The 54,657-nt window shown below is 60.4% G+C and carries 61 protein-coding genes and 1 pseudogene (2 of these 62 running past the window's edge); 25 read left to right on the top strand and 37 right to left on the bottom strand.

What is annotated here, in order from left to right; translation table 11 throughout:
• Together MJQ68_RS02725 and MJQ68_RS02720 are read right to left on the bottom strand one after the other, a co-directional pair.
• A protein-coding gene (locus MJQ68_RS02725) for a BCCT family transporter (RefSeq protein WP_238749441.1) crosses the window boundary here: on the bottom strand, positions 1 to 1,212 show its 5' portion. The gene continues 300 nt to the left of window position 1, outside the view; the window shows 1,212 of its 1,512 coding nt (coding positions 1–1,212); the start codon lies at positions 1,210 to 1,212; the stop codon falls past the left edge of the window.
• Positions 1,202 to 1,924 carry a M15 family metallopeptidase gene (locus MJQ68_RS02720; protein ID WP_238749440.1) on the bottom strand — a complete coding sequence of 241 codons (723 nt, stop codon included), beginning with the start codon at positions 1,922 to 1,924 and terminating at the stop codon, positions 1,202 to 1,204. Before MJQ68_RS02720 ends, MJQ68_RS02725 begins: the two co-directional genes overlap by 11 nt.
• A 60-nt stretch (positions 1,925 to 1,984) precedes the next feature.
• Between MJQ68_RS02720 and MJQ68_RS02715 the strand changes: the two genes are divergently transcribed.
• The 3 genes from MJQ68_RS02715 (at position 1,985) to MJQ68_RS02705 (ending at position 6,466) form a co-directional block, all read left to right on the top strand.
• Complete coding sequence (locus MJQ68_RS02715; protein WP_238749439.1) at positions 1,985 to 3,568, top strand: sodium:solute symporter family protein; 1,584 nt, start codon at positions 1,985 to 1,987, stop codon at positions 3,566 to 3,568.
• 10 nt (positions 3,569 to 3,578) lie between these two features.
• The gene (locus tag MJQ68_RS02710) at positions 3,579 to 4,259 is read left to right on the top strand and encodes a uracil-DNA glycosylase family protein (protein ID WP_238749438.1); all 681 of its coding nucleotides are present in this window, start codon (positions 3,579 to 3,581) and stop codon (positions 4,257 to 4,259) included.
• Positions 4,260 to 4,612: 353 nt separating this feature from the next.
• Entirely contained in the window at positions 4,613 to 6,466 is a 1,854-nt protein-coding gene (locus MJQ68_RS02705) for a sensor histidine kinase (protein ID WP_238749437.1), read from the top strand.
• On the opposite strand, the gene MJQ68_RS02700 is transcribed toward MJQ68_RS02705, so the two are convergent.
• From MJQ68_RS02700 to MJQ68_RS02555, 30 genes are all read right to left on the bottom strand, one after another.
• Positions 6,461 to 7,222 carry a LytR/AlgR family response regulator transcription factor gene (locus MJQ68_RS02700; protein ID WP_238749436.1) on the bottom strand — a complete coding sequence of 254 codons (762 nt, stop codon included), beginning with the start codon at positions 7,220 to 7,222 and terminating at the stop codon, positions 6,461 to 6,463. The two genes, MJQ68_RS02705 and MJQ68_RS02700, sit on opposite strands and share 6 nt — an antisense overlap.
• Positions 7,223 to 7,231: 9 nt before the next feature.
• Positions 7,232 to 8,464: a BaiN/RdsA family NAD(P)/FAD-dependent oxidoreductase gene (locus tag MJQ68_RS02695; RefSeq protein WP_238749435.1), complete on the bottom strand. Its 1,233-nt coding sequence runs from the start codon at positions 8,462 to 8,464 to the stop codon at positions 7,232 to 7,234.
• Entirely contained in the window at positions 8,461 to 9,843 is a 1,383-nt protein-coding gene (locus MJQ68_RS02690; protein ID WP_238749434.1) for an MATE family efflux transporter, read from the bottom strand. Before MJQ68_RS02690 ends, MJQ68_RS02695 begins: the two co-directional genes overlap by 4 nt.
• Positions 9,844 to 9,921: 78 nt before the next feature.
• Positions 9,922 to 11,292, bottom strand: coding sequence for a preprotein translocase subunit SecY (gene secY, locus MJQ68_RS02685; RefSeq protein ID WP_238749433.1), 1,371 nt, complete (start codon positions 11,290 to 11,292; stop codon positions 9,922 to 9,924).
• Positions 11,293 to 11,304: 12 nt separating this feature from the next.
• Entirely contained in the window at positions 11,305 to 11,751 is a 447-nt protein-coding gene (gene rplO / locus MJQ68_RS02680; RefSeq protein ID WP_238749432.1) for a 50S ribosomal protein L15, read from the bottom strand.
• A 71-nt stretch (positions 11,752 to 11,822) separates the two neighbouring features.
• The gene (gene rpmD / locus MJQ68_RS02675) at positions 11,823 to 11,996 is read right to left on the bottom strand and encodes a 50S ribosomal protein L30 (RefSeq protein WP_238749431.1); all 174 of its coding nucleotides are present in this window, start codon (positions 11,994 to 11,996) and stop codon (positions 11,823 to 11,825) included.
• Between the two features lie 38 nt (positions 11,997 to 12,034).
• The gene (gene rpsE, locus MJQ68_RS02670; RefSeq protein WP_264758989.1) at positions 12,035 to 12,610 is read right to left on the bottom strand and encodes a 30S ribosomal protein S5; all 576 of its coding nucleotides are present in this window, start codon (positions 12,608 to 12,610) and stop codon (positions 12,035 to 12,037) included.
• An 11-nt stretch (positions 12,611 to 12,621) separates the two neighbouring features.
• Positions 12,622 to 12,975 (bottom strand): 50S ribosomal protein L18, encoded by a 354-nt coding sequence (gene rplR, locus MJQ68_RS02665; RefSeq protein ID WP_238749430.1) that lies wholly within the window; start codon positions 12,973 to 12,975, stop codon positions 12,622 to 12,624.
• A gap of 7 nt (positions 12,976 to 12,982) precedes the next feature.
• Complete coding sequence (gene rplF, locus MJQ68_RS02660) at positions 12,983 to 13,540, bottom strand: 50S ribosomal protein L6 (protein ID WP_238749429.1); 558 nt, start codon at positions 13,538 to 13,540, stop codon at positions 12,983 to 12,985.
• Between the two features lie 60 nt (positions 13,541 to 13,600).
• Entirely contained in the window at positions 13,601 to 14,011 is a 411-nt protein-coding gene (rpsH, locus tag MJQ68_RS02655) for a 30S ribosomal protein S8 (RefSeq protein WP_238749428.1), read from the bottom strand.
• An 89-nt stretch (positions 14,012 to 14,100) separates the two neighbouring features.
• Positions 14,101 to 14,370 (bottom strand): 30S ribosomal protein S14, encoded by a 270-nt coding sequence (rpsN, locus tag MJQ68_RS02650; protein ID WP_238749427.1) that lies wholly within the window; start codon positions 14,368 to 14,370, stop codon positions 14,101 to 14,103.
• Complete coding sequence (rplE, locus tag MJQ68_RS02645) at positions 14,370 to 14,936, bottom strand: 50S ribosomal protein L5 (protein WP_238749426.1); 567 nt, start codon at positions 14,934 to 14,936, stop codon at positions 14,370 to 14,372. Before rplE ends, rpsN begins: the two co-directional genes overlap by 1 nt.
• Positions 14,936 to 15,304: a 50S ribosomal protein L24 gene (gene rplX / locus MJQ68_RS02640; RefSeq protein WP_238749425.1), complete on the bottom strand. Its 369-nt coding sequence runs from the start codon at positions 15,302 to 15,304 to the stop codon at positions 14,936 to 14,938. Before rplX ends, rplE begins: the two co-directional genes overlap by 1 nt.
• Positions 15,305 to 15,315: 11 nt before the next feature.
• Entirely contained in the window at positions 15,316 to 15,684 is a 369-nt protein-coding gene (gene rplN, locus MJQ68_RS02635; protein ID WP_238749424.1) for a 50S ribosomal protein L14, read from the bottom strand.
• Between the two features lie 31 nt (positions 15,685 to 15,715).
• Positions 15,716 to 16,384 (bottom strand): 30S ribosomal protein S17, encoded by a 669-nt coding sequence (gene rpsQ, locus MJQ68_RS17985; RefSeq protein WP_406612626.1) that lies wholly within the window; start codon positions 16,382 to 16,384, stop codon positions 15,716 to 15,718.
• Positions 16,353 to 16,613, bottom strand: coding sequence for a 50S ribosomal protein L29 (gene rpmC, locus MJQ68_RS02625; protein ID WP_238749423.1), 261 nt, complete (start codon positions 16,611 to 16,613; stop codon positions 16,353 to 16,355). The genes rpsQ and rpmC overlap by 32 nt, the downstream gene beginning before the upstream one ends.
• 64 nt (positions 16,614 to 16,677) lie before the next feature.
• Entirely contained in the window at positions 16,678 to 17,097 is a 420-nt protein-coding gene (gene rplP / locus MJQ68_RS02620) for a 50S ribosomal protein L16 (protein WP_238749422.1), read from the bottom strand.
• Positions 17,098 to 17,371: 274 nt separating this feature from the next.
• The gene (gene rpsC, locus MJQ68_RS02615) at positions 17,372 to 18,130 is read right to left on the bottom strand and encodes a 30S ribosomal protein S3 (protein WP_238749421.1); all 759 of its coding nucleotides are present in this window, start codon (positions 18,128 to 18,130) and stop codon (positions 17,372 to 17,374) included.
• Between the two features lie 6 nt (positions 18,131 to 18,136).
• Positions 18,137 to 18,550, bottom strand: a complete 414-nt coding sequence (gene rplV, locus MJQ68_RS02610; protein WP_238749420.1) for a 50S ribosomal protein L22 — start codon at positions 18,548 to 18,550, stop codon at positions 18,137 to 18,139.
• 134 nt (positions 18,551 to 18,684) lie between these two features.
• Entirely contained in the window at positions 18,685 to 18,954 is a 270-nt protein-coding gene (gene rpsS / locus MJQ68_RS02605; protein ID WP_238749419.1) for a 30S ribosomal protein S19, read from the bottom strand.
• 3 nt (positions 18,955 to 18,957) lie between these two features.
• The gene (gene rplB / locus MJQ68_RS02600; protein ID WP_238749418.1) at positions 18,958 to 19,794 is read right to left on the bottom strand and encodes a 50S ribosomal protein L2; all 837 of its coding nucleotides are present in this window, start codon (positions 19,792 to 19,794) and stop codon (positions 18,958 to 18,960) included.
• Between the two features lie 90 nt (positions 19,795 to 19,884).
• Positions 19,885 to 20,181, bottom strand: a complete 297-nt coding sequence (gene rplW, locus MJQ68_RS02595; protein WP_238749417.1) for a 50S ribosomal protein L23 — start codon at positions 20,179 to 20,181, stop codon at positions 19,885 to 19,887.
• Complete coding sequence (gene rplD / locus MJQ68_RS02590; protein ID WP_238749416.1) at positions 20,174 to 20,827, bottom strand: 50S ribosomal protein L4; 654 nt, start codon at positions 20,825 to 20,827, stop codon at positions 20,174 to 20,176. Before rplD ends, rplW begins: the two co-directional genes overlap by 8 nt.
• 26 nt (positions 20,828 to 20,853) lie before the next feature.
• The gene (gene rplC / locus MJQ68_RS02585; RefSeq protein ID WP_238749415.1) at positions 20,854 to 21,474 is read right to left on the bottom strand and encodes a 50S ribosomal protein L3; all 621 of its coding nucleotides are present in this window, start codon (positions 21,472 to 21,474) and stop codon (positions 20,854 to 20,856) included.
• 129 nt (positions 21,475 to 21,603) lie between these two features.
• Positions 21,604 to 21,912, bottom strand: a complete 309-nt coding sequence (gene rpsJ / locus MJQ68_RS02580; RefSeq protein WP_099106033.1) for a 30S ribosomal protein S10 — start codon at positions 21,910 to 21,912, stop codon at positions 21,604 to 21,606.
• Between the two features lie 56 nt (positions 21,913 to 21,968).
• Positions 21,969 to 24,101, bottom strand: a complete 2,133-nt coding sequence (fusA, locus tag MJQ68_RS02575; protein ID WP_238749414.1) for an elongation factor G — start codon at positions 24,099 to 24,101, stop codon at positions 21,969 to 21,971.
• A gap of 45 nt (positions 24,102 to 24,146) precedes the next feature.
• Entirely contained in the window at positions 24,147 to 24,623 is a 477-nt protein-coding gene (gene rpsG / locus MJQ68_RS02570; protein WP_238749413.1) for a 30S ribosomal protein S7, read from the bottom strand.
• Between the two features lie 71 nt (positions 24,624 to 24,694).
• Positions 24,695 to 25,069, bottom strand: a complete 375-nt coding sequence (gene rpsL / locus MJQ68_RS02565) for a 30S ribosomal protein S12 (RefSeq protein WP_183495637.1) — start codon at positions 25,067 to 25,069, stop codon at positions 24,695 to 24,697.
• A gap of 215 nt (positions 25,070 to 25,284) precedes the next feature.
• The gene (gene ftsY, locus MJQ68_RS02560) at positions 25,285 to 26,244 is read right to left on the bottom strand and encodes a signal recognition particle-docking protein FtsY (protein ID WP_238749412.1); all 960 of its coding nucleotides are present in this window, start codon (positions 26,242 to 26,244) and stop codon (positions 25,285 to 25,287) included.
• 32 nt (positions 26,245 to 26,276) lie between these two features.
• Positions 26,277 to 26,858 (bottom strand): HAD family hydrolase, encoded by a 582-nt coding sequence (locus tag MJQ68_RS02555; protein ID WP_238749411.1) that lies wholly within the window; start codon positions 26,856 to 26,858, stop codon positions 26,277 to 26,279.
• A 183-nt stretch (positions 26,859 to 27,041) separates the two neighbouring features.
• On the opposite strand from MJQ68_RS02555, the gene MJQ68_RS02550 reads away from it, so the two are divergent.
• Entirely contained in the window at positions 27,042 to 27,869 is an 828-nt protein-coding gene (locus MJQ68_RS02550; protein ID WP_238749410.1) for an alpha/beta fold hydrolase, read from the top strand.
• Here the strand turns inward: MJQ68_RS02550 and MJQ68_RS02545 are convergent.
• Both MJQ68_RS02545 and atpD read right to left on the bottom strand, forming a co-directional pair.
• Positions 27,866 to 28,177 (bottom strand): F0F1 ATP synthase subunit epsilon, encoded by a 312-nt coding sequence (locus MJQ68_RS02545; protein ID WP_238749409.1) that lies wholly within the window; start codon positions 28,175 to 28,177, stop codon positions 27,866 to 27,868. The two genes, MJQ68_RS02550 and MJQ68_RS02545, sit on opposite strands and share 4 nt — an antisense overlap.
• Complete coding sequence (gene atpD / locus MJQ68_RS02540; RefSeq protein ID WP_238749408.1) at positions 28,174 to 29,691, bottom strand: F0F1 ATP synthase subunit beta; 1,518 nt, start codon at positions 29,689 to 29,691, stop codon at positions 28,174 to 28,176. The genes MJQ68_RS02545 and atpD overlap by 4 nt, the downstream gene beginning before the upstream one ends.
• Positions 29,692 to 29,841: 150 nt before the next feature.
• Here atpD and MJQ68_RS02535 point away from each other — a divergent pair, with 150 nt between their 5' ends.
• The 14 genes from MJQ68_RS02535 (at position 29,842) to MJQ68_RS02465 (ending at position 46,306) form a co-directional block, all read left to right on the top strand.
• Entirely contained in the window at positions 29,842 to 30,414 is a 573-nt protein-coding gene (locus tag MJQ68_RS02535; RefSeq protein ID WP_238749407.1) for an HD domain-containing protein, read from the top strand.
• A 3-nt stretch (positions 30,415 to 30,417) separates the two neighbouring features.
• Positions 30,418 to 32,070, top strand: a complete 1,653-nt coding sequence (locus MJQ68_RS02530; RefSeq protein WP_238749406.1) for a UxaA family hydrolase — start codon at positions 30,418 to 30,420, stop codon at positions 32,068 to 32,070.
• 3 nt (positions 32,071 to 32,073) lie between these two features.
• Positions 32,074 to 33,453, top strand: coding sequence for a tagaturonate reductase (locus MJQ68_RS02525; RefSeq protein ID WP_238749405.1), 1,380 nt, complete (start codon positions 32,074 to 32,076; stop codon positions 33,451 to 33,453).
• Between the two features lie 28 nt (positions 33,454 to 33,481).
• Positions 33,482 to 35,506 carry a heavy metal translocating P-type ATPase gene (locus MJQ68_RS02520; protein WP_238749404.1) on the top strand — a complete coding sequence of 675 codons (2,025 nt, stop codon included), beginning with the start codon at positions 33,482 to 33,484 and terminating at the stop codon, positions 35,504 to 35,506.
• A 35-nt stretch (positions 35,507 to 35,541) separates the two neighbouring features.
• Positions 35,542 to 35,949: an HYC_CC_PP family protein gene (locus MJQ68_RS02515; protein ID WP_238749403.1), complete on the top strand. Its 408-nt coding sequence runs from the start codon at positions 35,542 to 35,544 to the stop codon at positions 35,947 to 35,949.
• 70 nt (positions 35,950 to 36,019) lie between these two features.
• On the top strand, positions 36,020 to 39,826 hold the full coding sequence (locus tag MJQ68_RS02510; protein ID WP_238749402.1) for an efflux RND transporter permease subunit: 3,807 nt from the start codon (positions 36,020 to 36,022) through the stop codon (positions 39,824 to 39,826).
• Between the two features lie 41 nt (positions 39,827 to 39,867).
• Positions 39,868 to 41,079, top strand: coding sequence for a TolC family protein (locus MJQ68_RS02505; RefSeq protein WP_238749401.1), 1,212 nt, complete (start codon positions 39,868 to 39,870; stop codon positions 41,077 to 41,079).
• Between the two features lie 13 nt (positions 41,080 to 41,092).
• Positions 41,093 to 42,889, top strand: a complete 1,797-nt coding sequence (locus tag MJQ68_RS02495) for an efflux RND transporter periplasmic adaptor subunit (RefSeq protein WP_319937466.1) — start codon at positions 41,093 to 41,095, stop codon at positions 42,887 to 42,889.
• Positions 42,890 to 42,896: 7 nt separating this feature from the next.
• A complete protein-coding gene (locus MJQ68_RS02490) occupies positions 42,897 to 43,469 on the top strand; it encodes a helix-turn-helix transcriptional regulator (protein ID WP_238749400.1) in 573 nt (190 codons plus the stop codon).
• A gap of 81 nt (positions 43,470 to 43,550) precedes the next feature.
• A complete protein-coding gene (locus MJQ68_RS02485; RefSeq protein WP_238749399.1) occupies positions 43,551 to 44,057 on the top strand; it encodes a DUF3347 domain-containing protein in 507 nt (168 codons plus the stop codon).
• Between the two features lie 73 nt (positions 44,058 to 44,130).
• Entirely contained in the window at positions 44,131 to 44,583 is a 453-nt protein-coding gene (locus tag MJQ68_RS02480; RefSeq protein WP_238749398.1) for a DUF305 domain-containing protein, read from the top strand.
• 16 nt (positions 44,584 to 44,599) lie between these two features.
• Entirely contained in the window at positions 44,600 to 44,962 is a 363-nt protein-coding gene (locus MJQ68_RS02475; RefSeq protein ID WP_238749397.1) for a four-helix bundle copper-binding protein, read from the top strand.
• A gap of 84 nt (positions 44,963 to 45,046) precedes the next feature.
• Positions 45,047 to 45,265 (top strand): heavy-metal-associated domain-containing protein, encoded by a 219-nt coding sequence (locus MJQ68_RS02470; RefSeq protein WP_238749396.1) that lies wholly within the window; start codon positions 45,047 to 45,049, stop codon positions 45,263 to 45,265.
• Positions 45,266 to 45,358: 93 nt separating this feature from the next.
• Positions 45,359 to 46,306, top strand: a complete 948-nt coding sequence (locus MJQ68_RS02465; RefSeq protein ID WP_238749395.1) for an SDR family oxidoreductase — start codon at positions 45,359 to 45,361, stop codon at positions 46,304 to 46,306.
• Between the two features lie 107 nt (positions 46,307 to 46,413).
• Here MJQ68_RS02465 and MJQ68_RS02460 read toward each other — a convergent pair whose 3' ends face one another.
• Positions 46,414 to 47,052, bottom strand: coding sequence for a VTT domain-containing protein (locus MJQ68_RS02460; RefSeq protein ID WP_238749394.1), 639 nt, complete (start codon positions 47,050 to 47,052; stop codon positions 46,414 to 46,416).
• A 42-nt stretch (positions 47,053 to 47,094) separates the two neighbouring features.
• A complete protein-coding gene (locus MJQ68_RS02455; protein WP_238749393.1) occupies positions 47,095 to 47,598 on the bottom strand; it encodes a hypothetical protein in 504 nt (167 codons plus the stop codon).
• 100 nt (positions 47,599 to 47,698) lie between these two features.
• Between MJQ68_RS02455 and MJQ68_RS02450 the strand changes: the two genes are divergently transcribed.
• From MJQ68_RS02450 to MJQ68_RS02420, 7 genes are all read left to right on the top strand, one after another.
• On the top strand, positions 47,699 to 49,183 hold the full coding sequence (locus tag MJQ68_RS02450) for an alpha-amylase family glycosyl hydrolase (RefSeq protein WP_238749392.1): 1,485 nt from the start codon (positions 47,699 to 47,701) through the stop codon (positions 49,181 to 49,183).
• Positions 49,184 to 49,211: 28 nt separating this feature from the next.
• Positions 49,212 to 50,078, top strand: coding sequence for a YitT family protein (locus MJQ68_RS02445; protein WP_238749391.1), 867 nt, complete (start codon positions 49,212 to 49,214; stop codon positions 50,076 to 50,078).
• Positions 50,079 to 50,186: 108 nt separating this feature from the next.
• Positions 50,187 to 50,585 carry a hypothetical protein gene (locus MJQ68_RS02440; protein WP_238749390.1) on the top strand — a complete coding sequence of 133 codons (399 nt, stop codon included), beginning with the start codon at positions 50,187 to 50,189 and terminating at the stop codon, positions 50,583 to 50,585.
• 42 nt (positions 50,586 to 50,627) lie between these two features.
• On the top strand, positions 50,628 to 51,971 hold the full coding sequence (locus MJQ68_RS02435) for a glutamine synthetase family protein (RefSeq protein ID WP_238749389.1): 1,344 nt from the start codon (positions 50,628 to 50,630) through the stop codon (positions 51,969 to 51,971).
• Between the two features lie 59 nt (positions 51,972 to 52,030).
• Positions 52,031 to 53,053 (top strand): aminoglycoside phosphotransferase/kinase family protein, encoded by a 1,023-nt coding sequence (locus tag MJQ68_RS02430; RefSeq protein ID WP_238749388.1) that lies wholly within the window; start codon positions 52,031 to 52,033, stop codon positions 53,051 to 53,053.
• 6 nt (positions 53,054 to 53,059) lie between these two features.
• A complete protein-coding gene (locus MJQ68_RS02425; RefSeq protein WP_238749387.1) occupies positions 53,060 to 53,908 on the top strand; it encodes an HAD-IIA family hydrolase in 849 nt (282 codons plus the stop codon).
• A gap of 2 nt (positions 53,909 to 53,910) precedes the next feature.
• Positions 53,911 to 54,162 (top strand): hypothetical protein, encoded by a 252-nt coding sequence (locus tag MJQ68_RS02420; RefSeq protein WP_238749386.1) that lies wholly within the window; start codon positions 53,911 to 53,913, stop codon positions 54,160 to 54,162.
• Between the two features lie 16 nt (positions 54,163 to 54,178).
• Here MJQ68_RS02420 and MJQ68_RS02415 read toward each other — a convergent pair.
• A pseudogene (locus tag MJQ68_RS02415) lies at positions 54,179 to 54,657 on the bottom strand (glycoside hydrolase family 43 protein) (it continues 520 nt past the right edge of the window).

Here is a 54,657-nt window from a genome sequence, read left to right as displayed (position 1 = left end):
CGCAATACGTACGCCCGGCAACTCCCCGAGCAGCACATAGGCAACTGCCTCCGGTCCCGCGGTAGCTAGGGTAGTAGAGAGCAATCCGCCCGACTGCCCGTCCAGCACCAGGGCCGTACCCCCGAAGGCCACCATCCAGCAGGCGGCAAATGCAGCGGTGGCCAGCAGGTTCACCGCGATGAATTGACGCACGCTATAGCCCCGCCCGAGCCGCCCCAGGAAGAGTGCCGTGATGGGCGCCCAGGCGTACCAATTCGCCCAGTAGAAGCTTGTCCAGGCGTGGCTCCAGTCGCTGGGGATGCCCGGATCTAGTCCCAGATTACGGGGGATAAAGGTGGTCATAAAGTCTACCGCCGCGTACCCGGCCAAGCGCAGGGTATCCAGCACCGGGCCGGCAGCCAGCACGAAGAGCGCCAGCAGGATGAACCCGATAATATTAATATTGGAGAGCATGCGAATGCCGCGCTGCAGTCCCGTGGCCGCCGATACGCTGAATGCCAATACGACGGCTCCGATCAGTACCGCCAGTTGGAGAGGCGTCGCACCGGCGTCCGCGCCCAAAACGCCCGCCAGGCCGCCCTGTAGGGCTAGACTGCCCGCCCCGAGTGATGCCGCCATACCCGCTACCAGGGCAAACAGGCAAATGGCATCGATGGCCGCACCGCCGCGGCGATGGACCCGCTCGCCCAATAGGGGCACCAGCAGGGTACTCAGCGTGAAGGGCTGCCGGCGGTTGTAGAAGCCCAGCGCGAAGAGCAGCCCCCCAACCGTGTAGATGGCGTAGGGCGTCAGCGTCCAGTGCAGCAGCATGGTCGACAGGGCAAAGACGGCTGGCTCCCCCACCCCCGCCGGCGGCGGTGCGCTTACGTGGTAGATCGGTTCGGCGATCCCCCAGAAGAGAATACCGGTGGCGATGGTCGTACAGGCTGTAATGGCGAACCACCGCCAGGGCGATAGCAACCGCTGCGCGCCCGCTCCACCGATGACCGTACGGCCCAGCGGACTTAGGTACACCACCAGCAACAGAAGCAGGAACGCGCTACACGACCAGGAGAATAGCCAGTCGAAGCGCAGTAAGATCCAGTCGCTCGCCGCCTGCGCATAGCCGATCAGAAGCACGGGATCGTAGAGTGCGAGTGCGGCACAGAGTACGAGGGGCAGCAGGGGCGGCAACAGCACGCTGTAGCGGATACTGTGGCCGCTAGTCCGCACAGTCCCAGGTCCAGTCACTCAGGGGGTAGCGCGGCCCGGTGAAGTTGAAGTGCCACCACTCGGTGCGGATGGTGGCAAAGCCGTGACGCTGCAGCACATCCTGTAGAATGGCCCGGTTCTGCAGCACGCTGGCGGGCAGGTCGGTGGTCGTGGTGTAAGCTGCCTCGCCGAAGAAATCATAGGGTGTACCCATGTCGAGTTTTACCCCGGTGTCTAAATTGATCAAGGTGAGGTCGGCGGCGGCGCCCCGGCTGTGCAGGCTACCGCGTTTGGGGTTGGCTACGTAGCGGGCATCGGGCAGTACGTCCCAGAGGCGCTGTTGGTAGGGCCCTGGGCGGTAGCAGTCGTACATCTTCAGGCCCAGCCCGCTGCGCGATAGTTCGTCGTGTGCCGCGGCCAGGGCCCGGGCCACCTCCGGCCGGTAAAAGCAGCGGCCACAGTCGTAGATCACCTGCTTCATGAAGTTGTCGGTCGTAGCGTAGCGTAGCTCGAGCTCGATCGTAGGGGCTAAGCGCGTGAGCTCGGTCCAGGCCGTAGTATCGTAGTCGGGCGGTGCGGGGGTCAGGATGGGCGCCCCGATAGCTATCGGGGCCGGTGCCGGGGGGGGGATCGGAAAGCCGGCCTGCATGACGATCGTATCCTGCGGACTGGCCGGTGCGGTATCGCAATGCCACAGCAGTAGCAGCAGGGGAAGAAAGAGTAAGCACTTCACGGGCGGAAGATAGGGCGGTTTACCTGTCCTACTTGCCCACTAGCTGTACTTTGGCGGGGTATGGCCGATCAACAATCCGGAGGCACCCTGCGCCCCCTGCTCTTCCTGGGTGCCCTGCTGGCCGCGGCGGGGGGCTACCTGTACGTATTTACGGACGAGCAGGTCCACTGGCCGGCCTTCGGCAGCATGGCCCTGTTCTACGCCATTGTCTACTACATCGGGGCCCGGGCCGCCGGCAAGCGCCGCGAAGGCGATAATGGGGCGGAGGGTATGATGCTGGCCGGCCGTAACCTGCCGCTCTACGTGGCCATCTTCACCATGAGTGCTACCTGGGTCGGTGGGGGCTTCATCAACGGCACGGCGGAGTACACCGCTACCCAGGGGCTGGTGTGGGTGCAGGCGCCCTGGGGCTACGCGCTCTCACTCGTGATCGGCGGACTGTTCTTCGCCCGCACCATGCGCCGGCGGCGCTACCGCACCATGCTGGACCCGCTCACCGAACGCTACGGCACGAAGCTCACCGCCGTGCTCTTCCTGCCCGCCCTGACCGGTGAGCTCTTCTGGACGGCCGCCATCCTGACTGCCCTGGGAGCTACCTTCGGTACGGTACTGGGGATCGATCTGGAGACGGCCATCCTGCTCTCGGCCACGATCGCCGTAGCCTACACCGCCCTCGGGGGGCTCTGGGCCGTAGCGATGACCGACGTGGTGCAACTGCTCATTCTGTTCGTGGGCTTAGCCATGATCGTACCCTTTGCGCTGGCCTATACGGGGGGCCTATCGGCCACCTACGCAGCCTATACCGAAAAATTCGGCGCGGCGGCCAGTCTGCTGCCCTCCCGCGCGGCTCTGGGCAGTAGCTACTGGACGTGGTGGGACTATGCGCTGCTCCTCGTATTCGGTGGTATTCCCTGGCAGGTGTACTTCCAGCGGGTGCTGGCGGCGCGGGACGAGGACACGGCCGTGCGGCTGAGTCTGATCGCCGGAGTCGTCTGCCTGCTGGCGGCTGTCGCCCCCGTGCTGATCGGGATGGTGTCGGCTACGGTAGACTGGACGGCCCTACCCGCCGGTCCGCCACCGGATGCCAGTGCAACCCTGCCGTGGGTGGTGCGCTACCTCACGAATCCGGTGGTGGCCGTAGTCGGTCTGGGCGCGGTAGCGGCGGCGGTCATGTCGAGCGTAGACAGCAGCGTACTCAGCGCCAGCAGCATGGGTGTATGGAACGTGTACCGGCCGCTGGTGGATCCCGGTCTGCCGGACGGCAAGATCGCCAAGTTCATCCAGCGGACCATCTGGATCGTAGGCACGGCCGCTACCCTGATCGCCTTTCAGGTCAAGAGCGTGTACGCCCTCTGGTTTCTGTGCTCGGATTTTGTGTACTGCCTGCTGTTCCCGGCCCTGGTGTGTGCCCTGTACGACACCCACGCCAATAAGTACGGGGCGCTCGCCGGCTTTCTGTTAGCTGCCTTCCTGCGCTTCGGTGGGGGGGATGATACCCTGGGTCTGCCCGCCTACCTCCCCTACCCTGCCGACTTTCCGTTCCGTACCCTGGCCATGGTGTCCGGTCTGCTGAGCATCGTACTCGTCTCGCGCTTCGTACCGACCGAAGCCCCCCCAGCCCCTGCCTATACTTCTCCTGACTAAACTACCTCTCATGGACTGGCAGCCCTACAAAGATCACTTTGCCCGCAGTCTGGCCGCGGTGCCTCCTGAGCAGCGGGTCGAACTACTACGACTCGGTATGGCCCCGTTCGCCTCGGATCCCGCGCTGACCCTGCGCCCGGCCAAGCTGATGGTAGTGAGTATGAAGCCGTACGGTGCGCCGGATCGGAGCTACGCCTGTGGATGGGATGAGCGTGCAGTTACGCCCGGTCTGCACCGCTGGTACGACGGTGGTCGCCAAGGGAGTAATTTCGTGCGGGAGGCGGATGAGTTACTCACCTACCTAATCGACCGTCTGGGGCTATCCGTACCTGCACACGACATCCTGAACGTATACGCTTACTTCTACCGGGCTGCGGATGCGAAGCAGCTTAGGGAGCTCGGTCTCGACTTACTGGACTGTACGGAATTCCACCGTGCGTTCCTTGCCACCGTACAGCCGCAGGTGATCCTCTGCATTGGCAATGGCGCCGCGCCGTCTGCCTTTGCCACCTATCGGGCCCTGCTTGATGGAGATGTACGCGAACACCGGATCGCACCCCGCCTGCTGCTCCGCTCCTTCACGACCCCTGACGGGCTGCGGGTCATCGGTGTACCCCACCTGAGTTATATCCGGGCTGCGCCGCTACTGGCGGCCGTGGGTACACTGCTGGAGGAAGGGGACGGGCAGTAAAAACCCGGACAAACTAGCGTCTGTCCGGGTCGAAATGGAAATGTGAACGTCACAGTGTCAAAAAACTAAAGTTGCTGATAAATCCCGGGTAAGAAAACATGTGTATTCCTAGTGTAAGAAATGCAGGACTTTGCGCTCCTGGCGGCCTAATCCCTTGATTAACCTGACGGCAAATCTAGTGGCCGAACCTCCTATACTTTTATTAAGTCAGGGAGGAGCGACAATAAATCAGGGAAGGGCCGGCTTATTCCAGGGAACGCCCCCACCATGCGCAATATGCGCGTCATGCAGGGCTAGCCTTGCTTCACCGTCTAAGCCGCTACGCTATCTTTAGTGCCGAATTTTTGATTTTCATGCGGCTACGCTACTTCTTGCTGTGGGTCATTGTGGGGATGACCGTTTCCGCAGATGCGCAACACGAACGGGTGGCGGACAGCCTACTGGGCCGTGCGGATAGCTACATCTTCGTGCAACTCGACACCTTCCAACGCCTCTCCCGGCAGGCGGTCCGGGAAGCACGCCTGGGTAGTGATTCGTTCCTACTGGCAGAGTCCTACGAGTTCCTAGGCAACTACTACGCCGAAATGGGGGCCAGGGACTCGGTCATCCACTACCTGGAACTTGCCCGGGGACTGTACGTGAAGGACAGTAGCAGATTCGCCGGCTACTATGCCCTCAGTATCGAAGCTACCGTAGCGCAGGCGCGCGGCGACGATCCTGCAGCGCTGCGCAGCAGTTTCGCGCTGATGGAAGAGTGTGAACGTACGGACGATCAGCTCTGCCTGGCCGATGCCTACTGGCAGATCGGCTCGGTGTTCTACTACCAGGACCTGCAGGAGGATGCCGTCAAGTATAGTCAGGAGGCGCTGCGGCTCCTGGCGGAGGATACTGATACGCTCTTCTACGCCAGCTGCCTGATCGAGTACAGTGAATCACTGCGCCGGCTGGACGATCTACCGGCCGCGCGTCAGTCCCTGATCCTGGCCCGCGATCTACTGGCCGACTACGACGTACCGGTACTACTCGCCGAACTCTACCTGCACGCCGGTGCCAACCACTTACAGGAAGAGCTGCTCGACCTGGCGGACCAAAGCCTCGGCCTCAGTCTGCGACTAGCCCAGCAGACCGGGGCACACCTCACCGAGGCACTCGCCCTGGGGTATACCGGGCGGGTATATCTGCAGCGTAGAGACTTCCCGGCAGCCATTGCGTACCTCCGTCGCAGCCTAGTCCAGTCGGAGCGGATCGCCGATCGGACCTACCTGATAGAGCAACAGCGCTACCTGGCCGAGGCCTACGCGGCGGAGGGTAGGTACGATAGCGCCTTTTACTACAGTAGCGTAGCGGAGCGCAACTACCGGCTCTCCGTACAGCAGGACCATGACGAGCAGATCGCCTCCCTACAGGTGAGCTTTGAAACGGCGGAGAAGGAGCGCAAGATCGAAGAGCAGCGGACCGAGCTCCGGGGGCAGCGCAAACAGCTGTATGGCGTGATCGGCGTTGCTATCCTCTTACTTACCCTGGGCTTACTACTCACCGTACTGGCCCGCCGCCTGCGCCGTCGCGGCAACGAAAATCTGCAACTCGTCGCTCAGAAGGAAACCCTGATCAATGAGATCCACCACCGCGTAAAGAATAACTTACAGGTAATTTCCAGCCTGCTGCAGTTGCAGATCCGGGGTCTTCAGGCCGGTGACGACCGGGCCCGGATGGCACTACTTGAAAGTCAGGCCCGGGTGGAAGCAATGGGCCTGATCCACCAGCGCCTCTACCAGGAGGGCAGAGATTTCAATCAGGTGCAAGTTGCTGACTACCTACGCGAACTGGGCACCTCTCTGGTCGATACCTACCGACTGCACCAGCGGGTACGCCTGGACTTCGACATCGAGGACACTACCCTCGACGTAGACCTCGCCATATCGTTGGGCCTGATCGTCAACGAGTTGATCTCCAACTCCCTGAAACATGCCTTTCCCGACGGAGGAAGCGGTACGATCACCATCCGGCTTTACCGCCTGAATAAAGACCTGGTACTGCAGGTCAGCGACGACGGGCCCGCTCGGTCTACCTCCGTTCGCCAGCACCAGGAGTACTCGTTCGGCACGAAACTGATCGACCTCCTGAGCCGCAAACTCAATGGATCGATCGACACTTCGATCACGGACAGTTACCGCACGGAAATTCGCTTTCCCCATACCTCCCTATAGGTTATTGATCCGCGCGATGAGCTCGCTACGCTTTGAGCGACTCACGGGCAGCTGCTGATCCCCCACGAACAGGTACAGCTCCCCGATGCTGGTGACCTTTTGCAGATTCACCAGGTAGGAGCGGTGGCAGCGGAAGAAGGGAGCTTCGGTCGGAAGTAGCTTGGCAAATCGCTTCAGCGTCTTCGTGACCAGGTACTTCTGGTTTCGGGTGTACACGCGGCAGTAGTAGTCGTCGGCCTCTACCCAGATGATGTCCTTGAGCATAATGCGGGCCAGCCGCTCCTTCACTTTGATGAACAGGCGGTCCTGAAAGAGCATAGCGGTCTCCCCCCGTGGGAATTCCGGCAAGGTGGGCTCGGCAGCCGGTGCGGGGCCACTGGCAACGAGGGCCGCACTGCGTAAGGCAAGCTCAATAGCGAACGTGAGGTCACGGCCCCGGAAGGGCTTAGATAAGAACGCGCTGGGCTCGGCCAGGCGGGCCCGCCGGAAGGTGGCGTCGTTGCTGTTGCTGGTCAGAAAGATGAGGGGGATATCGTATTCCGCCCGGATCAGCATAGCCGCATCTACCCCGTCCAGGGTACCGGCCAGTTGTACATCCATCAGGATAAGGTCGGGGGGAGACTGCTGTACATGCTCCAGCGCAGCCTCTCCGGTATCGACACCGGTCACGGTATAGTCGAGTTGCTCTAATCGGTCCTGTAAGTCGGCGGCGATGATGGGCTCATCTTCAACAATCAGGATATGCATGTTCCGCATGGGCCAAATTTACACTGCCCCGGGCGGTTGGGATTGTCCGATAAGATACCCACCCGTCCATGCTGCCTGAAAATTAAATCCGCCGGTGATCGCATCGATGTCCAGCACTTCCCCCGCAAGATAGAGCGTAGTATGCAGGCGCGAGCGAAATGTGCGAAAATCTACCTCCTGCAGGTCCACTCCCCCAGCCGTAGTGAACTCATCCTTGTTCGTTGCCTTCCCCCTGACCCGGTACCGGCTATCGGTCAGGGAAGTCGCCAACCGATCCAGGGCGGTGTTTCCTAACTGGGCCCACTGCGTCCGGATATCCAGACCGGCCTCCGTGAGCAGATAGTGCCACAGGCGCTGCGGCAGGTCAACCCCCGATCGCGTACCGACCTGCTTGCGTGCCAACTCGTCCCGCAGCCTGCCCAGCTCCTCGCGTACATCCTGTTCCCGCCGGGCCGTCCAATTTACCGATAGCTCGAAGTCGTACTTCCGCGGATGCAGATCACGTGCGCCCCAGGCGCTCAGTCGCAGCACGGCCGGTCCGCTCAGCCCCTTATGGGTGATCAGTAGCGGTCCTTCCGCCTGAAGTTTGTCTCCTACGACCTGCAACCGGGCCCACGGCAGACTGATACCGGCCAGGCTGGTCAGTTGCGGCGCGTCGATGGTGAGGGCAAACAGTGAGGGTACGGGGGCTACAATGGTGTGACCGATGGCGGCAAGTAGCTTCCATACCCGGGGGTTACTACCCGTAGTGACCACTAGTCGGTCAGCGTGGTACTGCTGGCCGTCTACTCCGACTGTCCAACCGGTGGCCACTCCATCAGTTGGCGGGGCCGGCGCAGTGATGTGCCGCACGCCCGCCCCGGTCTGTACGCGTACGTTCAGTCGCTTAGCTTCATGCCACAGGCAGTCGATAATGGATTGCGAACGGTCGGAAGTCGGAAACACCCGGCCATCATCTTCGATCTTGAGCGCGACACCCCGATCTTCGAACCACGCCATCGTATCGCCGCAGGCAAACTTGTGGAACGGGCCAAGCAGCTCCCGGCCACCACGGGGGTAATGCTCGACCAGGTCTGCCGGGTCCCAACAGGCATGGGTGACGTTGCAGCGTCCACCGCCACTGATGCGAACCTTCTCCAGTACGGACTTCCCCCGTTCCAGCAGCAGTACTTCCTGCTGCGGGTGACGCTCCGCCAGGGCGATAGCCGCGAAGAAACCCGCGGCACCCCCACCGATCACGATCGTTCTCATATCTCCTTTGTTTTCCACCTCCCCCGCCGGAACAGGACCAGGGCCAGTACGGCCAGAACAGACTCAGCTACTACTACCGCCCAGATGACGCCCCGTACCTCATACCCCAGGTGAACCGCAAAGTAGTAGCTCAGCGGAATCTCCAGGAGCCACAGGCAGATGAAGTTCAGTACAGTTGGCGTGAGGGTATCCCCCGCCCCGTTGAAGGCCTGCACGGGAATCAGTCCCAGACCGAAGAATACGTACCCGATAGCAAACACCTGCAGGGCACCGATACCGTAGTCAATCGCTTGCGCGTCCTGGGTAAAACCCCGCACCAGCGGCCCCGCCAGTAGGTAGTATCCGATGGATAGAATGATCAGGTAGATGCAGGTGATGCGCAGCGTCCACCAGACTCCGGTCTCCGCCCGGCCAGGCTGCTTGGCACCCAGGTTCTGGCCGACGAAGGTGGCAGCCGCATTGGAGAGTCCCCAGGCCGGCAGTAGCGTGAACAGAATAAGCCGGATCGATACAGTGTAACCCGCCACGGCCGCCGAGCCGAAATCGGCGACGATACGGGCCAGGAAGATCCAACACGCCGAGCCGATCAGGTACTGAAAGGCTCCGTTGCCGGCGATCCTGAGGATGCGGATCTGCATGCTCAGGTCCACCGTCCAGCGACTGCCCGACAGGCGTACGACGGAGCGGCCCGTAGCCAGGATATACAGTTGATAGGCCACCCCGATGCCGCGCCCGATCGTGGTGGCGATGGCGGCCCCCTCTACGCCCATGCCGGGGATGGGGCCGAGCCCGAAGATGAAGATGGGATCGAGTACGATGTTGATGCCATTGGCGATCCAGAGTACCCGCATGGCGGTAGCGGCCTCGCCGGCACCCCGGAATACGCCGTTCAACAGGAAGAGTAGCATGATGATCCCGTTGCCCGCAAAGAGGATACGGGTGTAGCCGATCCCCTCGGCTACTACGCGGGGACCTGCTCCCATCAGGCGGAGTAGGTCGGCCGCGTAGAGGTAGGCGGGTACCGCGATCAGCAAGCTGAGCACTAGGGTAATGGCGATCGACTGTCCGGCAGCCCGACTAGCCAGGGCGGGGTTCTTCTCACCGATGAAACGGGCAATGAGGGCCATCGGGGCCACGCTTAGCCCGATACCGATGCTGTAGATGAGCGTCATCATGACCTCGGTGAGTCCGACGGTAGTCAGCGCCTCGATGCCGATCTGACCGACGAAGAAGGTGTCTACCAGGGCGAATATGCTCTCCATGGCCATCTCGAGCATCATGGGTACGGCGAGTAGCACGATGGCCTTGCGGACGCTGCCCGTGGTGTAATCGTAGGCCTCGCCGCGTACGGCAGACAGCAGGAGACGCCAGACGGTCATGGGGGAGGATACTAAATGAGACAAAAAAAGCGGATGCCTAGGGGCATCCGCTGGATAAATTACTTCTGATTTTGAAGGCTAAAAATCGGCACCGATCTGTTGCATGCGGCTGCCGGTTCCCCGACCCTGTAGGCGACCCTCCTTAGAGAGACCGTCGTACTTCCGCATGAGCAGATATGTATCTATTTGTTGAAGGGTATCGAGTACTACGCCCACCATGATGATCAGGGACGTACCACCGAAGAAGATGGCGAACTGCTGGTTGACGCCCAGTCCGGCTACGAAAGCGGGCAGGATAGCGATGAGGCCGAGCAGGATGGAACCGGGAAGGGTAATGCGACTGGTGATAGAGTCGATGTACTCTTCTGTCTCCGTACCACCGCGAATACCGGGGATGAAGGCGTTCTGCCGCTTCAGGTACTCGGTGTACTGACTGGGGTTGACTACCAGTGCGGTGTACACATAAGTAAAGGCTACTACAAGCACGAAGTAAACGATGTTGTAGATCGGCGAGGTGAAGTCGTTGAACTGCAGCGCGAGCCAACTGGTCTCCGTGTCTCCACCAGCGAAGCCAGCTAGGCTAGCGGGTACGAACATCAGTGCCTGGGCGAAGATGATCGGCATTACACCGGATGCGTTGACCTTGAGGGGGATGTAGTCGCGGGAAGTAGCAGAAGGTGCTGCACCGGTACCACGCCCGACCATTCGCTTAGCAAACTGGATGGGAATCTTGCGTACCCCGGTAACGATCATGACGGTAGCCATGGTGACCAGGAAGAAGCCGAGCATCTCCAAAACAAAGATGAGCAGCGCACCGGCCTGCAGGCGCGATTGCAGCTCAAAGCCTAGGGCGGCGGGTAGTCCTACGATGATGCCTACCGTAATAAGTAGGGAGACACCGTTGCCGATACCACGGTCCGTGATCCGCTCGCCCAGCCACATCGCGAAGATGGTACCGGTAGAGAGGATGATGATACCTGAGATCCAGAAAACGGATTCCGTCACGGCAGGACTTACACCGCCCTGTGAGCGGATGTAGGTGAGGTAACCTGCACCCTGAACGAGCGTGATGGCTACGGTAAGGGCGCGGGTGATCTGGGTGAGCTTCTTGCGTCCGCTTTCTCCTTCCGTCTTCTGGAGCTTCTGGAAGTAGGGCACGGCAAAGCCGAGCAGCTGCACGATGATACTGGCCGTGATGTAGGGCATGATACCCAGGGCCATGATGGAGGCGTTGTTGAAGGCTCCTCCGGTAAAGAGGTTGATTAGCCCCAGCAGATCGTTGGGATCACCCTGGCTGGCCAGATTAGCCTGTAGCGCGGCAACATCGGCGCCGGGAAGCACGATGAAGGATCCGAGGCGATACACGGCCATCAGCGCGAGCGTGAAGAGGATGCGGTTGCGCAGCTCATCGATCGACCAGATGTTCTTTATGTTCTCGAAAAACTTCATGGATCGTACTATTTAGGCGATGGTGACGGTACCGCCGGCTTGCTCGATGGCTTCCTTGGCGGAAGCACTGGCTGCGTGCGCGGTGATCGTGAGACTGGCGGTAACCGATCCGTTGCCCAATACTTTGACCCGGTCATTCTTCTTGATGATACCGGCGTCGTACAGGACGGTGGGGTTGATTTCGGTCAGGCCGTACTTCTCGCTGATCTCCTGCAGCTTCTTAAGATTCAAAGCTACGTATTCTACGCGGTTCGGGCTGTTGAAGCCGCGCTTCGGCAGGCGCATTTGAAGGGGCATCTGGCCACCTTCGAAGCCACGCTTGCTCTTGTAGCCACTGCGGGACTTAGCACCTTTGTGTCCACGCGTGGAGGTGCCACCTCGTCCGGAGCCCTGACCGCGCGCTACGCGCTTGCGGTTCTTGGTCGAGCCCTCGGCGGGTTTTAGATTCTTGAGTTCCATGTTATATTTTTATTCGCCGGTCGGCGTGTAGAAAGACTATGCGCGCTAGTTGGGGGAGCGCGTAGGTCCGTCTACTCTACTACGACCAGGTGAGATACCTTATTAACCATTCCGCGGATCACGGGAGTATCCTCCCGCTCTACGGTTTGGTGCATTTTCTTGATCCCGAGGGCCCGGATGGTATCCTTCTGGCTCTTGGGCCGGTCGATGACGCTCTTGACCTGAGTGATTTTTATGGTAGCCATACTAGATGGGTTGTGCCCGTAGGGGCGGCTAAGGATGACTAACCTTCGAAGAGCTTCTCCATGGAGATACCGCGCTGCTTGGCAATGGTCTGCGGGCTGCGTAGCTTCTGGAGAGCGTCGATGGTTGCTTTGATTACGTTGTGGGGATTGGAAGATCCCTGCGACTTGGCGAGTACGTTGTGTACACCGGCAATGTCGAGAACGGCGCGCATGGCTCCACCGGCGATTACCCCGGTACCCTCACTGGCGGGCTTCAGTAGGACCTTACCGGCACCGTACTTTCCGAGCTGCTCGTGGGGGATCGTACCCTTAAACAGGGGTACTTTGATCATGCTCTTGCGGGCTACGTCAGTCGCCTTCTGGATGGCCTCGGAGATGTCCCGTGCCTTACCCATGCCGTGACCGACCTTACCCTTACCGTCACCGACCACCACGATGGCGGCGAAGGTGAACGTGCGTCCACCCTTAGTGACTTTGGATACCCGGTTAAGGGCTACCATTTTTTCCTTCAGGTCAGACTCATGCTGGTCGCCCCGATTGTTGCGACCGCGGTTGCCATCACGCCGGTTCCGATTTCCACCGCTTCCGCCGCTAGTATTTCTGTTATCAGCCATTGGAGCTTGATTTAAAGGTTGAGGCCACCCTCCCGGGCGCCTTCTGCGAGTGACTTCACCCGACCGTGATATAAATAACCGCCCCGGTCAAAGAGCGCCCGTTCGATGCCGGCTGCCTTAGCGCGCTCGGCGATGAGCTTCCCTACGGCTTTGGCCTGGTCTGCCTTATTGCCGTCGTTGGCGACCGTAGCCTCGTAGCTAGAGGCGCTGGCGATGGTCTTGCCGTTCTCGTCATCGATCAGCTGTACGTAGATGTACTTATTGCTGCGGAAGACGTTCAGGCGGGGCTTCTGGGAAGTACCCTGGATCTTTTTGCGGACGCGCTGGTGAATGCGCTTACGCCGCTTGAGTTTTGTGAGTTGCATGGCGTACTTACTTTTTAGCGGCGGTTTTACCGGCTTTGCGGCGAATGATTTCTCCTTCGAAGCGGATACCTTTTCCTTTGTAAGGCTCGGGCTTGCGAAGGCTGCGGATCTTCGCGGCGATCTGACCGATCAGCTGCTTATCCATGCTCTGGAGCACAATGATGGGGTTCTTACCCTTTGCGCTTACGGTCTCGACGGCCACTTCCTTCGGTACGATGAAGTAGATGGGGTGGGAGTAGCCCAGGGTGAGAATGAGCAGGTTGCCCTTATTCTCCGCCCGGTAGCCTACACCGATCACCTCGAGGCGGTGGGTGTAGCCATTGGTTACTCCCTCGATCATGTTAGCGAGTAGGGAGCGGTAGAGCCCGTGGAAGCTGCGGTGGCGCTTGCTATCCGTTGGCCGGGTTACCTGTACCTCAGCATCCTTTACTTCGATGCCCATATCGGGATCGACCTGCTGGGTGAGTTCGCCCTTAGGGCCTTTGACCGTCACCAGATTGCTCTTGCTGACGGATACGGTGACACCCTGGGGAAGGTCGACCGGATTTTTGCCTATTCTAGACATAATAAATTGGATTGATCTTACGAATGGCAATACACCATTCTGCAGAGTTGGACGGCTTGATTAATATACGTAAGCGAGTACTTCTCCACCTACCTTCTGGTCGGTGGCTTGCTTACCCGTCATCACCCCACTACTGGTGGAGACGATGGCGATACCCAGCCCGTTGATGACGCGAGGCATTGCGTCGGACTTAGCGTACTGCCGTAAACCGGGCTTAGAGACGCGGATGAGCTTACGGATGACCGGACGCTTGGTTTCCTTCTCGTACTTGAGGGCGATAGAGATTTCTCCCTGCTTACCCTTACCGGCCTCGTCGTCGAACTTGTACTTCAGAATATAACCCTGATCGTAGAGGATCTCGGTCATACGCTTCTTGGTACGGGAAGAGGGAATAGTAACTACGCGGTGACCAGCGATCTGGGCGTTGCGAATACGGGTCAAAAAGTCGGCGATTGGATCGGTGACTGCCATGTTAAAGTATTGCGCCCCGTGGTTTTCCTTAGTGGAACTACCGGGGCTGTTAAATAGGCTGAGCGCTATTTGGAAGGCTCAGTGTAGAGTTACCAGGATGCCTTGCGGACACCGGGGATTTTGCCATCCAGGGCCATTTCGCGGAACTTCACGCGACACAGACCGAACTTACGCATGTAGCCCTTTGGGCGACCGGTAAGCCCACAGCGATTGTGTAGACGGATGGGGTTGGAGTTGCGGGGCAGCGCATCTAGTGCTTCCCAGTCTCCGGCAGCCTTCAGTGCTGCGCGGCGTTCGGCGTACTTAGCGACCATGCGCTCCCGCTTGCGTTCGCGGGCAATCAGTGATTTACGTGCCATTAGTCGTTGGTGTTAGTCTGGTTCTTAAAGGGAAGTCCGAGCGCTTTGAGCAGCGCAAGTGCTTCGGCATCTGTTTTGGCACTGGTCACGAAGGTGATATCGTAACCGGTGATATTGGCTACATCATCCAGGCTGATCTCAGGGAAGATGATCTGCTCGGTCACGCCCATGGTATAGTTACCACGACCGTCGAAGCTCTTATCGCTGATGCCCCGAAAGTCACGCACCCGGGGAAGGGCGGTGCTGATGAGGCGATCCAGGAAGTCGTACATCTTCTCCCGGCGCAGCGTGACCTTGGCACCAATGGCCATACCGTCACGCAGCTTGAAGTTGGATACCGACTTCTTCGATTTGGTAGTGACGGCTTGCTGGCCGGCGACCAGGGTCATTTCCTTGACGGCATTCTCCACCAGCTTACGATCCTGCGTGCCTTTACCGACACCCTGGTTCATCGCGATCTTCAGTAGACGGGGCACCTCCATGGGTGACTTGTAGCCGAATTGCTCCTGCAGCTTGCTGCGGACCTCTTCGTCGTACTTTTTCTTTAATCTTGGCGTGTAGCTCATTATGCTATGATATTATCGTTCCGCTTCCCGTAGCGCTGTAGCTTCCCATTCTCGTCTGCTTTGCGGCCGACCCGGGTAGGGGTGACTTCGTCAACGGAGGGATCTACCAGCATCAGGTTGCTGATGTGAATGGGGGCGGCCTTATCTACGATGCCACCGGCAGCCTCCTCGGTGGGCTTCTGATGCTTCTTGCGGATATTGACGCCATCTACCAGCGCACGGTTCTCGGCGGGAAATACTTCCAGCACCTCGCGGGCGGTAGTGCGATCTCGTTGAGCACCGCTGATCACGACGACACGATCGCCCTTCTTAATCTTGAGCTTCGGCATGTGCCGGCGCTGCTTGTCTTTGTAGGTCTTGTTAGCCATGGCTGCTGTGTTTATAGTACCTCGGGGGCGAGGGATACGATCTTCATGTAATCGCGGTCACGTAGCTCACGGGCCACGGGGCCGAAGATGCGCGTTCCACGGGGTTCGAGGGAAGCGTTCAGTAGTACTACCGCATTGTCGTCAAAGCGAATGTAGGAACCGTCCGACCGACGGATTTCCTTCCTGGTACGCACGACTACCGCTTTGCTGACCGAGCCCTTCTTAACGTTGCCGCCGGGTGAAGCTTCCTTTACCGATACGACGATTTGGTCACCGATAGACGCATAGCGCCGCTTCGAGCCACCGAGTACACGGATACAGAGCACTTCTTTAGCACCGCTGTTGTCCGCTACGCGCAAACGTGATTCCTGTTGGATCATGATGAATTTCTTTTAAGGCTTTACGCTTCGGTTACTTGGCTTGCTCCAGTACGGTGATGAGGCGCCAGCGCTTGCGACGGCTCAGCGGACGGCATTCCATGATGCGAACGATATCACCGATCTGGCACTGGTTGGTCTCGTCGTGAGCGATTAGCTTCTTCGACTTCTTTACGAACTTACCGTAGATGGGGTGCTGTAGACGACGCTCGATCTTGACGCTGATGGTCTTATCCATCTTATTGCTCACTACGATCCCGTCACGTGTCTTACGCTCATTGCGCTCGCTCGCGGTACTGTCAGTATCGGCTTCCGAGTACGTTCCGACTACCCGGGGGGCAGCGGCGACCGCAGCGGCTACGGGAGCAGTAGAAGTTTTCTCTTCCTTAGCAGCCTTGGGTTTGGCTGTTTCCGTCGCTTTCTTAGGTGCAGGTGCGGCGGTGCTTTCTTCTGACTGTGGTGTGTCAGTACCTTCCTCGTCCTTGGTGCTGACGATCTCGTTAACGGATCCTGCCGCTCCAGCCGCTGATTCTACTACGCCTTCTACGGCATCAGCAGCGGAATCGATGGCGTCATCCACCGCGTGGGTGATCTTATCCAATAGCCCTCCTCCGGATGATTCCTGGGCCTGTTCGTTTTCCGGGGTGTTCTTTTCCTCGTTGCTCATGGTCTTACTTTTTACGGCGGCGGCGACGGATGTCATCCCGCTTTGCGTGGGCTTCGGCGGGTAGTGCGGCTAGCTCACGGCGACGGATTTCTGTTTTGATCCGTGCGATATCACGCCGCACGGTACGTAGTTGAAGCGGATTCTCGATACCGTTCACGGTATGATCGAACCGCATCTTTTCGAAGCTGGTGGAGGTTTCGTTCAGCTGATCCTGTAGATCGGCATCCGACACATCCCGGAGCTCTAAGGTTTTGTTACTCGCCATCAGATCTTGATTGTATCGCCACGGCCCCGCAGTGCGGGAGGGAGATGTAGTTTTTGTGTGCGTGTTACCCCTGGTAGTCGACGCGGGTGATAGTTTTGGTCAGTACGGGCAACTTCTGGGCTGCCAGGCGGAGGGCCTCTTCGGCTACTTCGCGGGTCACGCCATCCAGTTCGAACAGTACGCGACCGGGCTGTACCTGTGCGACCCAGTGGTCAAGTGCACCCTTACCCTTACCCATACGTACTTCGAGGGGCTTGCTGGTGATGGGCTTATCGGGGAAGATGCGGATCCACACCTTTCCTTCCCGCTTCATGTGACGCGTCATAGCGATACGAGCGGCTTCGATCTGTCGGTTAGTGATCCGACCAGCATCGAGACTCTTCAATCCAAAGGTTCCGAAGGATACCAAGTTACCCCGTCCGGCCAGACCGGTGTTGCGACCTTTCTGCTGCTTACGGTATTTTGTTCTTTTCGGCTGTAACATGCTAGACTATTTAGAAGGGCTCTCTTAGAGCGGGGCAAAGGTACGCTTTTGCACCCACATGGGAAAGGATAGCGCTCGTTTTATTGCGAGCAAAATAAAGCAGCGTAGTCCAGACTATGCGGTCTGGACTACCCTGCTTCTTTGGGAAGGTTTTCAGCGCAAGCGGTTGCTTGATGAAAGCCGGTCAGATATTCTCGCCGGAGGCGGTTAAGTCAGTAGCCGGGTCACGAGGAAACCGGCAGTAGTAGTATACTATAGTGAAATGGGTGACAGCCTAGCGCCGTCCACCACCGCCACCGCGGCGGTTGCCCCGGTCGTTGCGATCTCCACGGTCACGTCCGCCACGACCTCCACGGTCATCGCGATCGCCCTTAGTGGACAGACCTGCATTCGGGTTGAGGTCACGCTTGCCGAGCACTTCGCCCTTACAGAGCCACACTTTAATGCCGATCCGGCCGTATACGGTGTGCGCTTCCTTGTGTGCGTAGTCGATATCGGCCCGGAAGGTATGCAAGGGGGTACGACCTTCCTTGTACTCTTCGGTACGGCTCATATCGGATCCGTTCAGACGACCCGAGATACGGATCTTAATTCCTTCGGCTCCGGCCCGCATGGTGGATGCGATGCTGGTTTTGATGGCGCGACGGTAGTTGATCCGCGCTTCGATCTGATTGGCGACGGACTCAGCTACGATATTGGCATCCATTTCCGGCTTGCGGATCTCGATGATATTGATCTGCACGTCCTTATCGGTCAGGCGACGCAGTTCCTCGCGGATTTGGTCGATCTCCTTACCTCCCTTACCGATGATAATACCAGGACGGGACGTGTGAATGGTCAGGGTGACCCGCTTCAGCGTACGTTCGATGATGATACGAGCGATGCCTCCCTTATTGATCCGTGTGTCCAGGTAGCTACGCAGCTTCTCGTCTTCGATGACGTTGGCGGCGTAGTCCTTGTCGGCGAACCAGTTACTGTCCCAGCCACGGATGTAACCTAGGCGGTTACCAATTGGATTTGTCTTTTGACCCATGATGTGTTATGCTTGGACGGTTTGAGCTTCGGTGGTAGTTGCAACGGGTTCCTGGCTACCCTGGTTGGGTAGTGGCTTGGTGTTGCTCACCTTGATGGTAATGTGGCAGCTGTGCTTGCGGATACGGTGGGCGCGGCCGTGAGGGGCCGGACGGAACCGCTTGATCTGCGCACCTGCATCGGCAAAGATCTCACTGATGACCAGGTCGTACTCGTCCGCGCTCTCCAGACCGTCAGTCTTGTACTCCCAGTTGGCGATGGCGGAGAGGAGGTTCTTTTTGAGCCAGATGGCTGCTTCTTGCTTACTGTACTCCAGAATACCCAGAGCCTGACCGACTTGCTTGCCGCGGATCAGATCGACGACGAGCCGCATCTTGCGGACCGACATCGGAATGCTATTTAAACTTGCTGTTGCTTCCATGATTGGATTAAATTACGAGGGAACGGGTTAGTAAGCCGGGCCGAGATTGACGAGGACCTACTCTTCCTTCACTCTGATTTAGTGCTGTAGATCGGTAGTTCACTGTAGTGCTGAGACTACAGAACTATCCTACCCTACTTCTTTTTGCCACCGTGGCCGCGGAAGGAACGGGTAGGGGCAAACTCACCGAGCTTGTGACCTACCATGTTCTCCGTGACGTACACGGGTACGTGTGTTTTGCCGTTGTGTACGGCGATGGTCAGACCCACCATGTCGGGTACGATCATGGATGGGCGCGACCAGGTTTTGATCATGCCCTTGCGGCCACCACCCTCCTGTGCTTTCTCGAGCTTAGCGTAAAGCTTGTGAAATACGTAGGGTCCTTTCTTTAGCGAACGTGCCATAAGTTACTTCTTGTTCTTCGTCTTGCGACGGGTGATGATCATTTTGTTACTCGCCTTATTGACGTTACGGGTCTTTTGTCCCTTCGCCATAATACCCGTGCGTGAACGGGGGTGACCTCCGGAGGCGCGACCTTCACCACCACCCATGGGGTGATCGACGGGGTTCATCGCTACACCACGTACGCGGGGACGGCGACCGAGCCAGCGGCTACGACCAGCCTTACCGGCTACCGTGAGTGCGTGATCGGGGTTAGACGTAGCACCCATTACGGCACGACACGTCTTCAGAATACGGCGAACTTCACCGCTGGGTAGCTTGACCGAAACAAAACGGCCTTCCTTACCCATCAGCGTACCGTTGGTACCGGCTGAACGAGCTAGGGCCGCTCCCTTTCCGGGCTGCAACTCAATGGCGTGAATCTGAGAGCCCAGGGGGATTTCGCTCAGCAGCATGCAGTTGCCTACATCCGGCGTAGCATCCGGTCCGCTTACGATCGTGTCGCCTACGGTGAGTCCCTGTGGGGCGATGATGTAGCGCTTTTCTCCGTCGGTGTATTCTACCAGGGCGATGAATGCGGTGCGGTTCGGATCGTACTCGATGGTCTTAACCTCGGCACGGATACCGTCCTTCTCCCGCTTAAAATCTACGATACGGTAGCGACGCTTATGTCCACCGCCGCGCTGGCGTACGGTCATCTTACCGGTACGGTTACGACCGCCGGTGCGCTTGATCGGCGCAAGCAGGCTCTTTTCCGGCTTGTCTCCCGTGAGCTCGGTGAACTTGTTCCCTACATGAAAGCGGGAACCGGCCGAGACGGGCTTAAACTTCTTAATTGGCATTATTGCACTGATTGTCCGGCAGATCTCGGAGCAAAACGACGGTACCCCAGATCGACCCTGGTCCGCTGCTCCCCACCTACCGGGGGTTCGTTATAATTCGTTGTACAGGTCGATGGTGTCTCCTTCGATCAAGGTGACGATGGCTTTCTTGTAGCCACCTACCCGACCGCGGATGACGCCCGACTTGGTCGATCTGTTCTTACTCTTGCCCGGCATGGTCAGCGTATTGACACTGTCTACGGTCACCCCGTAGCGTGCTTCTACTGCATTGCGGACTTCGATCTTATTGGCAGCCTTGTTCACCACGAAGGTGTACTGCGTATGGTTTTCGCTGAGTAGCTCGGCCTTTTCCGACACCACTGACTTCAGGAGGATCTGCTTATTCATGGGTAGTAGCGGTTGCGGGGGCAGCGAACTGCTCCTTGAGTTTTTCAATGGCGCCCTCAGCTACCAGAATGGTACCTGCGCGCATGATTTCATACGTATTTACCGTACCGACACTCAGTACCGTACTGTTGGGCAGGTTGCGGCCACTGCGGTAGACGTTAGCTTCATTTTCTGCGGTGATCAGTAGCACTTTACCCTCATTGGCTTTCACACCATTCAGGAAGTTGATGAAGTCCTTGGTCTTTGGTGCATCGAACCGGAGGTCCTCCACCAGCTTGATCTTGCCCTCGGCTGCTTTAGTAGAAAAGGCAGACGCACGGGCGTTCTGCTTCACTTTCTTGTTCAGCTTGATGCCATACGAGCGGGGGCGGGGACCGAAGATGCGGCCACCACTGCGGAAAAGTGGGTTCTTGATGTCACCCTTACGCGATCCACCGGTACCCTTCTGCTTGTGTAGCTTCTTGGTCGATCCGGCGATCTCACCGCGCTCCTTCGTCTTATGGGTACCCTGACGCTGTGCGGCGAGGTACGCCTTAACGGCGAGGTATACGGCGTGCTCGTTCGGTTCTACACCGAACACGTTCTCAGGTAGTTCGACCTCGCGGCCAGTATCGGCACCCGTTGCGCTATAAACTTGTAGTTTCATTTCTATTCGTTTTAGAGGCGGGAGCCTTACTTGTGGAGGATTACAGTGCCGCCCTTGGGGCCGGGAATGGCACCTTTGACGAGGATGAGGTTACGCTCGGGGAATACCTTGAGTACGCGCAGGTTCTTGACGGTTACCCGTCCGCCGCCATCACGTCCGGCCATCCGCATGCCCTTGAATACCCGGGCAGGATAGCTAGCCGCACCGATCGAACCCGGAGCGCGCTGCCGGTTGTGCTGACCGTGGGTCGCGTCGTTCACACCACGGAAGTTGTGCCGCTTGACGACACCCTGGAAGCCCTTACCCTTACTGGTACCCACGGCGGCGATCTTGTCGCCCTCGGTGAATACTTCGTCTACGGTAACGGTCTCGCCCAGTGCTTTGGTGAGGTTCATGTCGCGGAACTCCACGACGTCGGACTTAGGTCCGGTGCCGGCCGCACTGAAGTGGCCTACGAGCTGCTTGGTGCTGCTCTTTTCCTTCTTGTCGCCGTAGGCGAGCTGGAGGGAGTTATACTGGTCGGTATCGTCCGTTTTCACCTGCGTAACTACACAGGGGCCGGCTTCGACCACCGTACAGGCTACGTTGCGGCCTGCGTCGTCGAAGATGGAGGTCATCCCGACTTTCTTACCAATTATACCGTTCATCGGTCTAAATTTTGCCGCCTTCCCCTCGAAAGGAGAGCGGGCGGTATGCTCCCGGACCGGTCAGGATGGGAGCAGTTTGTTAAATAGGTTTCATCCACCAGCGGTGGAGGGGGTTGCGTGCCGTACCGTTTAGGTAAGCTTCACCTGAATATCTACACCACTCGGTAGCTCTAGCTTAGCCAGGGCATCCACCGTCTTTTGGTTGGGGGTATAGATCTCGATCAGGCGCTTGTGGGTGCGCAACTGAAACTGCTCCCGGGATTTCTTATTCACGTGCGGCGAGCGCAGCACGGTGTATATATCTTTCTCGGTGGGCAGCGGAATCGGGCCGGTAACGATGGCCCCACTGTTCTTGACGGTCTTGACGATCTTTTCGGTAGACTTATCCACCAGGTTGTGATCGTAAGAACGCAGCTTAATGCGAATTTTCTGATTCATGCCAGTTTTGTTTTCAAAATTACCCCGGAGAGCATCCTCTCCGGGGGTACGTAAGCTTAAGCCTCTCCGCGGGCCTTTTCGATGATTTCCTTGGCGATGCCCGAGGGGGCCTCGTTGTAGTGACTGAAGGTCATGTTCGAGCTGGCACGGCCAGAAGTGATGGTACGCAGATCGGTAACGTAGCCGAACATCTCGCTCAGGGGTACGTCAGCCGTGATCTTTACCGCACCACCGGAGACGGGCTGCTGCCCCTTGGGCAGACCACGACGGCGGTTGAGGTCACCGATCACGTTACCGGTGTATTCCTCCGGGCTGGTGATGACCACATTCATGATGGGTTCGAGCAACTTGGGCTGGGCCTGCTTGGCAGCTTCCCGGAATCCCTCCTTGGCACAAAGCTCGAAAGCGATGGGCTTGGAGTCGACTGAGTGCATGGCACCATCGAAGATCCGCACCTTCATGCTATCGATGTTGTAGCCGGCCAGGATGCCGTTCTTCATCATCGACTTGAATCCATCACGGATGGGCTTCTGGTAGTTCTTGTCGATCGAGCCACCTACGATGTCCCAAACGAACTGCAGATTCTCCTTACCGCTCTTGAAGTCTTCGCTTTCCAGGAACTCCTCGTCGGCGGGGCCGAGGTCGAAGCTCATGTCAGCAAAGAGACCAGAACCACCCGACTGCTTCTTGAGCCGCTCGCGGTGGGTGACCATGTTGAACAGGGCCTCTTTATAATTCACCTGGGGCGCACCCACGTTGGCTTCCACTTTGAATTCCCGCTTCAGACGGTCTACGATGATCTCGAGGTGAAGCTCACCCATTCCGCTAATGACGGTCTGGTTAGTGTCTTCGTCGTACTTGACCTGGAAGGTTGGATCCTCCTCCGCCAGTTTGGCCAGGGCCATACCGAGCTTGTCGATGTCTTTCTGTGTCTTAGGCTCTACGGCTACTCCGATCACGGGATCGGGGAAGACCATCGATTCCAGCACGATGGGGTGGTCGGCATCACACAGGGTGTCACCGGTACGGATATCCTTGAAGCCAACCGCAGCAGCGATGTCACCGGCTTCCACCTTAGAGATGCTCTCCTGCTTATTGGCGTGCATCTGGTAGAGACGGCTAATCCGCTCCTTGTTGTCGCTCCGGGTGTTCTTGACGTACGAACCGGCATCTAGACGACCCGAGTACACGCGCATGAAGGCGAGGCGACCTACAAAGGGGTCCGTCGCAATCTTGAAGGCGAGGGCCGCGAAGGGCTCGTCGACCGAAGGCTTACGCTCCAGAATCTTTTCCTCGTCGTCGGGGTCGGTACCCTTGATAGCGGGTACGTCGAGCGGGCTGGGCAAGTAAGCACACACCGCATCGAGTACGGCCTGTACGCCCTTGTTCTTAAAGGCGGAACCACACATCATGGGTACGAAGGCAGCGTCCATGACGGCGTCACGGACAGCCTTACGCACTTCCTCGACACTGATACTCTCGGGGTCTTCGAAGTACTTCTCCAGCAATGATTCGTCGTACTCTGCTACGGCTTCGAGCAGTTTCTCGCGCCATTCGTTGACGGTATCGACAAGCTCGGTAGGAGTTTCGATGACCTCGAAGGTCATACCCTGATCGTCTTCATTCCATACGATAGCCTGCATGGTGATCAGGTCGACTACGCCCTTGAAGCGCTCCTCGGCACCGATGGGTACCTGCAGGGGGATCGACTTAGAGCCGAGCTTCTCCTCTACGTCTTTGACGACGCTGAAGAAGTCAGCGCCCGAACGGTCCATCTTATTGACGAATCCGATGCGGGGCACCTTGTAGTTATCCGCGAGGCGCCAGTTGGTTTCCGACTGAGGCTCTACACCGGATACGGCGCAGAACAGGAAGACCAGACCGTCCAGTACACGTAGCGAACGGTTCACCTCCACGGTGAAGTCCACGTGACCCGGCGTATCGATGATATTGAATACGTACGACTGATCCCTCCACTTCCAGTTGGTGTGGGTAGCGGCCGAGGTGATGGTGATACCACGCTCCTGCTCCTGCTCCATCCAGTCCATGGTAGCGGCGCCGTCGTGTACCTCACCGATCTTGTGCGAGATACCCGTGTAGTAAAGGATACGCTCGGTAGTAGTCGTTTTGCCGGCATCGATGTGCGCGGCAATCCCGATGTTGCGGGTATATTTCAGATCCGTAGCCATGGCTTGGAATATTATAGGTTAGGGGAAAAGTGGGCGGTGGCTAGGCTAGCGGCCGTAGTGAGCAAACGCGCGGTTGGATTCGGCCATCTTGTGGGTCTCTTCCTTCCGCTTCACGGCCAGGCCTTCGTTGCGGCTGGCGGCGAGCAGTTCGGCAGCCATCTTTTCGGCAAATCCTTTGCCACTGCGCTGGCGGGCGAAGCGTACGAGCCACTTCATACCGATCGACATCTTGCGCTTACCGCGGATCTCGGTCGGGATCTGGAAGGTAGCTCCACCGATACGGCGGCTGCGTACCTCTACCTGGGGCATGGCGTTGTTGATCGCACGCTTCCAGACTTCGTACTCGTCGATCTCCTCTTCCGCCACGCGCTCCTTGATGATGTCCATGGCACCGTAAAAGACGGCGAAGGCCGTGCTTTTCTTACCGGAGTACATCAGGTTGTTGACAAACTGGGTGACGAGGGTATCCCCGTAACGGGGGTCCGGGGTTACTACCCGGATTTTCGGTTTTCTTTTACGCATAGTTGCTTTACTTCAGATGGCCACATGGACCGGTGGATCCCTATTCGAGGTGATCCGTCTTACTTAATTAGTTACTTCTTGGGGCGCTTGGCACCGTACTTCGAGCGGGCCTGCTTGCGGTTGGCTACACCGGCCGTGTCCAGGGCACCCCGAACGATGGTGTAGCGTACACCCGGAAGGTCCTTCACCCGACCACCACGGATCAGCACGATGCTGTGCTCCTGGAGGTTGTGTCCCTCACCGGGGATGTATGCGATGACCTCGATACCGTTGGTCAGACGCACTTTAGCCACCTTCCGCAGGGCGGAGTTTGGCTTCTTGGGGGTGGTCGTGTAGACGCGGGTACAGACCCCACGTTTCTGCGGACAAGCGTCCAGCGCGCGCGATTTGCTCGACTCCACGATCTGCTTGCGGCCCTTCCGCACTAGTTGGTTAATTGTAGGCATACGTTTCTTTACTTTATGAACGCTTCTTTGATTCACCAGAGGCCTACCTCCTGAAAAAGCGAGCACAAAGGTACTATTTTCTTTTTGCAATTCCTAATGGTACGCGGGAAAGGATTCAGGACGAAACCGCACCCGCGGCCCCGCCCCCTCCCAGACTGTAACAACTACCCCGACCGCCCTTAACTCCATAACCCCTTAACCCCCTTACCCCTTCCCTACTGATTCCCAAACAAGCTATCCACAAAGGCGCGCTTGTTGAATACCTGCAGGTGATCGATGCCCTCGCCGACGCCGATGTAGCGGATGGGCACCTGAAACTGGTCGGTAATACCGATGGCCACCCCTCCCTTGGCGGTACCATCTAGTTTGGTGAGCGCAAGGGCCGTTACGTCGGTGGCCTCGGTGAAGGCCTTGGCCTGCTCGATGGCGTTTTGCCCAGTGGTGGCATCGAGCACGAGCAGCACCTGATGGGGCGCCGAGGGCATGGCCTTGGTGACGGAGCGCTTGATCTTGCTGAGCTCCTTCATCAGGTTGAACTTGGTGTGGAGGCGGCCGGCGGTATCGATGATGGCCACGTCGCAGTTGTTCTTCTGGGCGTATGCGACCGTCTCGTAGGCTACGGCGGCGGGGTCGGTATGCATTCCCTTGGAATAGAATTCACAGCCCACGCGCTCGGCCCAGATACCGAGCTGGTCGACGGCGGCGGCCCGGAAGGTATCGGCCGCGCCCAGCACCACCTTATGACCGCGTCGCTGATATTGGTTAGCGAGTTTACCGATGGTAGTGGTCTTGCCTACGCCGTTGACCCCCACGACAAGGATGATGGCCGGCCGTTCGGTAGTGGGCAGTACGTAGTCGTCGAAGTCCTGGTCGTTCTGTTCGGCCAGCAGGTTGACGATCTCGTCGCGCAGGATGTGGTCGAGCTCACTGGTATTGAGGTAGCGGTCTTCGGCAACCCGAGCCTCGATGCGCTCGATGATTTTGATGGTGGTATCCAGCCCTACGTCGCTGGAGATAAGGATGGTCTCAAGCTCGTCGAGTACTTCCTCGTCGACGCGGTCCTTGCCGGCTACGGCCCGACCGAGCTTATTGAAAAAGCCCTGCTTGGTCTTCTCCAGTCCCTTGTCCAGGTCCTCCTTTTTCTCGGGGGTAAAAAACTTCTTGAAAAAACTCATGGGCCGGCATTTTGCGCCCGCGAAGGTACGCTTTAGGCCGTGTATAGGGGCCGGGGCAAGTAGAGCCGCTGAGTAGGCCTAGCGGGTTCGGGCAGGTGCCGTACCAAGAAGTCCGGGAGCTGCCGCAGGTTGTCCAGCATGGCATGATGGGGCGCGGTCGCCAGTGCGTGGTAGGGCGAACGGCCATTACAGATCGCCAGGTTGAAGTGAACGCGGGCCGCATTGCTGTGCCGGAGCAGTTCGGGGGTATCTACGGCGGTGATACTGAGGCGGCCTTTAGTCAGACCGGCCAGCGCATGGGCCTGTAGCACGGGATTGTCCAGTTCCTGCTGCCGGGGGACGAACTGTTGTACGGTACCGGCCTCCCCGACCGTCCAGCCGAGGCGCTTGAGCAGGAGCAGGGTCTGCGATTCGTCGTAGTCGCTCAGCAGGCAGATGCGTACCCCCCGCTTGCGCAGCCAGGAGAAGGTAGCTTCGGCGCCCGCCATGCGATCCAGGGCCGCGGTGGCCAGGAAGCGGTCCATTCCCTCCTGCACCGCAACGCATACATCGTTGAGGTGAACTACGGCGAGTTGGAGGTGGGCATCGGTCATGCGATGGGCGGGCTGAATCACGGAAATTTGGTATCAGTACGGGCTAACTACGTGACGTGTAGCATATTACGGTTAGGTAAGATAGGGCTATACGGCCGCGCGCGCTATACCGGTACACTGATTTAATGTAGACTTAATACCCCGGGGCGTTTTCGCCGCCCTTTGCTTACAAACCCTTAACCCTCCCCACACGTTTGCCCTAGTATGAAGCAGGAAGGGCTAGCGGTGGGAATCCTCCACCATACGATCCACCGTCGCGAGGATACCGCCGAATGGATGATTTTCATCCACGGTGCCGGCGGTAGTTCGATCACCTTCAAGCATCAGGTCAAAGCCTTCAAGCCCTTTTTCAATTTGCTGCTGATCGACATGCGCGATCATGGGTACAGTAAGGACCTGGAACCCGAGTACTCTACCTACGACTTCGATATCGTCACCGACGACGTATTACGCACGATCGACTACGTAGGCGTGAAGCGGGCTCACTTTTTGTCCCTTTCCCTGGGTAGTATCGTTCTGCAGCGACTCTATGACCGGCGGCCCGACCTGATCGAATCCATGATCATGGCCGGCGGGGTATTCAAAGCCGACTGGAAGATCCGCCTGTTTGCCCACAGCGGTAAGTTCCTGAGCTACTTCGTTCCCTTTCGCTGGATCTACGACACCTTCATCATGATCGTGCTGCCCCGCGAAAATCACGCCCCGAGCCGCCGCCTGTACCGCCTGCAGTCTAAAAAGCTCACGCCTACCGAATTCCTGAAGTGGTTGGGCTTGTACCGCGACTTCTTCTCCATCGTCAAGCGCTTTTACCGGCGCAAGCTCAGCACGTCTAGTCTGATCGTGATGGGTGGGCAGGACCACGTCTTCCTACAGGCAGCCCAGCGCTTTGCCAGAAAGCAGGCACACCACGCCGAACTGGTCGTGCTGGAAGGATGTGGCCACCTCTGTAATCTGGAGGAAGTGCAGCGCTTTAACGAAGCCGTACTAAAGTTCCTGGGTAAGCCGGTTACCCCTCCCGTAGCGGTGGGCTAGCGCATGTTGCGCGCACCCTGCACCAGCAGGTTCACCTCGTTGTTGAGCACTTCCACGAAGCCGCGGTCGATGCTGAAGGTCAGGCTCCGGTTAGGGGTAGCTTCCTTGGTCATGCCACTCGTTTCCTCGTCGTAGTAGCTGTACTCTCCGGTACCGGTCATCATGGTGATCCGGCCGGCCGTGAGGCTGGATACTAGCGGAGCGTGGTTGTCCAGTAGCTGAAAGCTGCCATCGGCACCGGGCAGGGCTACGCGGCTCACGTTACCGGTGAAGATGGTACGGTCGGGGGTGAGGACGGATATTTTCATTCCGCAACGGCAGCGAGCTGCTTTTCACCCTTGGCGATGGCATCCTCGATGGTGCCGACCAGGTTGAAGGCATCCTCGGGGTACTTGTCTACCACACCGTCCAGGATCATATTGAAGCCCTTGATGGTATCCTTGATGTCGACGAATACGCCCTTAAGGCCCGTGAACTGCTCGGCTACGTGGAAGGGCTGGCTCAGGAAGCGCTGCACCCGGCGGGCGCGGCTTACGACCAGCTTATCCTCCTCGCTGAGTTCGTCCAGACCGAGAATAGCGATGATGTCCAGTAGCTCGTTGTAGCGGGCCAGGATGTTGATCACGCGCTGGGCCGTACCGTAGTGCTCGTCGCCGATGATGGCGGGGTCGAGGATACGACTGGTGCTATCCAGAGGGTCAACGGCAGGGTAGATACCCTGGGAAGCGATCTTCCGGTTGAGTACCGTGGTGGCGTCGAGGTGAGCGAAGGTGGTAGCGGGAGCGGGGTCGGTAAGGTCATCCGCGGGCACGTAGACGGCCTGTACGGAGGTGATCGATCCCCGCTTGGTGGAGGTGATTCGTTCCTGCATCAGTCCCATTTCCGTAGCCAGGGTAGGCTGGTAGCCTACGGCCGAGGGCATCCGGCCCAGCAGGGCGGATACTTCCGAACCCGCCTGGGTGAAGCGGAAGATGTTGTCGACGAAGAACAGGATGTCGCGGCCGCCGGTGGGGTCACTCAGGTCGCCGTCGCGGTAGTACTCGGCGATGGTCAGACCCGACAGGGCCACGCGGGCGCGGGCTCCGGGAGGCTCGTTCATCTGTCCGAACACGAAGGTGGCCTTGGATTGCTCCAGCTCCTTCATGTCCACTTTGCTCAGGTCCCAGCCCCCTTCTTCCATGTCGTGCATGAAGGCATCACCGTACTTGATGATACCCGATTCGAGCATCTCGCGCAGCAGGTCATTGCCCTCACGGGTACGCTCCCCTACCCCGGCGAATACCGAAATACCGTCGTAGCCCTTGGCGATGTTGTTGATCAGCTCCTGGATGAGTACGGTCTTGCCTACGCCGGCTCCGCCGAACAGGCCGATCTTGCCCCCCTTGGTGTAGGGCTCGATCAGGTCGATGACCTTGATACCGGTGAACAGTGGCTCCCGGTCGGTGGCCAGGTTTTCGAACAGTGGCGCATCGGCGTGGATGGGCCGGGCCGAGGCACCCTTCGGTACGGCGGGCATACCGTCGATGGGCTCGCCCACTACATTGAAGAGCCGTCCCTTAATGGCCGTACCTACGGGCATGGCGATGGGGATACCGGTGTCGGTCACGTCGGTATCGCGGGTCAGGCCGTCGGTCGCGTCCATGGCGATGGTCCGTACGGCGTCCTCGCCCAGGTGCTGCTGTACTTCGAGTACGAGCGTCTCACCGTTGGTGCGCTGGATTTCGAGGGCGTTGAGGATGGCGGGCAGCGAGCTGCCTTCGGCGGCGAAGGATACGTCGACGACGGGTCCGATTACCTGCTTTACTTTACCGATGTTGGCCATGGGGGGGGGAACTTCTAGTAGGAGTGGTTGAAAAGGGAGCGCAAAAGTACGAAAGGTTTTTGAAAGCAGCTAGGCCGCTACCCCATCCTTTTGTGTGGTACTTTAGGCCCACCGTATTCCCCTATTTCCCCAGCTGCTCATTCTCCTTCCATGGGACACCCACACCGCCGAACCATCCTCTACCGCGCCGGTCACTACGTCACCCAACTGCTGATCAAGCAGCTGCCCAAGGACCGGGTGTTCCACAACCTGCACCACACCATCAACGTCATGCAGGGCGCCCTCAAGATCGGCAAGGCCGAAGGCCTCACCGAAGAGGAGCTGGAGATCGTCATGCTGGCCGCCTGGTTCCACGATACCGGACACGTCAAGACCTACACCGGTCACGAGGTCGTAAGCATGCAACTCGCCCAGGAGTGGCTGGAAAAGGAGAACTACCCCGCCGACCGCATTGCCGCCGTCCTACGCTGCATCGAAGTCACCACGATGCCCCAGCGGCCGGTCACCAAGATCGAGTCCGTGATGTGCGACGCCGATCTCTACCACCTGTCCTTCAACACCTACGACCACTACCAGGAGATGCTGCGCGAGGAGTGGCGGCGGGAGCTGGGCATCGAAGTATCCGACGAAGACTGGAACGAGCAGAATGCCGCCTTCCTGTCCAGTCACCACTACTTCACCGATTACGGCAAGAAGGTCCTCGAATGCCGCAAAAGCGTGTAAGCCATGGCCCAGGACTGGCTGCAGCTCCACCCCCGCGACAACCTGATCGTCGCCCTGCGTGACCTGGCCACGGGCACTATCCTGACCGTCGCCGGCCAGTCCGTTCACCTACAGCAAGCTGTGCGGGCCAAGCACAAATTCACCCACTGCAGTGTCCCGGCGGGCCAGCCACTACGTATGTACGGCGTGGTGGTCGGCACGGCCGTCAACAACCTCCCCGCAGGTACCCTTATCACTACCCAAAACACGGCTCACGCCACCCAGTCCTACACCGGCCCCTCCCCACGCGCTACCTGGACACCCCCCAACATCACCCGCTGGCAGCACCGCCACTTCCAGGGGTACCACCGCGGCGACGGCCAGGTAGGCACCGCCAACCACTGGCTGGTCATCCCCCTGGTCTTCTGCGAAAACCGCAACATCGACGTACTCCGCCAGGCCCTGCTCGAACCCCTGGGCTATACCCGTCCGGACCAACTACAGTCCCTCACCAGCCAGCTCATCCAGGCCTATCGCTCGGGCGCGGACGCAGGTGCCATACTCACTTCCCCAGCCCCTACCGACCAGCCCAGCGAATCCCGGCCGCGCACTTTTCCCTGGGTCGACGGTATCCAATTCCTCACCCACTCCGGCGGCTGCGGCGGCACCCGCGCAGATGCACGTGCACTGTGCGATCTCCTGGCCGGCTACCTCTGCAATCCGAACGTCGGGGGTGCCACCGTGCTTAGCCTGGGCTGTCAGAATGCACAGATCACTATGCTTCGCGAGGCCATTGCCCGGCGCGATCCGCAATTCGGCAAGCCGCTCTTCATACTGGAGCAGCAGGGCGGCGGTACGGAGGCACAGTTCACCGAGCGGGCGCTGCGGCAGACCTTCGCCGGACTAGTCACCATCAACGCCACCCAGCGGCAGCCTGCACCGCTCAGCAAGCTTACGCTGGGGCTGGAGTGCGGCGGCTCGGATGGCTTTTCCGGCATCTCGGCCAATCCCGCGCTGGGCCACGCCGTCGATCTGCTGGTCGCCCTGGGTGGCCGCGCTATACTGGCCGAGTTTCCCGAGCTGCACGGGGTCGAGCAGGAGCTCGTCAACCGCTGCGTGGATTCTGCCACCGCCCAGACCTTCACCCGCCTGATGCACACCTACGCCGCGGCAGCCGAGGCGGCGGGCTCCGGCTTTGAGCACAATCCGTCACCGGGCAATATCCGCGATGGGCTGATCACTGATGCGATGAAGTCCGCCGGGGCGGCCCGGAAGGGGGGTAGTTCGCCGGTCGAAGCGGTCTTGGAATACACCGCACCGGCGACCGCGGCTGGATTAAGTCTACTCTGCACCCCCGGAAACGACGTAGAAAGCACCACCGCGCTAGCCGGTTCCGGAGCCAATCTGATCGCCTTTACGACCGGTCTGGGTACCCCGACCGGCAATCCCGTCGCCCCGGTCGTCAAAATCAGCTCCAACGATGCGCTGGCCGAGCGAATGCCTGACCTAATCGACTTCAATGCCGGCGGCATCATCACCGGCCGGCAGACCGTAGCCCAGGCCGGGGAAGCCCTGCTGGACCTCCTGATCGAGGTAGCCAGCGGACGTAGCAGCACCGCCGCCCAGCGTCTCGGTCAGCACGACTTCATCCCCTGGAAACGCGGTATATCCCTCTGACCCATGCAAGTACTCCGACGCCCGCCCGGTAAGACGCCGCCCACCAATATCCTACAGTTCGGCGCGGGCAATTTTCTGCGCGGCTACTTCGACTGGATGGTCGAGCTGCTCAACGAGCGGACTGACTTCTACGGCAGCGTACTCGTAGTAAAACCTACCCAAGGCGGGCGCTATGACGACCTACTGGCCCAGGACGGACTCTACCACGTGCTCCTCGACGGCATTCAGCAGGGGGAGCGCAAGCAGGAGACCCGGCTGATCAGCAGCATCACCGGGGTCATCCACCCCTACGAAGAGTACGCCGCCTTTATGGACTCAGCGGAACTGGACATTGACTTCATTGTCTCCAACACCACCGAAGCCGGCATCCGCTTTGTACCCGAAGCCCGGCCGGAGGGGCGGTGCGGGCAGGAGTTTCCGGCCAAGCTCACCCAGTGGCTCTACGCCCGCTGGCAGCACGATCGGCCCGGCTGTCACGTAATTCCCCTGGAGCTGATCGAAGACAATGGCGACGCGCTCAGGCACTGCGTACTCCGCTACGCCCACCACTGGCGACTGGAGGCAGCCTTCACCGACTGGATCGACACCAACAACCGCTTTTACAATACCCTGGTGGACCGCATCGTGTCCGGCTACCCCGAGCGGGCCGGGGCCCTCTGGGATCGGATCGGGTATACGGACCGGCTCCTGGTGGCAGGCGAATATTATCATAGTCTGGTGATCCAGGCACCACCGACGGGTGTGCCCGGTCTGCCGCTCCACGAGGCTGGTCTGAACGTGACCTACACCGACGACCTCTCCCCCTACCGCGAGCGCAAGGTGCGCCTGCTCAACGGGGCCCACACCGCGATCGTGCCCACCGGCTACCTGGCGGGGCTGGATACGGTGGGGGAGGTGCTCGCCGATCCGGAGCTGCGCGCCTACCTGGAGTGGGTGCTGTACGAGGAGATCATCCCCAGTCTCGACCAACCGGTGGAAGAACTGCGCGACTTTGCCGCCGACGTACTGGATCGCTTTCGCAACCCCAGCCTGCACCACCGCCTGCTGGATATAGCCCTCAACAGCACGAGCAAATTCCGCACCCGCCTGCTGCCGAGTCTGCTGGCCTACCACCGGCGCTTCAACAAGCTGCCGCAGGGTATCGTACGCGCACTGGCCGCCCTACTGGTATTTTACCGGGGCCGGCGGGATGCGGAGGCTATTCCGCTGCGCGATGCGGCGGACCGGCTGGGCTTCTTCCGGCAGGTTTGGGCGGGTGAGCCGAGTAGTGAGCGGGTGGTCCGCCGGGTCCTGGCCCAGACCGACTGGTGGGGACGGGACCTGAACGATATTCCCGGCCTGACGGCCGCGGTGACTGCGCAGGTCGATCAAAGCCGGGTGTGAACGGTTCTAGGACGTAACTTAAGTCAGTATGCACCCCCCTACCCCACCCCTTGAGAAAACTGCCGCGGCGGATGCGACTGCCGTGGATAATCACGCCGGTCACGACCATGACCACTCGGGTGGGCTATTTGGTGAGCGCACCGAACTCTACTTTTCCATTGCCAGCGGTGTGTTCTGGGCGGGGGGCTTGATCCTGAGCTTCGTGGCGGACCTGCCGGAAAGCTACGCGATCGGACTCTTTGTCGTGGCGATCCTACTGGGTGGCTACTTCTCGGTCCTCGAGGCTTACGAGGGTGTCAGCGCCGGGCGCTTCGAGATCGACTTCCTGATGGTCATAGCCGCTACCGGGGCCGCCGCCCTGGGGGAGTGGCAGGAGGCGGCTTTGCTGCTGTTTCTGTTCAGCCTGGGTCACGCCCTGGAGCACTACGCCATGCAGCGTGCCCGCAAGAGTATTGCCGCCCTAGCTAAGCTGGCACCCGCCACGGCTCTGCTACAGACCAGCACCGGCACCCGTGAGGTAGGCGTGGAAGAACTCGTGGTGGGTGATACCGTCGTAGTGAAACCCAATACCAAGATCCCGGCCGATGGCATGGTCATGGTAGGCAGCAGCGCCGTAGACCAGTCGGCTATCACCGGCGAGAGCGTACCCGTAGACAAGACGCCCTGGATGAGCCTGTCACAGACCCTGCCCGACCTGGCCACGCTGCCCGCCGAGCACCGCACCTTCGCCGGCACCATCAATGGAGGTTCGGCCCTGGAGGTGCGGGTATTGAAGCCAGCCAGCGATAGCACCCTGGCTAAGCTGGTCACCCTGGTACAGGAGGCCGAGAAGCAGAAGTCACCGACCCAGCAGCTGACCGACAAGTTCGAGCGGATCTACGTTCCCGCCGTGCTGGCCCTGGTGGGAATCCTGCTGCTGGCCTTTCTAGTGCTCGACGAGACCTTCGGCCAGAGCTTCTACCGCGCCATGGCCGTGCTGGTGGCTGCCTCCCCCTGTGCCCTGGCGATCTCCACCCCCAGTGCCGTGCTCGCCGGCGTAGCCCGTGCCGCCCAGAAGGGTGTACTGATCAAGGGTGGTCGGCCGCTCGAAGACCTCGGCAGCCTCACCGCCATCGCCTTCGACAAGACAGGAACCCTGACGGAGGGTAAACCCGTACTGACCACCGTACTGCCCGCCGAGGGCACCACACGGCGGGAACTGCTACGCACCGCCGTAGCCGTAGAGGAACTCAGCGACCACCCCCTGGCCGCCGCCATCGTGACCGGCGGACTAGCCGAACTCGGTCCTGCCCCCACCGCCAAAGCGACCGGTCTAGAAGCCCTGACGGCCCGCGGTATCCGTGCGCAGTTCGACGGTGAGACCGTACACATCGGCAACCGGCGCCTGCTGCAGGAGGTCACCGGCACGTCCGTCCCCCCGATCATAGAACGCCAAATGGCCGAGCTCGAAACCGGCGGGCACACCGCCATGATCGTACACCGGGGCGACCGCTACCTCGGCGTGATCTCCGTCATGGACGTAGCCCGTGCCAGCGCCAAACCCACCCTGGCCGCCCTGCGCAAGCTCGGCATCAACCGCATGATCATGCTCACCGGCGACAACCAGCGGGTAGCCGATGCGGTAGCCCGGGAGATCGGCATCACCGACCCCCTCGGCAGTCTGCTGCCGGAGGATAAGGTGGCCAGCATTAAGCAGCTGCGCGAAAAAGAGGGCCGCGTAGCTATGATCGGCGACGGCGTCAATGACGCGCCCGCCATGGCCAGCAGTACGGTCGGCATCGCCATGGGAGCGGCCGGCTCCGACGTAGCCCTCGAGACCGCCGACGTAGCCCTGATGGCCGACCGACTGGACAACCTGCCCTTCGCCATCGGACTGAGCCGGCAGGCCCGCCGCATCATCCAGCAGAACCTCTGGATCAGTCTCGGAGTAGTGGCTATTCTGGTACCGCTCACCATCCTGGGTATTGCTAGTCTCGGACCGGCCGTAATCGCCCACGAAGGGTCCACGATGGTGGTCGTCCTGAACGCCCTGCGACTCCTGGCATACCGCTAGCACAACTAGCGGCTGACTAATACCGTTTACGGAACGTGCATCGCGTAGTTTCTCTCTTCCTGGCCCTGCTCCTGTTCGTCGGCTCCGTCGGCGTGACGGTCAACCGCCATTTCTGCATGGGGGAACTGCGGTCGGTAGCGCTATTTGCCGCCGCCGAAGTATGCCATGAGGATGCCGCGGCCCCCGCTTGCCCCCTGCACGCGGCCGCCAAGAAGGACTGCTGCAACAACGAGCACGAGCTTGTCAAATCAGATATCGACCAGCAGGTAGTGGACGCCGGCGACCTGCCGACCCCGCCGGCCTTTGCCCCCTCGCTCCCTCCCGCCCCCACCCCTTCCTACACCCTGCACCTGCGTGCGCGCGCCAATAAGACGTTTGAAAACTACCGTCCGCCGCCGCGACTGATCGACGTGCCGCGCCGTTTTCAGGTGTTTCGCATTTAGCCTTTGCCGCTTTGTCCTGCCTGCCTTCCGCTACCGTGGAGGGCTTTCCTCGTTGTGATAACGCACCGGCATGTTAGCTGCACTTATTCGTTTTTTCCTGGAGAACAAGCTGGTCGTCTGGCTGCTACTGCTGGCCTTTGTGGGCTGGGGGCTAGCTACGGCACCCTTCGATTTCAAGCTCGATTGGCTGCCCCGCGACCCCGTGGCCGTAGACGCCATCCCCGACATCGGTGAGAATCAGCAGATCGTCTTTACCCGCTGGCCCGGACAGTCGCCGCAGGACGTAGAAAATCAGGTCACCTACCCGCTCACCTCCGCCCTGCTCGGTATTCCGGGGGTGCGCAGCGTGCGGTCCAACTCCATGTTCGGCTTTTCGAGCATCTACCTGATCTTCGAGGAGGACGTGGAGTTCTACTGGTCGCGCAGCCGCATCCTGGAAAAGCTCAACAGCCTGCCCGCCGGGGTGCTGCCGGATAACGTAGTGCCCACACTTGGGCCGGACGCTACCGCCCTCGGACAAGTGTTCTGGTACACCCTGGAGGGGCACTCTCCGGAGGGTGAGGCGGTCGGCGGCTGGGACCTGGACGAGCTGCGATCCATCCAGGACTTCTACGTGCGCTACGGGCTCAGCGCCGCCGGCGGAGTGAGCGAGGTAGCCAGTATCGGCGGGCACGTCAGGGAGTATCAGGTGGATGCCGATCCGGAAAAGATGCGGGTGTACGGCATCACCCTCGACCAGGTCATGCAGGCCGTGCGCGGCAGCAACCTGGACGTAGGCGCGGCGACCCTGGAGATCAACCTGGCCGAGTACTTCGTGCGCGGACTGGGCTACCTGAAATCTCTGGAGGACCTGGAGAACAGTGTCGTATCGGAGGTCAACAACGTGCCGATCCGCCTGCGCGACATTGCGCGGGTGAACGTGGGTCCGGCCGAGCGGCGCGGTCTGCTCGACAAGGGGGGCACCGAAGCGGTGGGCGGCGTGGTCGTAGCCCGCTACGGCGCCAACCCCCTGGAGGTCATCGACAATGTAAAGGCCAAGATCGCCGAGCTGGCACCGGGGCTGCCACGGCGGATGGTTCCCCTCTCCTCTGGAGAGGGGCTAGGGGAGAGGGATAGTACTATCTCCCAGGTCACCATTGTACCCTACTACGACCGTAGCACGCTGATCCGCGAGACCATCGGCACGCTGGAGGAGGCGCTGACTTTGGAGATCCTCATTACGGCTATCGTGGTAGTGCTGTTGCTGTTCAACCTGAAGTCGTCGCTCCTCGTAGCCGGCACCCTGCCGGTGGCGGTGCTGATGTGCTTCATCGCCATGCGCTACTTCGGGGTAGATGCCAACATCGTGGCACTTTCCGGCATCGCTATTGCCATCGGCACGATGGTCGATATGGGTATCGTGCTGACGGAGAGCATGGTCTACCGCCTCCACACCGCCCCGCCCGGGGAGAGCCGGCTGGAGAGCATTTACGAGGCTACGGTGGAGGTAGCTTCAGCGGTGCTCACGGCGGTGGCTACGACCATCATCAGCTTCCTGCCCGTCTTCACGATGGAGGCGGCGGAGGGTAAGCTGTTCCGCCCCCTGGCCTTTACCAAGACCTTTGCGCTGGTGGCGGCGATCTTCGTGTCGATTGCCTTTATTCCCGCGCTAGCCGATCTGCTGTTCGGACTCGACAAGAGCGGGCGGCGGCGCAAACTTATCGGTAACGCGCTGCTGATTGCCGGGGGCATTGCGGCCTGGGTGTTCGTGGCCTGGTGGTTGGGGGTGGTGGCGATTTTGGCCGGCCTGCTGGGCCTGGTCGATGCTCGTCGGCCGAGCCTTACGAAGTTTGGCTCGTCCGCCGAGAAATCTTCAACAAGCCCTCGGCCGACGAGCCAAGCTGCGCATGCCTCGGCGGACGAGGGCTTCCTGACCCCACTAATCAACGTCCTGATCGCCCTGACCCTAGCCTGGCTACTAGCCGGCTACTGGCTCCCCCTCGGCGTAGGTCGATCGACTGCCTACAACTTCCTCTTCGTAGTCGTGGTAGCCGGCGGACTGCTGGGCTTCTTCTGGCTGGTGATCTATTTCTACGCCAGCATCCTGCGCTTCCTGCTGCGGGTCAAGTGGCTTTTTCTGATCCTGGTGGGACTGATCGTGGCGGCAGGCATCGGCGTGTACCGCGACATCGGACAGGAGTTCATGCCCGCCCTGGGCGAGGGGGCCTTCCTGCTCATGCCCACCGCCATGCCCCACGCCGGCATCGCCGAAAACCTGCGCAACCTGCAGACCCTGGATATGGCCGTCACGACCATCCCCGAGGTGTCCTCCGTAGTGGGCAAGGCCGGCCGGGTCAACAGCCCCCTCGATCCCGCCCCACTGAGCATGTACGAAAACATGATCCAGTACAAGTCGGAGTACCTGACGGACGGCGACGGACGGCGCCTTCGCTTCCGGGTGGATGAGGAGGGTAACTTTCTGACCAAAAATTCTAGCGGATTAGAATCCCCCCTCTCCTCTGGAGAGGGGCCGGGGGAGAGGGAACTCATCCCCGACCCCAACGGCCAGTACTACCGGCAGTGGCGCGACCACATCCGCTCGCCCGACGACATCTGGGACGAGATCATCGCGGCCGTCCAGCTGCCCGGCGTCACCTCGGCGCCGAAGCTGCAGCCCATCGAGACCCGCCTGGTCATGCTGCAGACTGGTATGCGGGCGCCCATGGGCATCAAGGTGCGGGGTACGGACCTGCAGGAAATCGAGGCCTTCGGTCTTAAATTGGAACGCGCCCTGCGCGAGGTCGAAGGCGTGAAGGACGCAGCCGTATATGCCGACCGATTGGTGGGCAAACCCTACCTGCTGCTGGACGTGAAGCGCGATGCCATCGCCCGCTACGGGCTCTCCGTCACGGACGTGCAGCGCCAGATCCAGGCCACCGTGGGCGGCATGCTGATGACCACCACCGTAGAGGGCCGGGAGCGCTACGGCGTACGCCTGCGCTACCCCCGCGAGCTGCGCGACGACCCGGAGTCCATCAAGCGCATCCTCGTACCCGCCGGCAACGGTCGGCAGATCCCCCTCGGCGAGCTCATCGAGTTGCGCTACGAGCAGGGACCGCAGTCGATCAAGAGCGAAGACGGCTTCCTGGTGGGCTATGTGCTGTTTGACAAAGAGGAAGGCTTTGCCGAGGTAGAAGTGGTCAACAACGCCCAGACCTACCTGAGTGACCTCACCCGGACCGGCGGACTCGACATACCGGCCGGTATCAGCTACCGCTTTGCCGGCAACTATGAGCAGCAGGTGCGCGCCGACGCACGACTCAAACTGGTGCTGCCGATCGCGCTGGGACTGATCTTCCTGATCCTCTACTTCCAGTTCAAGTCCGTGACCACCTCGCTGATGGTCTTCAGCGGGGTCTTCGTGGCATTCTCGGGCGGCTTCCTGCTACTGGGGGGCTACGCCGATCCGGACTTTATGAACTTCAGCTTCTTCGGCACCAATCTGCGCGACCTGTTCCAGATGCGCACCATCAACCTCAGCGTAGCGGTCTGGGTTGGCTTTCTCGCCCTGTTCGGCATTGCCACCGACGACGGGGTACTGGTAGCCACCTTCCTGCGCGACAGCTTCGCCCGCAACGAGCCTACGAGCATTCAGGACGTACGGGACGCGGTGGTGGAGGGCGGTCTGCGCAGGGTACGGCCGGCCATGATGACTACGGCCACCACCATCCTGGCGCTGCTGCCCGTGCTCACCGCTACCGGGCGCGGAGCCGATATTATGCTACCTATGGCCATCCCCAGTTTCGGGGGGATGCTGCTACAGGTGGTCACCATGTTCACGGTACCGGTACTCTGGAGCCTGCGGGCGGAGTGGCGGGTAAAACGACGGGCGAAATGATGTATGCAATGCGAAATTCACTAATTAATAGGCGAGCTGTGGTGTCACTTGCAGCGCTCCTGCTAGCCGTGACCTGGGGCGGGGCCGCGGGTGCGCAGTCTCTGGATTCCCTGCGCAGCCTACTCCGCCAAGACAATCCAGAACTGATAGCCCTGAGCTACGACTACCGGGCCGCACTGGCGGTGAGTCCGCAACTCCGCCAGCTTCCCGACCTGGAGATCAGGGGCGGCGTGTCCATTCTGCCGGTCGAGACCCGCCTCGGTCCCCAGCGCGCCCGCGTGATGGTCACCCAGATGCTCCCCTGGCCGGGCACCCTGGTGGCTATGTCCGCACTAGCCGATGCCCGCGCTCAACCCCTGTTGGAGCAGGCCGCCGCCCTGCAACTCGAGCTGCTATACCGGCTGGAAACTACCTACTACACCATCGTCGCCGCTGAGGAGCAAGCCGCCGCGCTCCGGGAAAGCCTGGACCTCTACGCCAGTCTCCGGGAAGTCGCCCTGACCCGGGTAGAAAACTCCCGCGGTAGCTCGGTCGATGCATACCGCGCGGAGCTGCAGACCAATCTGCTCCAGCGCCGCATCGAAGCCCTACGTGCCGAGGCTGCCGCGGCCTGGACTACCATCGAAGAACTCGTTAATCAGCCGCTGCCCCGCACGCTGGTTGTACCCCAGGTTGCCCTGCCCCGCGAGCTGCCGGACGAGCTATCCCTACAGGATCACCCCCAGATCCGCGTGTTCGCCTTACAGGAAGAGATCTCGCGCCGCGCCGTAGTCCTCAGTGATCTGGAGGCCCGTCCCAGCTTCGGCGTGGGGGTGGACTATATCCTCACCGGTCCGCGTACCGACGCCGAGCCGGAGGGCAACGGCCGCGATGCCATCCTGCCCCGGGTTATGCTCCGCCTCCCCCTGAGCGGGGGCAAATACCAGTCCAAGCGCGACGAGGAGGCCCTACGCATCCAGGCTATCGCCACCCGCCGCACTTCTGTGACCAACCAGCTTACCGCTACCATCCGGCGCGCCGAGATCGCCCGCCTGGACGCCGAACGACGCCTATCCTTCCTCCGTCAGCAAGTCAATACGGCCGCGGCCGCCCTCACGATCGCTCGCAGCGAGTACGCCAACGGGCGACGCCCCTTCGACGAGCTGCTACGACTCGAAAACGAGCTCATCGACTACCGCCTCGAAGCCATCACCACCCAGCAAACCCTCCTCAACCAGGCCGCCCTCGTGGACCGCTACCTGCCACGTCGCTAAACTCCCCCACATCATGAAACTTCAGACGATCCTCTCTATCGCCTTCGCGCTTCTCGTTGGTCTGCTTGGCGGATATATCCTCTTCGGTGGAGCGGACGAGCATGCGCATACTGTACTGTCGGCGGACGAGCAAGCTCGGCAGACGACGGAGCATACCACCTGGACCTGCTCCATGCACCCCCAGATCCAACGCGACGAGCCCGGTGACTGCCCCATCTGCGGCATGGACCTCATCCCCCTCGCAGCCGGCAGCAGCAGCGACCCTACCGTACTCACGATGACCGAAGCCGCGGTTGCCCTGGCCCGGGTACGCACTACGGAGGTAGGCGCGTCATCCCCCCTCTCCGCTGGAGCGGGGTTGGGAGAGAGGAATCTACAACTCACCGGTCGCCTGGCCCTAAACCAGACCACTGCTACCGTACAGTCCGTCAACTACCCCGGCCGCCTGGAGCGGCTACTGGTTACCTACCCCGGTGAGGAGGTACGGGCCGGCCAGCAGATCGCCACCATTTACAGCCCCGAACTGGTCGTAGCCCAGGAAGAGCTTCTGGAGGCCGGCAAGCTCGCCGCCCTGTCGCCCGAGCTTCTCACCGCCGCCCGCAACAAACTGCGTAACTTCAAGATCAGTGAGGAGCAGATCGCGGAGGTCGAGCGCAGCGGTGAGGTCATCACCAACTTCCCGGTCTACGCCGAGCGCAGGGGCACGGTATTGGAGGTGCGCGCCCGGGTGGGCGACTACGTCATGGCCGGCGGCAGTCTGTACACCCTTACCAACCTTAGCCAGCTCTGGGCGCTTTTCGATGCCTACGAAGGCGACCTGGCGCAGGTACGGGTGGGCGACCGGGTCAGCTTCACCGTGGCCTCCCTGCCGGAGCGGACGTACACCGCGCGGGTGGCCTTCATCGACCCCCTCGTCGATCCGCAGACGCGCACGGCCTCGATCCGCGCCGAGGTCGACAACCGCTCCGGCCGGCTGAAGCCGCAGATGTTTATCCGGGGTAGCATTGCCCCCTCGGCCGGCGCGCGAAGCCTGCGGCAATCCTCGGCGGACGAGGCGCTGGCCGTGCCTAAGTCCGCCGTACTCTGGACCGGTGAGCGCTCGGTCGTCTACGTGGAAGTACCGGACGCGGCCGTACCCACCTACCAGTTTCGGGAGGTGACGGTCGGTCCGGCTGCCGGCAATACCTACCCCGTCCTATCCGGCCTTACGGCGGGCGAGCGCGTAGTGACCAATGGCACTTTCCAGCTCGATGCCGCCGCCCAGCTCAACAACCAGTTCAGCATGATGAACCGCGACGTGATCGTGCGGGGCCGGGAATCCGAGGAAGTCACGGCCTTGGTACTACCCAACTACCGCGACGAAGCGCCTGCCGCGTTCCGGGAACAGCTTGCCGCAGTAGCCGCAGCCTACCTGCCGCTCAAGGACCGGTTAGTTGCTAGCCAGACCGCCAGCCCGGATATCCTGCAAGACCTGCGTACGGCCATTTCCGCGGTCGATATGTCCCTAGTCGACGGCGCGGCCCACCGCTACTGGATGGAGCAGTCAGATGCCCTCACCACCCACCTGGGCGGGGTCGCGGGTGCGGAGTCGGTAACTGAGCAGCGCGTACAGTTCGGCTTCCTGTCGCAGGCCCTGATCAATACGCTGACGGCCTTCGGAGCTACCGATACGCTCTACGTGCAGCACTGCCCCATGGCCTTCGACGGGGCGGGGGGCAACTGGTTGAGCGACGAGCTGCCCATCCGCAACCCCTTCTACGGAGACGCTATGCTGACCTGTGGCTCCACCATCGACACCCTCAGTAAATAAAGGAGCTATGCACGACAAGCAACACGTATATATCGATAATATGGTCTGCAGTCGCTGCAAGCTGGTCGTACGGCAAGTCGCCGATACGCTGGGGTGGCGCATCGAGCGGATCGAACTGGGCTTACTTTCGGGCTGGCCTCCGGACGGGGACGACGATATACTAAGCAAACTGAGCCAGCAGCTCGGCTCCCTCGGCTTCCGTATCCGGGAGGGGCAGGGCGGGGTGGTCAGCCGGATCAAGGGACTGATCGTGAGCTACGTGTATGACGACCGGGCAGACACCTCCCGTTCCCTGTCTGACCTGATCAGTGCCGATATCGGGCAGAGCTACTCCCACCTCAGCCGGATGTTCAGCCGGGAAGAAGGGCGCACGATCGTCGAGTTTTACCGCCTGCACCGCATGGAGCGGGGCAAGCAACTCCTGACCCAGACCCACGCGCCGGTCTCCGAAATCGCCCGCAAGCTCAACTACGGCAGCGCCGGCCGCTTCACGGCGGTGTTCAAGCAGGACACCGGACTATCCCCCACCGCCTTCCGGGCCCGGGGATATTACACGCCGCGCCCGCTAGATGAACTGTAGCTGCCGCATAAAACAGTAAGCATTAGCAAAGTATGAGTACGCCCGACCGGGCAAACCCGTGTTGTGTGTATAAAAAGAACCATGATGCACCGGTATATACTGCTCCTTTTCTCTCTGCTGCTCCTTGCCTGCGGCAACAGCACCGCCCAGGTAGAACACCAGCCGGTCATGGCTTCCGCTAACTCCGACGCTGAGTTTGCCGATGCGATGATCGACAAGGTGTTTCAGAACTACCTGCACCTGCGCAGTGCCCTGGTCAACGCGGATACAGAATCGGCCGTAACGGCGGCCCGTGCTATATCGGAGGCGCTTACCGATGAGTGGCGTGGTGCCAAGACCGCTGCTTTTGTGATCAGTCTTACCCGGGACATCACTGCACAACGGGCTGCATTTGCTGACTTAAGCGAAGAAATAGCTCCCTTGATAGAGCACGGATTAAAGACCGGCACCATTTACAAGATGCACTGCCCCATGGCCTTCGACGGAGCGGGTGCCGACTGGTTCAGCGAGGTAGCCGAAGTGCGCAACCCCTTTTACGGAGACAAGATGCTCACCTGCGGCAAGGTCACTGACACAATCAGCAAGTGATGACCGATTCCCGCCAATCCCACCGCACCGGCGCGCCGCCGCCCAGCCCCCGCGTCACGAGCAGCATACCGGAATGAATCCTTACCTCAAGTTCGGGCTTATGATGACCGTATCCTTCGTGGTGATGTACGCCGTGATGTTTTTGAACGTAGACCGGCTGGATCACGTGATGCTCAGTCCTACCCGCACCTATATGACGTTGCTGATGATTGCCCCGATGGTCCTGATCATGATGGGCTTCATGTGGGGGATGTACGAACGGAAGGTCTGGAACTACGCAATTATGGGAGTAGCGGTGCTCACGTTTGTGCTCTGCTACGCCGGTCTGCGCGAGCAAACCTTCGTGAGCGACGTGCAGTGGATGAAGGCCATGATCCCCCACCACTCGTCGGCCATCATGGTCAGCGAAAAGGCCCACTTGAAGGATCCCAAAGCCATCAAGCTCGCCGAAGAAATTATCGAAGCTCAGGAGATGGAGATCGCCCAGATGAAGCGTATGATCTATCGCCTGAAGCAGCAAGACTAACCAAACCCGTTTTACTATGAGTCTATCCGTATCCGTTACCGATCAGTACACCAGCTGCATGGAAGCCTGCCTGGAGTGCCTGATCGACTGCAAAGTGTGCCTGACCAAAATGGCGGGCATGAAGTCCATGACCGCCGAAGGCAGCAGCGAAGCTAACTCAGATTGCCCCTACTGCTGCATCCAGTGCATCGAAGTGCTGCAGGCCAGCATCGGTCTGATGGCCGCCGACTCCAAGTTCAGTAAGCAGCAGTGCGCCCTGTGCGCCGAGGTCTGTGAGTATTGTGCCGAACAGTGCGCCGCCCACGACCACGAGCACTGCCAGCGCTGCGCCGAGAGCTGCCGCAAGTGCGCCGCCGAGTGCCGCAAGATGGCCGCTTAAACTCCGGTTGCTAGAAGTACCCCCGTCCGACGGCTTAAGCGGTCCGACGGGGTACTCTATCTTTCCCCATTCAATTTCCTACCCATGAAAACCATGCACTTCAAGACCAATATCAACTGCGGCAGCTGCGTACGCGGCGTCACCCCCGCCCTGGACGGCAAGGCGGGCATCACCGACTGGAAGGTCGACCTCGAAAGTGAGGACCGCATCCTCACGGTACGGACCAATGACCAGCTCACTGAAGACGAGGTAGCTGCCGTAGTAGCCGATGGTGGCTTCGAGGCTAAGCCAGTGGATCGCTGACCCGTCCGTTGGTACACTACGGTGGGTATGGCCTGATTTTGGAACAATCGCGGGTCCAAATGATTGTACCAGCATAACCAAACCAATCCTACCATGTCAAGCGGCAAAAGCGAAATCACCAACGTAGACGAACTTCTAAAATCCATGGTCCCCCCCGGGAACCGCGATGTGGATGCTAACCGCATTCGCAAGGCCATCATCACCGGCGGAGACTCCGGGATCGGTCGCTACTCCGCCCTGGCCCTGGCCAAGGACGGCTGTGATGTAGGTATCACCTACGCCCACCACGAGGACGATGCCAAGGTCACCGCCGAAGCGGTCCGTAAACTCGGTCGCCAGTGCTACATCGTGCACATGGACCTTAGCATGCCCGAGAACTGTATCCCGGCCATCGACACGCTCGTAGAGCAGCTCGGCGGACTGGACATCTTCTTCAGCAATGCCGGTAAGATGACCATGAAGCAGTTCCCCAATCTGGAGCTGTCGGGAATGGACGACCTGTTCCGCGTCAATACCTTCGGCGCCGTACTCGCCACCCAGCGCGCTACCCGCTACATGCTGGGTATGGACCCCGACGGCAATACCTCCAAATTCGAGGAGATCGCCAACATGGCCAAGAAAGTACTGACCGGTGAGGTGAGCAGCCCCCGCAAGACTCCGGGCCGCCTGATCATCAACACCAGCGTGCACGAGCACGCCGCAAGCCCCGCCGATACGACCTACACGATGACGAAGCACGCCCTGGGTGGCTTCATCAAGTGTGCCGCCTTCGCCCTGGCCGGCACCAACATCACCATCAATGGCGTACGCCCGGGTGAGATCGCTACGCCGCTCAATGACGAGCACCCCGAGAAGGCTATGGATATGGAGCGCAAGTTCCTGCCCGCCCGCCGCGTGGGTCATCCCGCTGAGATCGCCAGCCTGGTGCGCTACCTGGCCAGCGACGAGACGCAGTACATCACCGGCTGCAGCTACGACGTAGGTGGTGGCTTCAGTGTAGGCGAGCCGATGGTCATGGAAGGCTACCAGAAACTGGCCTGAGCAACACAGACTAGCTAGTTAGCAAGATTCGATACGTGGGGGAGCCGGGGTGATCACTAATGATCGTGCCCCGGCTCCCCCTTTTACGTTATATCCGCCGGAGTAGTCTAACTGACCGCTCTACCCTTGATCAGCTTAGTGATAGCGGTGATCGCCAACCCGGTGATAAATATGGCGGCCAGTCCGATGACAAGCAGCCCCGTGTGGTCGCGGATGAAGGGCACGTTACCCAGAAAATAGCCCAGACTGATGAGCGAGATTACCCAGATGCACGCACTCAGCACGTTGTAGCGGGCAAAGCGGCCGCGCTCCATCTTAGCCACGCCGGCCACGAAGGGCACCAGGGCCTTCACGATGGGCAGAAAGCGGGAGGTGATCAGGGCAGTGGCGCCGAACTTGCGGTAAAAGGCGTGGGAGCGGGTATAGGCCCGCCGGTCGAGCCACTCGAAGCGCTTGAACATGGCCGGACCAAACTGCTTGCCGAGCCGGTAGCCGGTCCAGGCACCCAGTGAGGCAGCCACGATGAGCAGTGCGATGATGATTAGGGGGTGGATCAGTCCGCCCGCGGCCAGTACGCCGATGGCAAACAGCAGTCCGTCGCCAGGAAAGAAGGGGGCCAGGGGGAAGAAGGCCGTCTCGGTGTAGATGACGGCGAAGAGCAAACCGTAGGTAGCCACCGGATAGGCCAGAGCGGCTTCGCGGAGACTCACGTCGATGTGTAGAAAGAAATCCAGGAGCTCGCCCATGTCCTCACTACAACCGTGGGGCCGGGGGCAATTGTTTCGCGGTCAGACAAACAGCAGGATCAGCGTCAGCACGATACCGGCTGCGGAAAACAGCAGCCCCTTGCGCAGGATGCGGCTACCCGGCATGAACATCCAGAAGGCCGACACGACGAAGAAGAGCAGCGCCACCCCGAAGGTGATGTTGAAATAGTACAGCGGATCCTTGGTGTTGGCCTTGTGCAGGTGGGCCATCTTATCGAGTACGTAGGGCAGTTCCTTGGTAGTGACCACCGCAGCTCCGGACGCGGCGTCGTAGCTGCCGCCGGCGAAGTAGATCTTGTCCCCCTCCGTGCGTTCTACGGCAAAGTTCTTTACGCGCAGCACTTTGCCGGCCTCCTCGGGTGCCAGATTCGCGGCCACCGTGCGTTCGCGCACGACCTCGTTCTTGAGGAAGTCCGTATTGCGGAAGATCAGCACCACGCCGCTAATGGCATATACGGCCATGATGCCGGCCAGAAAAAAGCCGAGGTAGCGGTGCAGGATGCGCATGGTAGCGGAAGTAGCCATCGGGGTTCATTTGGGGAATACGGGGCGCAAGGTACGGCGGGGTCAGGAGCCCAACATCCGTAGCGATCAGGTGTTGCACTACCTAATTAATCGATCACGTATGACTTCCCGCCTTGCCACCCTACTCTCCCTCCTGCTCCTCACCGCGCTGTTTTCCTGCGAACGCCGGGCGGACGATACGCCCATGGTCACTGCCACCACCCAGGAGGTATCCGATCTGGCCGTAGAGCCCCGGATTCCCGACTGGCACAAGGACGCGGTGATCTACGAGGTCAATACCCGTATCTATACCCCCGAGGGCACCTTTGCCGCCTTTCAGGAGCACCTGCCGCGGCTGGCCGATATGGGTGTCGACATCCTGTGGTTCATGCCCATCCACCCGGTGAGCGAGAAGAACCGTAAGGGGGAGCTCGGCAGTCCCTACGCGGTGGCCGACTACCGGGACGTGAACCCAGACTTCGGCACCAAGGAAGATTTCAAGGCGATGGTCGAGGCGATCCACGCCGCGGGTATGCACGTGATCATCGACTGGGTTCCCAATCACACCGGCTGGGACAACGACTGGATCACCTCCCACCCCGACTTCTACACCCAAAAGGACGGTGAGATCACCGACCCCATCAATCCCGAAACCGGCGAGAGCTGGGGCTGGACAGATGTAGCCGACCTCGACTACGACAATCCCGAAATGCGCGACAGCATGATCGCCGCCATGGCTTATTGGGTTACGGATATGAACGTGGACGGATTCCGCGTAGACGTAGCCCACGGCGTACCCGTCGATTTCTGGGAGCAGGCTACCGACAGTCTGTACGCCATCGAGCCACTCTTTATGCTCTCCGAAGGCGCGGTACCCGCCATCGTGAACGACGGAGCCTTCGTGATGGACTACGGCTGGGAAATGCACCACACCCTGAATGAGATCGCCAAGGCGCGCGGCGCCAAGCGGGAAGTCGAGACCGACCTGAGCAACATCGCCCGGCAGGAAGAAGACGCAAAGGACGAGGTGACCGCTCTAGCCATCGATGAAACGCTAGCCCGGCAGCGGGAAGATTACCAACGGGGCTACAAGATGCAGTTCACCAGTAACCACGACGAGAACGCCTGGGCCGGCACCGAATTCCAGCGTATGGGTGACGGCGCGCAGGCCTTCGCCGTGCTCACCGCCACCTTCGACGGTATGCCGCTGATCTACTCCGGACAGGAGTCGGCCGTAGACCGGCAGTACGAGTTCTTCAAGAAGGATCAGATCGAGTGGGGTGACTTCAAGTACGCCGACTTCTACACCAAGCTGTTCGACCTCAAGGAGCGCAACCAGGCGCTGTGGAACGGAGAATACGGCGGTGAGCTGGTCAAGATCCCCACTGGCAACGACGAAAACATCTACGCCTTCACCCGCGAGAAGAATGGCGACCGCGTAGTGGTGATCATCAACCTATCGGGCGAGGCCCAGACGGGTACCCTGGCCGGCGACGGCTACACCGGCACGATGACTGAGCTATTCTCGGAGGACAGTGCGGAGGTGGTCCCCGGTATGGACATTAGCCTGGAGCCCTGGGCTTACCGGGTGTATACGAACAAGTAAGTCGTGGCACTAAGTGGTAGTTTTGCCTATGCCCAAAACGCTTTCCTACCGCGTCTACTTCAAGGATGCCTTCTTCATTGTCACCGGAGTGGCCCTGGCTGCCCTGGGCCTGAAGGGTCTGCTGCTCCCGAGTTCCTTCATCGATGGAGGCGTTACTGGGGTCTGTCTGTTAGTGGCCGAGGTGACCGGTCTGCCCCTGGCCCTGCTTCTGCTGCTGATCAATATCCCCTTTCTCTTCCTGGCCCGTACGGTGATCGGTCGCATATTCGCCATCAAGACCGGTCTGGCGATCGTCCTGCTGGCCCTGACGGTGTGGCTGGTCGAATTTCCCTACCTGACCGACGATCGGGTACTGGTTGCCGTATTTGGCGGTTTTTTCCTGGGTACGGGCATCGGACTGTCCATGCGCGGCGGCAGTGTACTCGACGGCACGGAGGTACTGGCGATCTTCCTGAGCCGTAGGCTGGGCACTAAAGTCAGCGACTGGGTGATCCTGATCAACCTGGTGATCTTCGGGGCGGCGGGCATCCTGTTGCCGCTGGAGCAGGCACTCTACTCGCTGCTCACCTACATCGTGGCCTCCAAGGCGCTGGACTTCATCATCGATGGGGTGGAGGAGTATACGGGCGTGACCATCATCAGTCCGCAGCACCTGGCTATTCGTAGTATGCTGATCGGGGAGTTGGGTACTGGCGTGACCATCTTCCGGGGCGCGGGGGGCTACGGTAGCTCGGCCGATGCGGCCCACGATCAGGACATTCTCTATACCGTGATCACACGCTTGGAGATCCGTAAGCTCACCCTGGCGATCCAGGAGATCGACCCCCAGGCATTCATCACGATGTCGAGCATCAATGACGTGCGGGGAGGCATGGTCAAAAAGCGCGTGGTTTGATCATTTAGCCCTATATTATTCCAGTATATTTGTAGTCCAGATTCAATACCCGTCTCGCTTTCGGAGCCAATATGGCTAGTAGTGTCGTCGGAATCCAACTCACTCGCCATGCGCCAGAGTCCCTTGTCATTCCTCATCGTCCTTGTCCTGATCGCGGTGGCCCCTACCCTGCTGCAGGGCCAGTTGTTTGAGGATATCGACGACCGCCTGACCATCGAGACCATCGACCCCGGCACCTTCTTTGCCGAAGAGGCCGGGCGCGTCGACCGCCTGCTGGCCCGCGGACCCCACCGGAAGAACCCCCAGGCCGCGGGCCGCAACCTTATCCAGTACCGGGCTGCGCGTACTCCCCGTGCCCGGCAGCCCCGCCAGGGTCCGCTGTTCAAGAACCGCCACCGCAGCAGGCCGTACCGACTGACACAGGCTACCCCGGCCCCGGCCCCGGCCCCCCTGCGGCGCCTCACCGGGCCCCGCTATAAAAACCGCAGTGCCAAGACCGGCGGCTGACCGTCCTGGCTATCTTGGGCGCCTACCTAATCCACCTGCCCCATGCGCCTGACCCCCGAAGCCCTGCACCACCTGGATGCCCCCTTTATCAAGCTGGGCATCATGGATACCGACGGGGTGCTGCGCACCAAGTACCTGAGCCGCGATAAACTGCAGTCGGCCCTGGCGTCCGGCAGCAGCCTGTGCAACGTCACCTTTGCCTGGGACATTCAGGATACGGTCTACGCAGACCAGCCGCTACCCGACCCCGGCTTCGCCGATGCCCGGCTCACAATCGACGCCGGTAGCGGCCGTACCCTCCCCTGGGAAGCGGACACGCCCTTGCTGCTGGGTGACTTTAGTAACGATGCCGGTCCGGCCGGCACGGCCTGCCCCCGCAGCCTGCTCCGGCGTACCGTAGCCCGCGCCGCGAAGCTGGGGCTGCGGGCGGAGTTCGGTCCGGAGTACGAGTGGTTCGCCTACCGCGAAACGCCCGCCAGCCTCACGCGCAAGCACTACCGCCACCTCACCCCGCTGAGTCCGGGCATGTTCGGCTACTCCTCCCTACGCACCGGGCAGCACGCCGGTTTTTGGCAGGCGCTGGCCGAGCAACTCAACCAGGTCGGCGTACCCCTGGAGGGCTTCCACACCGAGACCGGTCCCGGTGCCCTGGAGGCCGCCCTGGTTCACCAGTCGCCACTGGAAGCCGCCGACCGGGCCACCGTGTTCAAGGAAACCGTCAAGCAAGTGAGCTACCGCCACGGACTGCTCGCCAGCTTCATGGCCAAACCCTCCGCGGAGCTGCCCGGCTGCGGCGGTCACCTGCATCAGTCCGTCTGGGGCGACGACAACGTGAACCTCTTCCACGAGCCCGCCGGCCGCTACGGCATGAGCGTGCAGGGCGAGCAGTACCTGGCAGGACAGCTGCAGCTACTACCGGCACTGATGCCACTGTTTGCGCCCTTCGTCAACAGCTACAAACGCTACGTGCCCGGGTCCTGGGCCGCGGTGCGCGCCAACTGGGGCATCGACAACCGCACGGTGGCCCTGCGCTACGTATCCGGCACCCCCTCCGCCGCCCGGCTGGAACTGCGCGTGCCGGGTGCGGATGCCAACCCCTACCTGGTCATGGCCGCCGCCCTGACCGCCGGACTATACGGTATCGAGCAGGAGCTCACTCTGGATCTTGCCCCCCTCCAGGGCAGCGCCTATGAGCAGCACATCGGAGCCCCCCTAGCCAAGGATTTGGGCGCGGCCGCAGGTGCGATGGAAGCAGAACCGCTGGTGCGCAATCTGCTGGGCGAGGAGTTTACCGACCAATTTCTGCGTAGCCGGCGGTGGGAATGGCAGCGGTACCAGCGGGCGGTGACGGACTGGGAGCGCGAGCGGTATTTCGAACTGGCCTAGCACTGGCCGGCTACCGCGACTTACCTTGCACCAGCGGCCGCGCCCCCGGCCCCGCCCCCATGAAGAACTACCAGAACATCCTGCGCTACGCCTGGCGTGCCTACGACCACACGCGGCACATCGAGTCGATCACCGACATCAGCGCCCAGGTGTCGACCAACCACGTGTACCGGCTGCTGATGGCGGACGGCAACAGCCTGATCGCCAAGGTGACCTTCTTCGGCTCCTACGAAGCATTTGCCGAAGACCACGTGATCATCAACGTGCTATCCAACAACCTACCGGTGCGCTACGCCGGCCTGCTGAGCCGGGCCCTGATGAAGGGCAACCAGATCTTCTTCCACCGCTACATCGACGCCGATCAGGATGCCTGGATCGTATTTTACCGCCCCATCCACGTGCGGGAGGATGCTCCCAAGCGGCTCTCCGATGACCAAGTGCGGGAACTGGGCCGGGAGATGGCACGCTTCCACTACGACTGCACCCTGGTGTCCGGATCCTTGCCCCGCAGCGACCGCAACATGACCACCGACGTGAATGCCCTGCGCGGTACGGCCCTGGCCGATTATCCGGAGCACGTGGACCTGATCGAGCACCACTGCCGGCTATTTCTGGAAAATACCTTCCGGATCAATGTGTACGGCTTCACCAAGATCCCCGTGTTCGTGGACTGGAACATCGGCAACTTTAGTCTGGCCGACGATGGCAGGCTCAGCAGCCGCTGGGACTATGACTGGTTCCGGCTATCGACCCGGGTGACCGACTTTTACTTCCTGAGCCGGGTGGTGAGCGAAGTGGGGGATATGACGGTGTTCACCTACGAGGTGGACCGGCTGATGGAGGACCGTTTTCTCCTGTTCCTACAGGCCTACCACGAGGTGTTTCCGCTGACCCGCCCGGAGGTGCTGTTCCTGAAGGAGGCCTACCGCTTCTTCCTGCTCAATTACGTGCTGCGGCTGGGTCGTTACTTCTTCCGTCCCAAGATCGCAGACAAGCTAGTCCACGACGTACTCACCGTTCACTTGCCTACCCTAGACGAGCGCTTCACCGCCGAGCGGATGCTGCGTACCCTGAACCTTTAGCCCCGTATGAACTGTAGAAAATTTCTGGACATCACCGCGGACTATCCCGTGATCTTCTTCGATAGCTACGGCGTACTGCGCAATCACCGGGGGCTGATCCCCGGCGCCGTGGAAACCATCGCCAGCCTGCGCGCGGCCGGTAAGCATATCCGCGTACTGACCAATAACGCGGCCCGTAATCCTAAGGCCGCCGCCGACCGGCTGGCTTACCACGGGCTACCCGGTATCCCCGCCAGTGAGATCATCACGAGCGGGGCTACGACCCGGCACTTCCTGGAGCAGAAGGTGAAGTCGGGCAAGGTGGCCTACCTGGGCACGCCCGCCTCGGCCGATTACATCATCGGCGCCGGACTGGAGGCCGTGCCCGTCGCGGAGGTAGATTTCAATCATCTGGACGACATCCGTGCCGTCGCCTTCCTGGACGACGAGGGCTACGATATGAATACGGACGTCAACCTCGTGATCAATCTGCTGCGGCGCTGCCGCGTGCCCGTCGTAGTAGCCAATACCGATCTACTGTACCCCGTAGCCGCTAACGAGGTGGCCCTGGCCACCGGCAGTATCGCGCGACTGGCCGAGTACGTGCTGGGGCGTAAATTCGTAAAGTTCGGTAAGCCTACCTCCCAGATGTTTCAGATGGGCCTGGATAGCGTGGCCCTGGAGTTTTCGGCCGTATCTCCGGGCGATATCCTGATGGTGGGCGATACGCTGCATACCGACATTTTGGGTGGCAATACCTTCGGGGTGGCCACGGCCCTGGTGCTCAGCGGCAACACCCGCGCGGACACCGCCGAGATCGAGATCGAAGCCTCAGGGATCATCCCGGATTACATCTGTTCATCCATAGGAAGCTAAGCATGCCCAAGTACGCCCCCGACGACCTCGTGATCATCCGCCTGCTCCGCAAGTATATGGGGGAGGAATGGTCGGTCGTCCGCCCCCTGATCGTAGCTGCCCTACCCGAGCACATCGACCCCGCCCTGATCGGTAAGTGGGTGGATGAGCGGCCGGAGCCCGGCATCCACATCAACGCATACGGGGTGGAGCCGCGCTTCTACCCCCACCGTACCTCCGGCCGCCTGCTGGAGTTTTACCGGAGTGTAGGCTAGTCAGGCAGTACTACAGCTACTTGCCGTACGGCTCGATGGTCACGATAGCTCCCTCGGGGGTATAGGTCAGTTCGGTCATCTTCACCGAGCGCAGGTGAGTTTTGCCCTTCGACAGGACGGAGTCGTGATAGAAGAGGTACCACTTACCCCGCCACTCGGCGATGGAATGGTGGGTCGTCCAACCCTCGACGGGTTCCAGTACGCGGCCCCGGTAGGTGAAGGGACCGTAGGGATTGTCACCGGTAGCGTAGACGAGGTAGTGCGTATCACCGGTCGAATAGCTGAGGTAGTAGGTACCCTCGTACAGGTGTACCCACGCCCCCTCGAAAAACCGGCGGTCGTGGTCGCCGCTCAAGAGTAGTTCACCGTTCTCATCGAGGATCTCTACGGCGCGGGGTGCTTCGGCCAGACGCGTCATGTCGGCAGTCAGACGGGCCACCCGGGGGAGCAGGGCAGCTTGGTCAGCGGGGGGTTCTTCATTGTCTTCCCCGTAGA

It is taken from the genome of Neolewinella maritima, from assembly GCF_923081025.1.
GTDB lineage: Bacteria > Bacteroidota > Bacteroidia > Chitinophagales > Saprospiraceae > Neolewinella > Neolewinella maritima.
This window is presented reverse-complemented; position numbering and strand designations above follow the sequence as displayed.

What these genes read in the sequence shown, in the direction of transcription:
- MJQ68_RS02510 (WP_238749402.1), top strand. Translation starts at nt 36,020, where the DNA reads ATGTTAGCTGCACTTATTCGTTTTTTCCTGGAGAACAAGCTGGTCGTC.
- MJQ68_RS02440 (WP_238749390.1), top strand. Translation starts at nt 50,187, where the DNA reads ATGCGCCAGAGTCCCTTGTCATTCCTCATCGTCCTTGTCCTGATCGCG.
- fusA (WP_238749414.1), bottom strand. Translation starts at nt 24,101, where the DNA reads ATGGCTACGGATCTGAAATATACCCGCAACATCGGGATTGCCGCGCAC.
- rplV (WP_238749420.1), bottom strand. Translation starts at nt 18,550, where the DNA reads ATGGAAGCAACAGCAAGTTTAAATAGCATTCCGATGTCGGTCCGCAAG.
- rplW (WP_238749417.1), bottom strand. Translation starts at nt 20,181, where the DNA reads ATGAATAAGCAGATCCTCCTGAAGTCAGTGGTGTCGGAAAAGGCCGAG.
- MJQ68_RS02480 (WP_238749398.1), top strand. Translation starts at nt 44,131, where the DNA reads ATGAATCCTTACCTCAAGTTCGGGCTTATGATGACCGTATCCTTCGTG.
- MJQ68_RS02425 (WP_238749387.1), top strand. Translation starts at nt 53,060, where the DNA reads ATGAACTGTAGAAAATTTCTGGACATCACCGCGGACTATCCCGTGATC.
- rplP (WP_238749422.1), bottom strand. Translation starts at nt 17,097, where the DNA reads ATGTTACAGCCGAAAAGAACAAAATACCGTAAGCAGCAGAAAGGTCGC.
- MJQ68_RS02430 (WP_238749388.1), top strand. Translation starts at nt 52,031, where the DNA reads ATGAAGAACTACCAGAACATCCTGCGCTACGCCTGGCGTGCCTACGAC.
- rplC (WP_238749415.1), bottom strand. Translation starts at nt 21,474, where the DNA reads ATGAACGGTATAATTGGTAAGAAAGTCGGGATGACCTCCATCTTCGAC.
- rplD (WP_238749416.1), bottom strand. Translation starts at nt 20,827, where the DNA reads ATGAAACTACAAGTTTATAGCGCAACGGGTGCCGATACTGGCCGCGAG.
- MJQ68_RS02420 (WP_238749386.1), top strand. Translation starts at nt 53,911, where the DNA reads ATGCCCAAGTACGCCCCCGACGACCTCGTGATCATCCGCCTGCTCCGC.
- rpmD (WP_238749431.1), bottom strand. Translation starts at nt 11,996, where the DNA reads ATGGCTACCATAAAAATCACTCAGGTCAAGAGCGTCATCGACCGGCCC.
- MJQ68_RS02525 (WP_238749405.1), top strand. Translation starts at nt 32,074, where the DNA reads ATGCAAGTACTCCGACGCCCGCCCGGTAAGACGCCGCCCACCAATATC.
- MJQ68_RS02535 (WP_238749407.1), top strand. Translation starts at nt 29,842, where the DNA reads ATGGGACACCCACACCGCCGAACCATCCTCTACCGCGCCGGTCACTAC.
- rpsH (WP_238749428.1), bottom strand. Translation starts at nt 14,011, where the DNA reads ATGGCAGTCACCGATCCAATCGCCGACTTTTTGACCCGTATTCGCAAC.
- MJQ68_RS02690 (WP_238749434.1), bottom strand. Translation starts at nt 9,843, where the DNA reads ATGACCGTCTGGCGTCTCCTGCTGTCTGCCGTACGCGGCGAGGCCTAC.
- rpsC (WP_238749421.1), bottom strand. Translation starts at nt 18,130, where the DNA reads ATGGGTCAAAAGACAAATCCAATTGGTAACCGCCTAGGTTACATCCGT.
- MJQ68_RS02450 (WP_238749392.1), top strand. Translation starts at nt 47,699, where the DNA reads ATGACTTCCCGCCTTGCCACCCTACTCTCCCTCCTGCTCCTCACCGCG.
- MJQ68_RS02490 (WP_238749400.1), top strand. Translation starts at nt 42,897, where the DNA reads ATGCACGACAAGCAACACGTATATATCGATAATATGGTCTGCAGTCGC.
- rpsE (WP_264758989.1), bottom strand. Translation starts at nt 12,610, where the DNA reads ATGGCTGATAACAGAAATACTAGCGGCGGAAGCGGTGGAAATCGGAAC.
- MJQ68_RS02465 (WP_238749395.1), top strand. Translation starts at nt 45,359, where the DNA reads ATGTCAAGCGGCAAAAGCGAAATCACCAACGTAGACGAACTTCTAAAA.
- rplR (WP_238749430.1), bottom strand. Translation starts at nt 12,975, where the DNA reads ATGCAACTCACAAAACTCAAGCGGCGTAAGCGCATTCACCAGCGCGTC.
- MJQ68_RS02520 (WP_238749404.1), top strand. Translation starts at nt 33,482, where the DNA reads ATGCACCCCCCTACCCCACCCCTTGAGAAAACTGCCGCGGCGGATGCG.
- MJQ68_RS02700 (WP_238749436.1), bottom strand. Translation starts at nt 7,222, where the DNA reads ATGCGGAACATGCATATCCTGATTGTTGAAGATGAGCCCATCATCGCC.
- rpsS (WP_238749419.1), bottom strand. Translation starts at nt 18,954, where the DNA reads ATGGCACGTTCGCTAAAGAAAGGACCCTACGTATTTCACAAGCTTTAC.
- MJQ68_RS02545 (WP_238749409.1), bottom strand. Translation starts at nt 28,177, where the DNA reads ATGAAAATATCCGTCCTCACCCCCGACCGTACCATCTTCACCGGTAAC.
- rplE (WP_238749426.1), bottom strand. Translation starts at nt 14,936, where the DNA reads ATGAGCTACACGCCAAGATTAAAGAAAAAGTACGACGAAGAGGTCCGC.
- rpmC (WP_238749423.1), bottom strand. Translation starts at nt 16,613, where the DNA reads ATGGCGAGTAACAAAACCTTAGAGCTCCGGGATGTGTCGGATGCCGAT.
- rplO (WP_238749432.1), bottom strand. Translation starts at nt 11,751, where the DNA reads ATGGAACTCAAGAATCTAAAACCCGCCGAGGGCTCGACCAAGAACCGC.
- rpsQ (WP_406612626.1), bottom strand. Translation starts at nt 16,384, where the DNA reads ATGACATCCGTCGCCGCCGCCGTAAAAAGTAAGACCATGAGCAACGAG.
- MJQ68_RS02705 (WP_238749437.1), top strand. Translation starts at nt 4,613, where the DNA reads ATGCGGCTACGCTACTTCTTGCTGTGGGTCATTGTGGGGATGACCGTT.
- atpD (WP_238749408.1), bottom strand. Translation starts at nt 29,691, where the DNA reads ATGGCCAACATCGGTAAAGTAAAGCAGGTAATCGGACCCGTCGTCGAC.
- rpsG (WP_238749413.1), bottom strand. Translation starts at nt 24,623, where the DNA reads ATGCGTAAAAGAAAACCGAAAATCCGGGTAGTAACCCCGGACCCCCGT.
- secY (WP_238749433.1), bottom strand. Translation starts at nt 11,292, where the DNA reads ATGAAGTTTTTCGAGAACATAAAGAACATCTGGTCGATCGATGAGCTG.
- MJQ68_RS02435 (WP_238749389.1), top strand. Translation starts at nt 50,628, where the DNA reads ATGCGCCTGACCCCCGAAGCCCTGCACCACCTGGATGCCCCCTTTATC.
- MJQ68_RS02455 (WP_238749393.1), bottom strand. Translation starts at nt 47,598, where the DNA reads ATGGCTACTTCCGCTACCATGCGCATCCTGCACCGCTACCTCGGCTTT.
- rplX (WP_238749425.1), bottom strand. Translation starts at nt 15,304, where the DNA reads ATGGCTAACAAGACCTACAAAGACAAGCAGCGCCGGCACATGCCGAAG.
- MJQ68_RS02475 (WP_238749397.1), top strand. Translation starts at nt 44,600, where the DNA reads ATGAGTCTATCCGTATCCGTTACCGATCAGTACACCAGCTGCATGGAA.
- MJQ68_RS02485 (WP_238749399.1), top strand. Translation starts at nt 43,551, where the DNA reads ATGATGCACCGGTATATACTGCTCCTTTTCTCTCTGCTGCTCCTTGCC.
- MJQ68_RS02530 (WP_238749406.1), top strand. Translation starts at nt 30,418, where the DNA reads ATGGCCCAGGACTGGCTGCAGCTCCACCCCCGCGACAACCTGATCGTC.
- rplN (WP_238749424.1), bottom strand. Translation starts at nt 15,684, where the DNA reads ATGATCCAACAGGAATCACGTTTGCGCGTAGCGGACAACAGCGGTGCT.
- MJQ68_RS02715 (WP_238749439.1), top strand. Translation starts at nt 1,985, where the DNA reads ATGGCCGATCAACAATCCGGAGGCACCCTGCGCCCCCTGCTCTTCCTG.
- MJQ68_RS02470 (WP_238749396.1), top strand. Translation starts at nt 45,047, where the DNA reads ATGAAAACCATGCACTTCAAGACCAATATCAACTGCGGCAGCTGCGTA.
- rplF (WP_238749429.1), bottom strand. Translation starts at nt 13,540, where the DNA reads ATGTCTAGAATAGGCAAAAATCCGGTCGACCTTCCCCAGGGTGTCACC.
- MJQ68_RS02695 (WP_238749435.1), bottom strand. Translation starts at nt 8,464, where the DNA reads ATGAGAACGATCGTGATCGGTGGGGGTGCCGCGGGTTTCTTCGCGGCT.
- ftsY (WP_238749412.1), bottom strand. Translation starts at nt 26,244, where the DNA reads ATGAGTTTTTTCAAGAAGTTTTTTACCCCCGAGAAAAAGGAGGACCTG.
- rpsN (WP_238749427.1), bottom strand. Translation starts at nt 14,370, where the DNA reads ATGGCACGTAAATCACTGATTGCCCGCGAACGCAAGCGGGAGCGCATG.
- rpsJ (WP_099106033.1), bottom strand. Translation starts at nt 21,912, where the DNA reads ATGAATCAGAAAATTCGCATTAAGCTGCGTTCTTACGATCACAACCTG.
- MJQ68_RS02495 (WP_319937466.1), top strand. Translation starts at nt 41,093, where the DNA reads ATGAAACTTCAGACGATCCTCTCTATCGCCTTCGCGCTTCTCGTTGGT.
- MJQ68_RS02710 (WP_238749438.1), top strand. Translation starts at nt 3,579, where the DNA reads ATGGACTGGCAGCCCTACAAAGATCACTTTGCCCGCAGTCTGGCCGCG.
- rplB (WP_238749418.1), bottom strand. Translation starts at nt 19,794, where the DNA reads ATGCCAATTAAGAAGTTTAAGCCCGTCTCGGCCGGTTCCCGCTTTCAT.
- MJQ68_RS02445 (WP_238749391.1), top strand. Translation starts at nt 49,212, where the DNA reads ATGCCCAAAACGCTTTCCTACCGCGTCTACTTCAAGGATGCCTTCTTC.
- MJQ68_RS02550 (WP_238749410.1), top strand. Translation starts at nt 27,042, where the DNA reads ATGAAGCAGGAAGGGCTAGCGGTGGGAATCCTCCACCATACGATCCAC.
- rpsL (WP_183495637.1), bottom strand. Translation starts at nt 25,069, where the DNA reads ATGCCTACAATTAACCAACTAGTGCGGAAGGGCCGCAAGCAGATCGTG.
- MJQ68_RS02460 (WP_238749394.1), bottom strand. Translation starts at nt 47,052, where the DNA reads ATGGGCGAGCTCCTGGATTTCTTTCTACACATCGACGTGAGTCTCCGC.